This window comes from Arthrobacter woluwensis (assembly GCF_900105345.1).
GTDB lineage: Bacteria > Actinomycetota > Actinomycetes > Actinomycetales > Micrococcaceae > Arthrobacter_E > Arthrobacter_E woluwensis.
The window spans coordinates 3,192,479-3,249,098 of the sequence record NZ_FNSN01000003.1 but is presented as its reverse complement, the minus strand read 5'-3'; the positions used below and the strand labels follow the sequence as shown (position 1 = coordinate 3,249,098).

Here is a 56,620-nt window from a genome sequence, read left to right as displayed (position 1 = left end):
TTCAAGAGCATCGCCATCCCGGCGAACGGCGCGATCCAGGACGAGGACTTCCAGCGCTGGAACACCTGGCTCAAGGACACCGGGATCCTCAACAAGGATGTGCAGGCGTCCAAGTACTACACGAATGAGTTCAACGCGCTCGCGGGCACCGGGACGGAGGGCAAGAAATGAGCACCCCGAAGATCAGCCTCCGGAACGTCAGCAAGTCCTTCCGCCTGCGGCCCGGCAAGGGGTCGAAGTCCGGAGAAGGCGTCCGCCTCACCGCGCTCCAGGACGTGAGCCTGGACGTGGCGGCCGGGGAGTTCCTGACCCTCGTGGGGCCGAGCGGTTCCGGCAAGACCACCCTGCTCGACATCCTCGCGGGCCTCGCCTCGCCGGACAGCGGGGAGGTCCTCCTGGACGGCCGTCCCGTCACGGGTCCCGGTCCGGACCGGGCCGTGGTGTTCCAGCAGTACGCCCTCTTCCCGTGGCGCACCGCCGCGGAGAACGTGGCGTTCGGTCTGGAGGACCGTCAGCTCGACGGCAAGTCCCTGAACCGGAAGGAACGCCGGGCCCGGGCCCTCGAATATCTGTCCCTCGTGGGACTGGACGGGTTCGAGGACCGGTACCCGCACGAGCTCTCGGGTGGCATGCGGCAGCGCGTGGCGATCGCCCGGAGCCTGGCCTATGAACCGGACGTCCTCCTGATGGACGAGCCGTTCGCGGCGCTGGACGCCCAGACCCGCGAACAGCTCCAGGACGAACTGGTCCGGCTCTGGCAGCGGACTGGCAAGACCATCATCTTCATCACCCACGGGATCGACGAGGCGGTGTACCTGGGGCAGCGGGTCGCGGTGCTGAGTTCGCGGCCCGGGCGGGTCAAGACGATCGTGGACATCGACCTGGGGGACCGGGACGCCGAGGGCGATCTGAGGTCCAGCCCGGCGTTCGTCCGCCAGCGGCACCTGCTCTGGGAACTCCTGCACGACGAGGTCCGGCGGGCTCAGGCCTCCGGTCACGCCAAGATCCGCCCGGACGGCTCAGCACCGGACGAGGTCCCGGCGGGGGCGGGCGCAGTCCCGGCCGGGGTCCCCGCCGGGGCGGGCGCCGGACGTGAGAGGAGCGCGGCCTGATGAGCACGAGCACGGTGAACGACGAGATCATCACGACGGCGGCGACGGAGCCGGGTGCCGGTCCGGTTGCCGGTGCGGCGGGAACGACGACGGCTCCGGCCGGGGTCGCGGACCGAGCCGGGGCGGGTGCCGGCTCCGCGGCGTCCACACAGCCCGCCACCGCGGCGGCCGACGGCACTCCTGGTGGGGTGACCACGGCTGACGGTCCCACGACGCGTGGTCCGGGAGAGCGGGCGGGGGCGCCGGCGTCGTCCGCAGGGGCGCGCGTGCGGCGGGTGGCAGGCGCGATCGGCAGGGTCTCCGGCCGCGTGCTCTGGTCCACCGGAGCGATCGTGCTGTTCCTGCTCCTGTGGGAATTCGGCCCGGGGCTGTTCCTCGACGAGGCCACGCGGGTCTTCCTGCCGCCCCTCCACGAGGTGCTCGCCGCACTGGGCAAGCTCATCGAGTCCGGACAGTGGCAGGAGCACGTGCTGGCCAGCCTCGGCAGGTCGGTGAGCGGCTTCGCCATCGCGGTCGGCCTGGGCGTCCCTCTCGGTCTCCTCATCGCCTGGTACCGCGGGCTCGACCGCTTCCTCAATCCGCTGCTCGAGGTGTTCCGCAACACCGCGGCGCTCGCACTGCTGCCGGTGTTCACCCTGCTGCTGGGCATCGGGGAGGTCTCCAAGATCAGCATCGTCGCGTACGCCGCGTTCTTCCCGGTCCTGCTCAACACCATCCTGGGCGCCCGGAGCGTGGATCCGCTCCTCATCAGGGCCGCGAGGACCCTGGGTCTCGGGAGCGGGCGGCTGTTCCTCAAGGTCATCCTGCCCTCCGCCGTCCCCACCATCTTCACCGGCGTGCGGATGGCGGGCACCGCGTCCGTGCTCGTCCTGATCGCCGCCGAAATGGTCGGAGCCAAGGCCGGGCTCGGATACCTGATCACGAATGCCCAGTCGAGTTTCCTGATCCCCGACATGTACGCGGGCATCCTGACCGTCGCGGTGCTGGGCCTCACCGTCAACTACCTTCTGGTGGCCCTGGAACGCCACTTCTCCCGTTGGCGCCTGGCCGAGTCCAGCCGCTGAACACTCGACCTGTCTGAAGAGGAAGGAACACCATGCCACGCCAACTCATCCTGAACGCGTTCCTCATGAGCAATGGGCACCACGAGGCCTCCTGGCGCCTGCCGGAGAGCGACACCCGGGCCGCCACCGACGTGAAGCACTACCAGCGGCTCGCGCAGACCGCGGAGCAGGCACACTTCGACGCCGTGTTCTTCGCGGACTCACCGCTGCTGCACGGGGACGTCACCCAGCGCCCCTACGGCGTGATCGAACCGACCGTTCTCCTGGCCGCCATCGCCGCCGTCACCGAGCGGATCGGACTCGTAGCCACGGCCTCCACGAGTTACAACGAGCCGTACAACCTGGCCCGCCGGTTCGCCGGGCTGGAGCAGATCAGCGGCGGACGGTCGGGCTGGAACGTGGTGACCACGGCCGGCGACGCGGCGGCCCGCAACTTCTCCCTGGACAGCCAGCCGGCCCACGCCGACCGCTATGCTCGGGCCGAGGAATTCCTGCAGGTCACGGAGAAACTCTGGGACAGTTGGGAGGACGAGGTCCACGTGGGGGACAAGGACCGCGGCGTGTGGGGCGACTCCTCCCGGGTCCACCCCGTGCTGCACCGTGGCGAGTTCTTCCAGGTGGAAGGCGCCCTCGACGCGCCGCGCTCGCCGCAGGGCCGCCCGGTCATCATCCAGGCGGGCTCCTCGGAGAGCGGACGCGACTTCGCCGCCCGCTGGGCCGAGGCGATCTTCACGGCGCACCAGACCGTCGAGAGCGCCCGGGAGTTCTACGCCGACCTCAAGCGCCGTGTGGCGCTCGCGGGGCGTGACGCCGACGCGGTGAAGATCCTGCCCGGGATCGTCCCCGTCATCGGCGCCACCGAGGAGGAGGCCCGCGCGCTCGACGAGGAGCTGAACCGTCTCATCCTGCCCGAACACGCGCTGCGCCACCTCGCCGGGGTCATCGGCGTCGACCCGTCGCGCCTGGCCCTGGACGAGCAGCTTCCGGACGACCTCCCCGAGGAGTCCCAGATCGAGGCCAACAAGAGCCGCCGCACCCTCATCGTGGAGCTGGGCCGCAGTGAGCGCCTGACGGTCCGGCAGATCATCGGCCGGCTCGGTGGCGGCCGGGGGCACCAGACCTTCGCGGGGACGGCCGAGCAGGTGGCGGACCGCATCGAGCACTGGTTCACCACCGGCGCCGCCGACGGTTTCAACATCATGCCGCCCGTCCTGCCCTCCGGCCTGGACGTCTTCACGCGCGACGTGGTCCCGATCCTCCAGGAGCGCGGGCTCTTCCGCACCGAGTACACGGGGACCACGCTGCGGGAGCACTACGGCCTGCCGCGCCCGGCGAACCTCTTCGCCGCTCACCACGCTTCGGCGGAGCGCGACGACGCCGCCTCTCCCGGCAGCCCCGGCGGCGCCGTCGCGGGGGAACAGCCCGTCCTGCTCGGGGGAGGTGCCGCTCGTGCCGCTCGTCAGTGATCCGGACAGCACCCAGCTGCGCCACGCGTTCGCCAAAGTGCCGAGTGGCGTGGCGGCGCTCGCTGCCCTCGTGGACGGCGCCCCGCAGGGACTCGTGGTCTCAACGTTCACGGTCGGGGTCTCCCTGGACCCGCCGCTCGTGATGTTCGCGGTCCAGAACTCCAGCCGCACCTGGCCCGTCCTGCGCGGGTCAGCCCGCTTGGGCGTCTCGGTGCTCTCCGCCCATCAGGAACACGCCGCACGGCAGATCGCGTCCAAGGACGGGGACCGTTTCGCCGGGCTCCCGGTGAGTGTCAGCAGCGAAGGTGCGCTGCTCCTGCCGGGCGCCGCACTCTGGCTCGACTGCTCGGTGGAGCAGGAGGTCCCGGCCGGGGACCACGCCGTCGTGCTGCTGCGCGTGCATGGGCACGAAGTGCGGGAGGGGCACGTGGACCCGCTCGTGTTCCACTCCTCGACCTTCACGGGACTTCGGCAGCCGGCGCTGGTCTAGGTCCGGAGGCGCCGAAGCGCAGGGAAGTGAGCTCTCCGCTCGCTTCCCTGCGCTTTTCCGCATGCTTAGTTTCCTGATCGCGTTCACCGCCTGGTCGACAATCGGGCCGGTGCCTGACACGCCGCGGGGCGCCGCCGTCGAGCACTTGAGATCGCCCCCTTGACCTTGACGCTGCGTCAACTTCTACGCTGGTGATCATGGAGGACGACGAGGACTGGAGCATCCAGGAAGTGGCCCGCATGGCCGGGACCACCAGCCGCACGCTGAGGCACTACGAACAGGTGGGGCTGCTGAAGCCGAGCCGGGTGGGACACAACGGGTATCGCCATTACGACCGCGACGCCCTGCTCACCTTGCAGAGGATCCTCCTGCTCCGCGGCCTGGGGCTGGGCCTGCCGGCGATCGGCGACGTGCTGTCCCGGCAGACCGACCCGGCGGAGGCGCTCAGCCGCCACCTGGACCTGCTGCGGCAGGACCAGGAGCGGCTGGCCCGTCAGATCCAGGCGGTTGAGCACACGATCAGGCAAGTGAAAGGAGGTGGTCGTCTCATGGCACAGGACATGTTCGATGGATTCGATCACACGCAGTACAAGGAAGAGGTCGAGCAGCGCTGGGGCGCCAAGGCCTACGCGGATTCGGACGCCTGGTGGCGCGGCCTGGGGGAGGACGGGCGGCGAGCCTGGCAGGAACGCCAGCAGCGCTTGGGAGCCGACTGGACGGCCGCGGCGGCCCGCGGGGCCGACCCGGCGAGCGACGAAGCGCAGGCTCTCGCCGCACGGCACGACGCCTGGCTCTCCGGGATCCCGGGAACGCCGGGACATCCGGACGGTGCTCCGAAGGAGTACCTGCTCGGCCTGGCCGAGATGTACGTGGCGGACCCGCGATTCGCGGCGAACTACGGCGGGCAGGGCGGAGCGGAATTCGTGCGTGATGCCCTGCGCGTCTACGTGGAGCGCCGGGACGCCTGAGCGGCGCCTTCAGCCGCGGGCACTGTCACGAGACGGACGGGCGCCCTCCTGAACCTCAGGAGGGCGCCCGTCCGGCGTTCGGGTCGCGGCGTGCCGACCGCGGGGGCAGTGACGGGCTCAGGCCCGTCGCAGAGAGATGTTGTTGCAGGCCTCGCAGACGCTCTCCGGGATGACACCGGCGTTCTGGAGCTTGCCGAAGATCCAGCAGCCCAGGCAGAACCCGGCGAAGGATTCGAGGGACGCCGCCACGATCAGCAGGCCCAGCAGGACCCACGCCACCGGGGCGAGACCGACGGTCCAGAAGATGGCCGCGGCGGTCGAGAGCACGGCGCCGATGGTCTGGGCGAACCTCTTCGGAGGGCCGGGCACCAGGCGCGGAGCACCGAGCCGCGGGGCGATGACGTGCACTGCGAGGCGTCCGGCGGGGGAGTACCGCGGGCCGCCGGCCACCCGGAGCCAGAAGCCCAGGGCGATGAGCCAGAGCAGCCAGCCCCAGCCGGCCGTCAGGCCGAGGACCAGGGTGACGACGCTCAGCACCACGATGATCCCCGCGGTGGAGCGGGCGGCGTATTCGTTCACCGGATTCGGGAAGGCGAACAGCTGCTTCACTCCGGAGCTGGTTGAGGTGGTCACCTTGCCAGACTACGGACGGCCCGCCCCCGCACGGAAGCATTGTTGCTCCGTGCGACGGACGGGCCGCCACTCGGCACGGGCCAGGGCCCGGGCCGCTCGGAAGAAGAGCTCAGAGGAGCTCAGAAGGACAGCGGGACGTGCAACTCCTTGATCCACTGCCGACGCCGGTAGTCCCGGGCCCGGAGCAGCACGCCGTCGTGGGAGACCTCCACCTGCAGACCGCTGGCCTCCAGGGGATCCAGGGCGCGCTCGCCGCCGTGGCCGTCGTCCTCCCAGAGGGTCTGGATGGCGCCCGTGTTGACCGTCATGAAACCTTCCGGGTTGCCGGTGCCCGGCACCACGCGGCGCACGGCCCAGTCGGAGAGGTTCAGGTCCCAGTGGGTGTGCCCGCTGAAGAAGAACACGTTCTTGTACTGGCCCAGGATCCTGAGGAGCCGGTCGGCTTGCAGGTAATCGCTCTTGTAGAGCGCGTTCCGGGTGCCGGAGACGGTGTTCGGGAGCGGGTGGTGGCAGAACACCATCACGGGCTTGCGACGGCGGGCGTAGGAGGCCAGGCGCGACTCGAGCCAGGCGAACTGCTCATCGCTCAGCCACACCTCGTCCCAGAGCTTGCTGTCGTGGTAGTGCATGTACTTCTCGGTGCCGAGCAGGAGCGCCGGGACGCCGCCCAGGTCCACCTCGGTGTAGACCTTCTTGCGGCCCGTGAAGTCGTAGAAGTTGTTGTACAGCTTCTCTTCGGTGCACCCGTTCGGCCAGGTGTCCTGACGGAGCGTGGTGGGGTTCAGCCACTTGGGGACGTAGAACTCGTGGTTGCCGATCACCCAGTGGGCGTTCCGCGGGTGCGGATTGGAGTCCAGCACCTTGCGGACGTCGGTGTATTCGAAGTCGTAGCCGCGCGGGGTGATGTCACCGTTGATCACCAGGCCGGCGCTGCGGGTGCGGGGGTTGGTGGTCTCGATGTCCTGCAGGGCCATGGCGAAATCGTGCAGATCGCCCTGGATGTCGCTGATGACCGAGAAGACGCTGCGGGCCCGGCCCCAGCCGGACGTGGTGGGTGCGGAGCCGCCGGCCGCCTGGGCTGCCGTTGCAGTGCCCACGGCGGCCAGGCCGGCCAGGGAGGTGGCGATCGCCGTGCGGCGGGAGAGGGGTTTCATGGTGGAGTGGATCCTTCACGGGGGGAGTGGGACGGTCCCACCGTAGGAAGGCGAAGTGAAGGGCATTCGCTTCTTGACTGCACTTGTCTATACAGCCGGGTGAACAGGACGTGAATGGCCCGGCGGACCGGTTCCGGTTCAGGCGCGCGAGGCTCTCCCGGGTCCGAGTGCCGGGAGCCCGTCGAGCGAGTTGAAGGTGTACAGCTGCACGCTGTCGATTCCGGACTGCGCGCCGAGCCGGCCGATCATCTCCTCGGGGGCGTACCGGTTCCCCGGCAGGAGGTTCCGCGCCAGGGACGTCTTGCCGCTGAGGAAACGAAGGGACGACCCCACCCCGATCTTCGCGGCGAGGGACACGAGCCGTGCCGTGGGGACCGCCCCGGCCACCCCTGCCCGCACAGGAAGGTCCACCCCTTCACGGCGGAGACCGGTCACGTACTCGCCGATCCTCTCGGCCGAGAAGCACATCTGTGTGACGATCCGCCTCGCGTGCTCCTGTTTGCGCCGCAAGGACTCCAGGAGCACGTGATCCGGGATCCCCGGGTGCCCTTCGGGGTACCCGGCCACGCCGAGCGTGAAGCGGCCGACGCCCAGCTCCGCGATGTCCCGCAGCAGCGCCTCGCCGTCGGCGTACGGCCCGGCCGGAGTGCCGGCGTCGCCGCCCACCGCGAAGAGCTCGGTGACGCCCGCGTCCGCGCATTCCTCCAGGACCTGGGCAGACGCTCCCGGCTGCCCAGCCCCTTCGCCGCGAGGTGCGGCACCACCCGGTGGCCGTCCCGCGCGAGCTCCGTGGCCACCGCGAGCGTGGCGTCCACCCCGTGCTTGGGCAGGCAGGTGATGCTGATCGAACCGGACGACGACGGCGGCACGGCCTTCCGCACCGCCTCCACGATGCCGGCGGTCGGGATGACCTCGAGATGTAAAGACAGCATGCCGGCTTCCGCGGATTCCATGTCAGCTGATCCCGTCAGGCTTGGGTGGCGATGAGGGTGCGGGCTTCTTGGCGGGTGGTGCCGGAGTCTTGGATGCCGTCGGCGATGTGGGCGAGGTTTGCGGGGATGTCGCGGCCTTTTTTGCGCATGGCGGTGGCCCAGAGGCGTCCGGCGCGGTAGGAGGAGCGGACCAGGGGTCCGGACATGACGCCGAGGAAGCCGATGGCTTCGGCTTCCTCGGCGAGGTCGACGAATTCCTGGGGTTTGACCCAGCGGTCCACGGGCAGGTGGCGTTCGGAGGGGCGCAGGTATTGGGTGATGGTGATCAGGTCGCAGCCGGCCTGGTGCAGATCGTGCAGGGCTTCGCTGATTTCTTCACGGGTTTCGCCCATGCCGAGGATGAGGTTGGATTTGGTGACCATGCCGTGGGCGCGGCCTTGGGTGATGACATCCAGGGAGCGTTCGTAGCGGAAGGCGGGGCGGATGCGTTTGAAGATGCGGGGGACGGTTTCGACGTTGTGGGCGAACACTTCCGGTTGGGAGTCGCAGATCGCTTGGATGTGTTCGGGTTTGCCGGAGAAGTCGGGGATGAGCAGTTCCACGCCGGTGCCGGGGTTGAGCTCGTGGATTTTGCGCACGGTTTCGGCGTAGAGCCAGACGCCTTCGTCGTCGAGGTCATCGCGGGCCACGCCGGTGACGGTGGCGTAGCGCAGGTTCATGGACTGGACGGAGCGGGCGACTTTGGTGGGTTCGAGCCGGTCCAGGGGGGAGGGTTTGCCGGTGTCGATCTGGCAGAAGTCGCAGCGGCGGGTGCATTCGGAGCCGCCGATGAGGAAGGTCGCTTCTTTGTCTTCCCAGCATTCGAAGATGTTGGGGCAGCCGGCTTCTTCGCAGACGGTGTGCAGGCCTTCTTTTTTGACGAGGTTCTTCAGGCCGACGAACTCGGGTCCCATCTGGACTTTGGCTTTGATCCAGTCGGGTTTGCGTTCCACGGGGGTCGCGGCGTTGCGTTGTTCGATCCGCAGGAGTTTACGGCCTTCGGGGACAAGAGTCACAGCACGGGTCCTTCGTCGTCGGGTGAAGCGGGTGAAGCGGTGCGCCGGGTGATGCGGTGAAGCGGGTGAAGCGGTGCGCCGGGTGATGCGGTGCGGCAGGTGAAACTGTGCGAGTGGCGCGTTCGGAACAGCGTAGCCGCCGGTGCTGCGCGGACCCCCGTCCGCGCAGCACCGGAGACGATCAGCTGAGGCCGTTCACGCCCGGGTACAGCGGGTGGGCCGCGGCCAGCGCCTGCACACGGTCCCGCAGGCCGGTGAGGTCGGCGTCGTCGTCGGCGATGAGGGCCTCCGCGATGACGTCCGCGACCTCACGGAAGGCGGCCTCGCCGAATCCGCGCGTGGCCAGGGCCGGGGTGCCGATCCGCAGGCCCGAGGTGACCATCGGCGGACGGGGGTCGAACGGGACGGCGTTGCGGTTGACCGTGATGTCGATGGCGGCCAGGCGGTCCTCGGCCTGCTGGCCGTTCAGATCGCAGTCGCGCAGATCCACGAGCACGAGGTGGACATCGGTGCCGCCGGAGACCACGGAGATGCCCTTGCCGGCCACGTCGGGCCGGGTGAGACGCTCGGCCAGGATCCGGGCACCCGCCAGGACGCGCTCCTGGCGCTCACGGAACTCCTCGGACGCCGCGATCTTGAAGGCCACGGCCTTGCCCGCGATCACGTGCTCCAGGGGGCCGCCCTGCTGACCGGGGAACACTGCTGAGTTGATCTTCTTGGCGATGTCCGCGTCATTGGACAGGATGATGCCGCCACGCGGGCCTGCCAGCGTCTTGTGGGTCGTGGAGGTCGTGACGTGGGCATGCGGCACGGGCGAGGGGTGCAGCCCTGCCGCGACGAGGCCGGCGAAATGCGCCATGTCCACCATGAGGTAGGCCCCCACGGAGTCGGCGATCCGGCGGAACTCGGCGAAGTCCAGCTGGCGCGCGTAAGCGGACCAGCCGGCCACGATCAGGGCGGGCCGGTGCTCCTGAGCCAGACGCTCGACCTCGGCCATGTCCACGGTGTGGGTGTCCTCGCGCACGCCGTACGGGACGACGTTGTAGAGCTTGCCGGAGAAGTTGATGCGCATGCCGTGCGTGAGGTGGCCGCCGTGGGCGAGGTTCAGACCCATGATGGTGTCGCCGGGCTTGATGAGCGCGTGCATGACGGAGGCGTTGGCCTGGGCGCCGGAATGCGGCTGGACGTTGGCGAACTCGGCGCCGAAGAGGTCCTTGATCCGGTCGATGGCGAGCTGCTCGATGACGTCCACGTGCTCGCAGCCGCCGTAGTAGCGCTTGCCCGGGTATCCCTCGGCGTACTTGTTGGTCAGGACGGAGCCCTGGGCCTGCATGACGGCGAACGCGGTGTGGTTCTCCGAGGCGATCATCTCGAGGCCCTCGCGCTGGCGGTGCAGCTCGTCGTCGATCTTCGCCGCGACTTCCGGGTCCAGTTCCGCGAGGGACGCGTTCAGCGACGCCGGGACCACCTGCTCGTACTCGGTGACGGCGGCGCTCACAGTTCGCCTCCGTTGGCCGCGGCGTACTCCTCGGCGGACAGCAGCGGGCCCTCTGCGGTGACGGCCACGGTGAAGAGCCAGCCCTCGCCGTACGGGTCGCTGTTGATGAGGGCCGGGTCGTCCGACGCCGCGGCGTTGACCGCCGTGATCTCGCCCGAGACCGGGGCGTACAGATCGGACACGGACTTGGTGGACTCCACCTCGCCACAGGTCTCCCCGGCGGTGATGACCGCGCCGACTTCGGGCAGGTCCACATAGACGATGTCGCCGAGGGCATCCGCAGCCACCGCGGAGATGCCGACGCGCACCGCGCCGTCCCCGTCCGCTGCGACCCACTCATGCTCGGCCGAATACCTCAGGCCGGCGTCCACTGTGCTCATCTTCACTACCTCTTTCCGCTGTTGCTCATCCGCTGGGCGTCATGGCCCGGTTCGACCGCCGGTCCCCCGAAGCAGGGGACGACGGGTGAGGGCCATGCTGACTGCATCGCTGAGGAGGGGTGTCCCGCTGCCGGTTCCCCGAACGGCGCGGAGCGGTCACGGTGAGGCGTGACCTTCCAGGCCGGGGGAGGGAGGACGGTCGGTCCGGCGGACATGAGGAACCCTTCGGCTCAGGCGCCGCGAGGGCGCCACGATGACAGGTGTTCCTCCCCGCTCTGTATGGGACCTGAGAGATTCCGCGGGCTGGATGGCGCCGCTTGCACCGTCGGTGAGCCCGGCGGACCGGGCTGCTTTCCAGAGTCGCCTCGCCGCGGCGGTACGGGTGCCTGAGAGATTCCCGGGGAGGGTTTGCTCCTACGGCGCCTGCCCGGGGTGCCGGGAGGTCTCTCCCGCCGCGGATCAACAGCGTCCGCATCACCTTCCGGTGATGCGGCTCACACGATATCGGTAATGACCGGTCATGCGCAAAATACGGACGATTCGACGCAGGTTTTCGACACCTTCGGGATCTATGATCAGCTCGACGTCATCGTAGGGGGCACCACCAGTCATGCCGGATTCATCCATCAGCCGCCGCGCGGCCCTGCTGGCACTGGGAGCCGCCACGGCCCCGCTGCTGGGGGCCTGCGCCGACTCACCGCCAGCACCTTCCACCGCGAGGACGAGCGGCGGCCCGGTGCCGTCGACCGGCGGGGGAACGACGTCGTCGGCCAGTCCGTCGCCGAGCCTGACACCGAGCGCCACCCCCACACCCCGTAAGACCTTCGTGGGTGACTTCAGGCTTCCGCCCGTGCAGAACGGCCTGGCGCCGGTCGTCACCCGGGTGACGACGAAACAGCCGGTGGTCTTCCTGACGATCGACGACGGCGTGGTCAAGACGCAGGAGTCACTCGACCTGCTGGACGAATACGGTTACCCGGCCACGCTGTTCCTGACGAAGAGCGCGATCGCCGGCAACCCGGACTTCTTCAAGAAGTTCCAGGCGCGCGGCGACCGCATCCAGAACCACACCATCAGCCACAACACCTCCATGGTCAACGAGAGCTACGAGTATCAGCTCGGCGAGGTGACCGGGATGCAGGCCTACATCAAGCGCCACTACGGCACCACGCCCACGCTCTTCCGTCCGCCCGGAGGGGCGTACTCGAACGCCATGCGCACCGCGGTGGCCGCCGCGGGCCTCAAGGCCGTCATCGACTGGGAGTGCAAGGCCAACGCCGGCCGGATGGACTACCAGGTGGGCAACGGCCTGCGTCCGGGTGACATCTGCCTCATGCACTTCCGGCCGGAATTCAAACGGGACCTCGCGGCGTTCCACCAGGCACAGAAGGCCTCCGGACTGACCGTGGTCCGCCTGGAGGAGTTCCTCGGAATCTGAGTTGTCCCGCCACCGCCGAAGTGGGATAGCGTCATGAGTACGGAACAATTCACCACACAGGAGGAAGCATGAAGGCATCACCCACGCTCGCGGCCAATCTCCAGGCCGTGCTGACCGACCTGATCGAATTGCACCTGCAGGGCAAGCAGGCCCACTGGAACATCGTGGGACCGAACTTCCGCGATCTGCACCTCCAGCTGGACGTCCTGATCGATCTGGCCCGCAACCTCAGTGACGATGTCGCCGAGCGCATGCGCGCCCTGGAGGCCGTCCCGGACGGCCGCAGCGTCACCGTCGAGAAGGACACCAGCCTCGCGGCGTTCCCCGAGGGCCTGATCTCCACGCACGACGCCATCGACCGCATCGTCGCGGCCATCAACGCCACCGTCGGCACCACCCGCAAGGTCCACGACCAGGTGGACGAGGAGGACCCCACCTCGGCGGACCTCCTGCACACGGTGCTCGAGGGACTCGAGCAGCAGGCCTGGCTCATCGGCGCGGAGAACATGAAGCCCTGACAGCCGCCTGACAGGACGACGACGGCGCCGCACCCCGGGAGGGTGCGGCGCCGTCGTCGTCGATACGGTGAGTCCGGAAGGGGACCGCTCAGTCCACCAGTGCCGGGGTGTCCATCTTCAGCGTCTGCCCGCGGAAGAACTCGGGCCGCTTGCGGGACATCACGAGCATCACCACGACGCCGAGCAGCAGGATCCCCACGCCCACGACGAACACCAGGCCCACTCCGAACACGGAGGTGCCGGAGCCGAAGGCCGGGTCCCAGGAGTCGACCGCGGTCTGGATCATCACGACGAACAGCATGATGCCGCCCACCACGGGCGCCAGGCCGCGCAGGAGGAAGTTCCGCGGGCTGGCCAGCAGGGTCTTCCGGAAGTACCAGACGCAGGCGAACGCCGTGAGGCCGTAGTAGAAGCAGATCATCAGGCCGAGGGCCAGGATGGTGTCATTGAGGACGTTCTGGCTCACGATGTGCATCACCGCGTAGAAGCCCCAGGAGATCACACCGGCCGCGACGGTGGCGTTGGCCGGGGTGAAGTGCACCGGGTCGACCTTGGCCATCGACTTGGGCAGGGCGCCGTAGTGGCCCATGGCGAGCAGGCCGCGGGCCGGGGACATGAAGGTCGACTGCAGGGACGCCGCCGAGCTGGAGAGCACGGCCAGGGACATCAGGATGGCGAGCGGGCCCATGATGGGCGAGGCCAGCGCGGTGAAGATGTTGCCCGAATTCTCGGGGTTCCGCAGGCCGAAGCCCTGCTCGCCGATGCCGGCGAACATGATGCAGGCGATGGCGACCAGCAGGTAGATGGCCAGCACGGACAGCGCCGTGATGGTGCCCGCCTTGCCTGCGGTCTTCCGGCCGTCCTTGGCTTCCTCGTTCAGGGTCAGGCAGACGTCCCAGCCCCAGTAGACGAAGATCGAGAGGGAGATGCCGGCGGTGATGGCGCTGAAGCTGTCGACCTTGGTGATGTCGAACCAGTCCCAGGAGAAGGCCATGCCCTGGCCGGAGTTCTCCCAGTTCACGATCGCCATGATGGCGAAGAGGCCGAGCACCAGGAGCTGGAAGCCCACGAGGACGTACTGGACGTTCTTGGCGGTCTCCAGGCCGCGGTAGCTGATCCACACGGCTGCGACCACGAAGACGAGGCATGTGGCCACGTTGATCCACTGATTGCTCGCTAGATCGGCCAGCCCCTCCACGCCCGTGACCTGCGCCAGGAAGAGGTAGAAGAAGTCCACGGCCACGCCCGCCAGATTGGACAGCACGATGATGTTCGCGGCGAGGAGGCCCCAGCCGCCCATGAAGCCGATCCAGGGCCCGAAGGCCTTGGTGCTCCAGGTGAAGGTGGTGCCGGAGTCCGGGGAATCGGTGTTGAGCTCGCGGTACGCCAGGGCCACCAGGATCATCGGGATGAAGCCGATGACGAAGATGATGGGGAGCTGCGCGCCGACCTCCTGGACCGTGGGGCCGAGGGCGCCGGTCAGGGTGTACGCGGGGGCGATGGTGGACAGGCCGATGACGACGATCGCGAGCAGGCCGAGCTGACCGGACTTGAGCCCTTTGCCGTCCACATCCTGGTGGGCGCTGCGGGGGTGATGTTGTTCCATGGGTGGCTTTCTGTGCATGGCCAGGCGGCAGCGTCGCCGCGACGGGCAGACCGGTGAGGGCCTGCCCGTCGACCCGGAGGGGCGGGTCTGGCCGGGCCGGGCGGGGACCCGGCGCGATGGGTCAGCGAGCGGCGCGCGGCTGCTGCTGGGTGATGCAGTGGATGCCGCCGCCGCGGGCGAAGAGCTCGCGGGCGTCGACGGTGACGATCTCGCGGCCCGGGTAGGCGGCGGAGAGTGCTTCGACGGCGCGGGCGTCGTTGGCGTCGTTGAACGAGCAGGCGATGACGGCGCCGTTGAGGACGACGTGGTTGATGTAGCTGAAGTCCACGAAGCCCTCCTCATCGGTGAGGGTGGCGGGCGCGGGCACCGGGATGACGGTGAGCGTGCGGCCCGCGGCGTCCGTGCTGTCCTTGAGGAGCGCGATGATCTCCTGGGAGACCTCGTAGTCGGGGTGGTCCGGGTTCTCCTGGTGGTGGACCAGGACCGTGCCGGGGGAGGAGAGCGTGGCGACGATGTCCACGTGGCCGCGGGTGCCGAACTCCTCGGAGTCGCGGGTGAGGCCGCGGGGCAGCCAGATGGCCTTCGTGGCGCCGATGGTGCGGGCCAGCTCGGCCTCGATCTGCTCCTTGGTGGCGCCGGGGTTGCGGCCCTGATCCAGCTGCACGGTCTCGGTGAGGAGCACGGTGCCCTCGCCGTCCACGTGGATGCCGCCGCCCTCGTTGACGATCGGGGACGAGATCAGCTCCGCGGGGGTCTGGCCGGCCACGAACGCGCCGATCTTGGAGTCCTTGTCCCAGGCGGCCCACTCCTGGGCGCCCCAGCCGTTGAAGACCCAGTCCACGGCGCCGAGGCGGCCCTCGGCGTCCAGGACGAAACTCGGGCCGATGTCGCGCATCCAGGCGTCGTTGAGCTCCGCGGTGACGACCTCGACGCGCGGGTCCAGGTACTGGGCGGCGATCTCGGTGTCCGCGGGATCGACGACCATGGTGACCGGCTCGAAGTTGACGGCCGCATTGGCCACGGCGGCCCAGGTGGTGCGGGCGGCGTGGGCGTCCTCCGCCGTCTCGCCCAGGGTGTAACCCTCGTGCGGGAAGGCCATCCAGAGACGTTCCTGCTCGGCGGTCTCCGAGGGCATGATCCAGCGCTGGGCGTTGTCGGCGGGAGTGGTTTCGTCAGCCACGTCAGACTCCAATGTGTGATGGCTAGCTTGTGAGGAGGGCCACAAAAATGAACAATGTTCATTTAGTATGGGTGGTGCGCTTCACATTTGGCAAGCCGTCCGCGGCGGGCGGCACGCCCCGGGCGTCTGACCAGCGGATTCACTGGCAGACGCCCGGAGCGCTTCTCCCCAGGGGCCGGAGGTGACCTCGGCCCAGGTCAGCCTCCCCAGACTGACCGGTCGTGCGCAGGAGCCGGTCAGTGACCGGCACGCTCCTGCTGGCTTTCCTTGGTGGCGCGCGGGACCTTGCGCAGGCCGATCGCCGCGGCGATGGTCACGCTGACCATCAGCAGGGCGCCGATGGCGGCCGTGATGGTGACGCCCGAGTCGAAGGCGTGCTGCGCCGTCGTCGTCAGCTGATGACCCAGCTCGCCACCCACGCGGTGTGCGACGTCGATCGCTCCGGCGAGCGTCTCCTTCGCCGCGTGGCCGTCCGCCTCGCTCAGCCCGGCCGGCAGCCGCAGGTGCTGCTGATAGCTGGCGGTCAGGATCGACCCGAGGATCGCGGTGCCCAGCAGGGCGCCGAACTCGTAGCCGGTCTCCGAGATCGCGGAGGCCGCGCCGGCCTTCTCCGGCGGCACCGACCCCATGATGAGGTCGTTGGAGATCGTCTCGGCCGCGCCGATGCCGATCGACAGCAGGTAGACCGCCAGGAGGAAGACCGGCATGCCGACGCTGTTGCCGAACAGGGCGACCAGGACGTACGCGGTGGTGCTCAGGGCGAGGCCCGCCGTGACCACGGTGCCCGGACGCAGCGCGCGCACCAGTGGGACTGAGGACAGGCCCGCGATGATCGTCGCCACGGAGGCCGGCAGTAGGGTGATGCCGGCCTGGAACGGGCTCATGCCTTCCACCAGCTGCAAGTGCTGGGAGAAGAAGAAGATGAAGCCCGTCATGGAGACGAAGGACAGGACGTTGGCCGCGATCGACGTGCTGAACACCGGGTTGGTGAACAGCGCGACGTCCAGCATGGGGGCCGGGATCCGGCGCTGACGGCGGACGAACAGCACGCCCATGCCCAGGCCGAAGAACGCCAGGGCCAGCGGGAGCGGCTCGAAGCCGTGCACCGTGAGCTCCTTGATGGCCACCGCGACGGGACCCATCGAGAGGATCGAGAGGAAGACACTGGGGACGTCGATGGGGTGCGGGGAATTGTCCTTGGACTCCGGGATCATCCGGGTGCCCAGCACCAGGAGTGGCGCCAGCAGGAAGGCGGGCATCATGAGCACCGCGCCCCACCAGAAGTGGTCCACGAGCCAGCCGCCCACGATCGGGCCGAGCGCCGCGCCGCCGGAGAAGAAGGCCGCCCAGATGGCGATCGCCAGCCGGCGCTGGTTGTTGTCCGTGAAGATGTTCCGGATCAGGGACAGGGTGCTCGGCATGAGGGTCGCGCCGAAGAGGCCGAGGGCCGCACGTCCGGCGATCAGGGCGCCGGCGGTGGGCGAGAAGGCCGCCGCGATGGAGGCCAGGCCGAAGCCGGCGCTGCCGATCATGAGGAGCTTCCGGCGCCCGATGCGGTCACCCAGATTGCCCATGGCCACGAGGAGCGCGGCCAGGACGAGCGGGTAGGCGTCGATGATCCAGAGGAGTTCCACGCCGCTCGCCTGCAAGGAGCTGGCGATGGCGGGGAGTGCGAAAGTGAGGGCGGTGTTGTCCACTGCCACGAGCAGCACGGGCACCATGAGCAGTGCCAGGGCCGCCCACTTCTGCCATGGCGCCGTCCCGTTGCTCGTGTGCTGAGTCAAGGTCTTGGTCGTCATGATCATAACTGTACCGTCTGGACTGTATAGTTTCAATCCGGGCGTCATCCTCCCGCGCCGTCACCGAACCATGCAGAATGGAAGCCATGTCACGAAAGCCCGTAGCCAGGAACGCCGTCCTCGACGCCTTCGAATCGATGCTGATCGAAGTGGGGGAGCGGGGCGCCACCCTGGATGCGGTGGCGGCGCGTGCCGGGGTCTCCAAGGGCGGTCTGCTGTACCACTACCCGAACAAGGAAGCCCTGGTCGCCGCTCTCCTGGACCGCTTCGACGCGCTGGCCCAGGAGGAGATCGAGGCGATGAAGACGGCTCCGGAAGGCGCCGGCGTGTACTTCATCAAGGAGGCCATCTGGGACGGCGGACCTCTCGACCGTTCCTTCGTCGCCGCGACCCGCCTCGCGGAAGTGGCCCATGCCGAGACCCAGCGCCGCTTCGCGAGGATCCAGAAGCAGTGGCTCGAAGTGCTCACGGAGGAACTCGGCGAGGACCTGGCCCGCGCCGTCCGGTACATGTCCGACGGGCTGTATTTCAACGCGGTCCTGGAGAACGGCGGTGGGCAGGAGATGGACCGCGCCAAGACCGACGCCGAGGTGCAGAGCCTCCTGCGGGTGCTCGAGCTGGTCCGTGGCAAGATCTGAGCCCGCGGGCCGCGGCGGAGCGGCCGTTGATCCGGTGGAGGAAGCCGTTGAGATGATCCTCGAGGGGGATCCGGGCGGCATCTTCAACCTGGCCAACGAGCTGAGCCGCACGCCCCGCGCCGACGTCGTCGACACGCTGTACCGCCTGGCCATCGCCCGAGGGGTCGTGGGGGCGCCGCTGAACTACGGCTGGTTCCTGACGCGGGAGGGCCGCCACCGCGAAGCGCTCGCGCAATTCACCGCCGCCCACGAGGCGGGGGACCCCCTCGCCCCGTTCCACCTGGGCGAGACGTACTGGACGATGGGCCGCCACCGGGACGCCGTGACCTGGCTCGAACAGGCCGGGTTCCGTGAGGGCGTCGCGCTGCGGCTCGCCCGGTCGTATCGCGCGCTGGGCGATGCCGCGAAAGCCGAGCGGGTGCTCCTGGAGGCGAAGGACCGCGACGCCGAGGCTGCCGTCGAACTGGTCACCTCTTCCGGCGTCCTCGCCCGTCCCGCGGCGATCGCCCTGCTGGAAAGGCACCTCGAGCGGGGCGCCGTGGACGTCCTGATCCCGCTGGCCGAGCTGTACTCACGCGGCGGGGACACGGCGACGGAGATCCGTCTGCTCCGTCGTTCCGTCGAGGAGGGTGAGCCGAACGCCGCGCACAATCTGGGTCTGGCGCTCTGGCGGGCCGGACGTCTCCGCGAAGGCCGGATGCTCCTGAAGGAGGCCGCCGCGCGGGGTGACCGGCTGTCCCAGGACCTGCTGCGGCGGATCCACGGTGAGCGCAGGGCCCAGCTGAGGCGGCTCAAACGCGAGGCGAAGAGGGCGCGCGGCGCGATCTGAGCTTCCGGGCCACGCCCCGTTTGCCCTCCCAGGCCCCAGGGGAGACAATTGAGGCTGTGACTGCTATCACCGCGGTCCGCCACAAGTGAATAAGCCATCGATCCGCGGCGGGAGAGTCCTGCGAACGGGTATTACGCAGGCGCCGTAGGAGCAAAACCTCCCCAGGAATCTCTCAGGCCCCCGTACCGCCGCTCCGAGGCAACTCTGGAAAGCAGCCGGTCACCCGGCTCACCGACGGTGCAGGTGCCCGCCCTCAGTGGTGGGTATGAAAACTCTCAGGTCCCACACAGAGCGGGGAGGAGCCCATCCCGTTCCGGCGTACCATTCGCCGGCCAAGCACTGGAGTTCCTTCGTGACGAATCCCTCCGCCGTCCTTGATCTGGCGAAGTCCGGCAGCTTCGTGGACCGCCACATCGGCTCACGCCGTCAGACCGAGATCGACACCATGCTGCAGGCCGTGGGCTACAGCTCGGTCGACGCCCTGGTCAACACCGCGGTCCCGGATGACATCAAGCAGCCCACGCCGCTCACGCTGCGCCCGGCCCTCTCCGAGGTCGAGGTCCTCGCCGAGCTGCGCCGTCTGGCCTCGCTCAACAAGACCGCCGTCCAGCTCATCGGCCAGGGTTACTACGACACCGTCACGCCCGCCGTGATCCGCCGGAACATCCTCGAGGCGCCGGCCTGGTACACCGCGTACACCCCGTACCAGCCGGAGATCTCCCAGGGCCGCCTCGAAGCGCTCCTGAACTTCCAGACCATGGTGCAGGACCTCGTCGGCCTGCCCATCGCGAACGCCTCCCTGCTGGACGAAGGCACCGCCGTCGTCGAGGCCGTCCTGCTCATGCGCCGCGCGAACAAGGCGAAGGAAGCCGCCGACGGCAAGACCGTGCTCGACGCCGACCTCCTCCCGCAGACCATCGCCCTCGTGAAGGGCCGCGCCGAGGCCCTCGGCTTCGAGGTCGAGGTCGCAGACCTGTCCGCCGGCCTCCCGGAAGGCGCCATCAACGGCATCGTCCTGCAGCAGCCCGGCGTCTCCGGCAAGGTCTTCGACCACGCCCCGGTCATCGCGGCCGCCAAGGAACGCGGCGCCATGGTCACCGTCGCCGCCGATCTGCTCTCCCTCACCCTCATCACCCCTCCGGGTGAGCAGGGCGCGGACATCGCCGTCGGCAGCGCCCAGCGCTTCGGCGTCCCGCTGTTCTTCGGCGGCCCGCACGCCGCGTACATGGCCGTCCGCAAGGGCCTCGAGCGCTCCCTGCCGGGCCGCCTGGTCGGTGTCTCCAAAGACGACGCCGGCACCCCGGCCTACCGTCTGGCCCTCCAGACCCGCGAGCAGCACATCCGCCGCGAGAAGGCCACCTCCAACATCTGCACCGCGCAGGCACTGCTGGCGATCGTCGCCTCGATGTACGGCGTCTTCCACGGCCCCGACGGCCTGAAGGCCATCGCCTCCCAGGTGCACGCCCACGCCGCACGCTTCGACGCCGCCCTGCGCGCCGCCGGTGTGCAGACCGCGAACACCGAATTCTTCGACACCGTGACGGTCATCGTCCCGGGCCGCGCCGCCGAAATCCTCGCGGCCGCCGAGGAAGCCGGCTACAACCTCCGCGCCATCGACGCGGACACCCTGGGCGTCTCCTTCGACGAGACCACGACGCCGGAGACGGTCGCCGCCGTCGCGTCCTTCTTCGGCGCGGACGCCTCCGCCGTGGAGACCTCCGGCGCGGAGTACCCGCTGGCCCTGAGCCGCAACACCGACTTCATGACCCACCCGGTCTTCAACACGCACCGTTCCGAGACCCAGATGCTGCGCTACATCCGCCGCCTCTCGGACCGCGACCTCGCGCTGGACCGCACCATGATCCCGCTGGGCTCCTGCACCATGAAGCTGAACGCGACCGCCGAGATGGAAGCCATCTCCTGGCCCGAGTTCGCCTCCATCCACCCGTTCGCCCCGGACTCCCAGACCGCCGGATGGCGTGAGCTGATCGACGGGCTCGAAGCCGATCTCGCCGAGATCACCGGCTACGACCAGGTCTCCATCCAGCCGAACGCCGGTTCGCAGGGCGAGCTGGCCGGCCTCCTGGCCATCCGCGGCTACCACCACTCCCGCGGCGATGTGCAGCGCGACATCTGCCTCATTCCGGCTTCGGCGCACGGCACCAACGCGGCCTCGGCCGTCCTGGCCGGCATGAAGGTCGTCGTCGTGGCGACGGCGCCCGACGGCACGATCGACCACGAGGACCTCAAGGCCAAGATCGAGGCGCACCGCGACGCGATCGCCGCCATCATGATCACCTACCCGTCCACCCACGGTGTCTACGACGCCGATGTGCGCTACATCTGCGACGCCGTGCACGAAGCGGGCGGCCAGGTCTACATCGACGGCGCGAACCTGAACGCCCTCGTCGGCCTCGCCCAGCCCGGCAAGTTCGGCGGCGACGTCTCCCACCTGAACCTTCACAAGACGTTCTGCATCCCGCACGGCGGTGGCGGCCCCGGCGTCGGACCGGTCGCGGCCCGCGCCCACCTGGCGCCGTTCATGCCCGGCAACGCGGCGGATCCGGCCAACGGCGCCGGCGGCGCCCCGATCTCCGCGAGCCGCTTCGGCTCGGCCGGCGTGCTGCCCATCTCCTGGGCCTACATCCGCCTCATGGGCGGCGACGGACTCACCGAGGCCACCAAGTCCGCCCTGCTGGCCGCCAACTACGTGGCCAAGCGCCTCGATGAGCACTTCCCGGTCCTCTACACCGGCGAAGGCGGCCTCGTGGCCCACGAGTGCATCCTGGACCTCCGTCAGCTGACCGCCGACACCGGCGTCACGGCGGAGGATGTGGCCAAGCGCCTCATCGACTTCGGTTTCCACGCGCCGACCCTGGCGTTCCCGGTGGCCGGCACCCTGATGGTGGAGCCCACCGAGTCCGAGGACCTCGGCGAGCTGGACCGTTTCATCGACGCCATGATCGTCATCCGCGGTGAGATCGAGCAGGTCCGCAACGGTGACTTCAGCGTCGAGGACAGCCCGCTGCGCCACGCGCCGCACACGGCGTCCGCCGTCGTGACCTCGGAGTGGGACCGTTCCTACAGCCGCGAGCAGGCCGCCTTCCCGGCCCGCCCGGACCACTCCGGTCACGCTCACGGCCAGGACAAGTACTTCCCGCCGGTGGGACGCATCGATGGCGCCTCGGGCGACCGCAATCTGGTCTGCTCCTGCCCGCCCATCGAAGCGTTCGAGAACTGAACCCGCCGCACAGGACCGAAGGACATCCACTCCATGACTGAGAACCACACAGCCCTGTACGCCGAGCACGAGAAACTGGGCGCCTCGTTCACCGACTTCGGCGGCTGGCAGATGCCGCTCAAGTACGGTTCCGAGCTGGCGGAGCACCACGCCGTCCGCCAGGCGGCCGGCCTCTTCGACCTCTCCCACATGGGTGAGGTCTGGGTTGAGGGCCCCGGCGCGGGCGCCTTCCTGGACTACGCCCTGGTGGGCAAGCTGTCCGCGATCGCGGAGGGCAAGGCCAAGTACTCGCTGATCTGCCAGGAGGACGGCGGGATCATCGACGACCTCATCGTCTACCGTCGCGGCGAGGACAAGTTCCTCGTGGTGCCGAACGCGGGCAACGCGCCCGTCGTGGCCGAGGAGCTCCAGCAGCGTGCCGAGGGCTTCGACGTCACCGTCACGAACGCGTCGGCCGACATCTCCCTCATCGCCGTCCAGGGTCCGAACGCGGAGGCCATCCTCCTCACCCTCGTGCCGGAGGACGAGCACGAGACCGTCACCGGGCTGAAGTACTACGCCGCCGTCGAGGTCACCATCAACGGCGAGTCCCTCCTCCTGGCCCGCACGGGCTACACGGGCGAGGACGGCTTCGAGATCTTCGTGGCCAACGGGTCCGCGCCGGCACTGTGGCAGGCGCTCCTGGCCGCCGGAGAGGGCCACGGCCTGGTGCCGGCCGGTCTGGCGTCGCGTGACTCGCTCCGCCTCGAGGCCGGCATGCCGCTCTACGGCAACGAGCTCTCCCGGGAAGGCACCCCCTTCGCCGCGGGCCTCGGCCCCGTGGTCGCGCTCAAGAGCAAGGACGGCGACTTCGTCGGCCGGTCCGCCCTCGAAGCCGCCAAGGAGAACGGCGTGGGGACCACCTCGGGCCGTCGCCTGGTGGGCCTGAAGGGCCTGGGACGCCGGGCTGGCCGCAGCCACTACAACGTGCTGAAGGACGGCGTCGTGGTGGGCGAGGTCACCTCCGGACAGCCCAGCCCGACCCTCGGATATCCGGTGGCTCTGGCGTACGTGGATGTGGCTTACACTGAACCGGGCACCGCGCTGGACATCGATCTGCGCGGCAAGGCGGAACCGTTCGAAGTGGTCTCCCTGCCCTTCTACAAGCGTGAGCGTTAGGCGGTAAGAACCGTGGCCGTTGGTGTTTTTGAGCTCTTCAAGATCGGCGTGGGCCCGTCCAGCTCCCATACCGTGGGGCCGATGCTGGCGGCCGCGGTCTTCGCCCAGGAGGTGCGCGACGCCGGGCTGCTGCCCCGCGTGGCAGGCCTCGGCGTCGACCTCTACGGCTCCCTCGCAGCCACCGGCCGGGGGCACGGCACCTTCACCGCCGTGCTCCTCGGTCTGGAGGGCTACTACCCGGACAAGATCCTGCCCGAGGAGGTCGAGGAGCGGCTCGCCGCGATCGAGGAGAGCGGCACCGTCACCTTCGCCGGTGAGGTGCGCCTCGAGTACGGCGTCGCGGACATGATCCAGCACCCGCTGACCGTGCTCCCGCGCCACACCAACGGCATGAAGTTCGCCGTGAAGGACGCCGACGGCGAGATCCTCCACGAGGCCACCTTCTTCTCCGTGGGCGGCGGGTTCATCGTCCGCGAGGGCGAGGAGCAGCAGGCCAAGCAGGAGCTGGAAGAGTCCAAGAAGGAGCTTCCGCTGCCGTTCCGCACGGCCGCCGAGCTGCTGGGCCGCTGCCACAGCAAGGGCCTGGGCATCTCCGACATCATGCTCATCAATGAGAAGGCGAGCCGGACGGAGGAGGAGATCCGCGAGGGTCTGCTCAAGATCTGGGCCGTCATGGAGGCGTGCGTCGAGAAGAGCATCCACCGCGAAGGCCTGCTGCCCGGCGGTCTGAACGTCCGCCGTCGCGCTCCGGACTGGCATGACCGCCTCCTCAAGGAGGACAAGGACCGCGACCCCAAGTACTGGCAGGAGTGGGTCAACCTCGTGGCGCTGGCGGTCAACGAGGAGAACGCGAGCGGCGGCCGCGTCGTCACGGCGCCCACCAACGGCGCCGCGGGGATCATCCCGGCCGTGCTGTACTACGCGCTGAACTACGCGCCCGGCATGGAGAACGCCACGCAGCAGGACAAGGACGACGTGGTGGTCAGGTTCCTCCTGGCCGCAGGGGCCGTCGGCGTGCTCTACAAGGAGCAGGCCTCCATCTCCGGCGCCGAGGTCGGCTGCCAGGGCGAGGTCGGGTCGGCCTCCTCCATGGCGGCCGCGGGACTCGCCGAGGTCATGGGCGGCACGCCCGCGCAGGTGGAGAACGCCGCGGAGATCGCGATGGAGCACAACCTGGGCCTGACCTGCGATCCCATCGGCGGCCTGGTCCAGGTGCCCTGCATCGAGCGCAACGCCATCGCCGCGGCGAAGGCCATCAACGCCACCAAGATGGCTCTCTGGGGCGACGGCACGCACCGCGTCTCACTGGACGAGGTCATCATCACGATGCGGGAGACCGGCAAGGACATGTCCACCAAGTACAAGGAGACGGCGCTGGGCGGGCTGGCCGTCAACGTCGTGGAGTGCTGAGAGCGTCATCGCCGGCGTTCCCGGGACACGCCTGGGAGCAAGATCACCTCTGAGCCGACCAAGGCTCCGGGGGCGGCCACAGGGCGGCGGATCCCCGCCGCCCTGTGGCGTTTCAGGCGGCTCTCTGAGACCCGTTCCACAGCATCCGGACAGGGGTCGCCGGATAGACTGACGACAGCCGTTCAGCCACCTCAGGATTGGAAGCCGTGACCTTGCGAACCTTCACCGCCCGCTTTGCCACCGACGATGAGATCGCGCGCTGGGACGAGCTGGTCACGGCCAACCCGAACGGCGGCAACCTGCTGCAGTCTGAGGCCTACGCGTCGGTCAAGAAGCACTACGGCTGGGACATCCGGCACGTGGTCCACGAGTGCGCGGAGTACAGCAGCTACAACCTGGTGCTGGAGAAGCGCATCCCGCTCCTGGGCCGCTACTGGTACATGATCAAGGGCCCGGACGTGTCCGGGGTCCAGGATCTCCCCGGGATCTTCACCGCCAACGCCGAGTTCGTGAAGCGTGAGCGTCTCGGGGTCTTCGCCATCAAGATCGAACCGGACATCGTGGCCACCGACACCTCGCGGGCCGTGCTCAACGGTCTGGGCGCCCTGAAGATGCCGAATCTGCAGCCCAACGACCACACGGTCATCCTGGACATCTCCCCGGAGACCGAGGACATCCTCAAGAGCTTCTCCTCCCGCGGCCGCAACGCGGTGCGCCGTGCCCTCCGCGAGGGCGTCGAGGTCCGCAAGGGCGAGGCCACGGAGGAGGACTTCCGTGCGATGTACTCGCTCATGAACGGCACCCTCGAGACCAAGGCCACCGTCCGGCCCCGCGAGTACGACTACTTCCGCCGCTTCTGGGGCGGCTTCATGGAGCGCGGGCAGGGCCACCTGTACTTCGTCCACGAAAACGGTGTGCCTTCGGTGGGAGCCTTCGTCATCAACTACGGCCACAAGGGCACCTATAAGGACGGTGGGTCGCTGCAGAAGCGCAACCAGTACGGCGACTCGCACCTGGTCCAGTGGCAGGCCATGAACGACATGAAGGCCCTCGGCTGCACCGAATACGACCTCTGCGGCACCCCGCCCGCGGCGAGCATCAAGGATCCGGAGCACCCGCACTACGGGCTCGGCCTGTTCAAGACCAGCTTCTCGAAGACTGTCACCGACTTCGTGGGATGTTATGACCAAGTGCTCAGCCCCGTGAAGTACACAGTGTGGGCAAGGATCGGTGAACGGGTGGTCCGCCAGATCCACACCCGCCGCACCGGTCAGCAGTTCTACTGAGCCGCACCGCGGCTCCGAAGCGCAGGGAGTCCTCATGAACGCCAGAGAGCCGCACCGCAGCGATCCGGACGCCACGACGACGTCCGCCGCGAACAGCCCCCGCCGGGGCGACGACGGCGGCGCGCAGCCGCCCGCCGCCGACCCGCGCCCCGCCCAGGGGGCGGCGCAGTCCGGGGAGGGTGCGCCGTCGTCGTCCGGCCCGCGCACGGACCGCCCCCTGGACGCCGCGGGCCCGATGCCCCGGGTGCCCGTGCCGAACGCGCCCGTGCCGAACGCGCCCGCGCAGAGCGCACCTGTGCAGACCGCCGGCACGGGCCGCATCCCCGTCCCCGTCCCGGCGCGGCCCGCCGCGGGCTCCTCATCGGCACGGAACTCCGGCCGGACTCCCGCCCGCACGCCCGGCCGCGGCGCCGGCCCCGCACGGTCCGGAACGAAGCCCGGCAAGTCCCCGGCCGCGCAGTCCAGGCCCACCACGGACGGCCTGCCCAAGACCGAGCCGCTGACCCCGGCCGAGCTGCGCGCCACCACCTCGGCCAAGCGCATGCTGCGGAATCTGGTGCGCGGCGAGCAGCCCCCGACGGCACCGCTGAGCATCGTGGACCGGCTGGCCGGCAGCCCCTACGCCAACCCGACCATCCGGGTGGGCGGCGTCGACGAGTCCGCGCGCAAGACGATCGACTTTGCGCTCCGCCTGGCCGAAACGATGTTCCGGTACGGCGCCGGCGCCCTCGAGGTCGAGACCAGCATCATCGCGGTCACGGCGGCACTGGGACTGAAGAACGTCGAAGTGGACATCACCAATCAGTCGGTGTCCATCAACTACGCCCCGAAGGATCAGACCCCCATCACGCTCCTGCGCGTGGTGCGGTCCTGGACCAGCAACTACGCGGGGCTGTCCGAGGTGCACCAGCTCGTCTCGGACATCGCCGCGGGCGGTGTGAGCCGCAAGGAGGCCAACAAGCGGCTGGATGAGATCCTCAAGCGGCCCAAGCCCTTCGCCCGCTGGATGGTCACCCTGGCCTTCGGCGTGTTCGCCGCGGCGTTCGTGGGCGTTCTCGGCGGCGGCATCCTCGCCTCGTCGATCGCGTTCGTCTCGTCGCTCGTGGTCGACCTCGTGTCCCGCCAGCTCGCGCGATGGCGTGTCCCGGACTTCTACGCCACGGCGGCGTCGTCGTTCTTCGTGACCTTCCTGGCCCTGCTCCTCTGGCGGTTCGGGGCGAACATCGCACCGTCGATCGTGGTGGCGGGCGGCATCCTGCTCCTGCTGCCCACGGGTCGGCTCGTCTCCGCGGTGCAGGACGCGATCAACGGCTTCCCGGTGACGGCGGCCGGGCGTCTGCTCTCGGCCATGCTGACCTTCGGCGCGATCGTGTCCGGCATCGGTGTCGCGTTCGTGGCGGGGAACCTCACCGGCATGCCGGACATCAACGTGACCGCGACCTTCCCGCCGGCCTACGACTTCTGGTTCCAGGTGGTCCTGGTGGCCGTGTCCCTCGTGGCGATCACCGTGACGGAGCAGTCGCCCGTGCGGCTCGTGCTCCCGACCATGGCGGTGGGGATCGTGGGGTACTTCGTGCTGCTGGGCGTCGCCCAGATCGGGGTGGGGGACCGCATGGGACCCGCGGTCTCGGCCGTCGTGATCGGTTTCCTCGCCCGCGTGGTGGCCTTGCGGATGGGCGCCCCTCAGCTGGTGGTCGCCGTCCCGGCCGCGCTCATCCTCTTGCCGGGTCTGCGGATCTTCCGGTCCATGTACACGCTCACCATCAACGGGGACGACTTCCTCAACGGCGCGGGCGGCATGCTCAATGCGGTGGCCGTGGTGCTGGGGATCGCCGCGGGCATCGTGCTCGGCGACAGTCTCGCCCGGCCGCTGACGTCGGGACTGTCCAGCAACGAGCGCCGGAGGACCCGCCGCCGCTGACCCCTGATCGAGTGTCCCCACCATTGACAGCCGAAAACCCCCGGATTCCGGGGGTTTTCGGCGTCCTATGGAGCAGTCGATCCTGGTGAACCGTCAGATCTTGCCGATCTCCGTCTTCTTCTCCGCCTGGAACTGATCCTCGACCCGGCCGTAAGCCCAGTAACCGGAGATCGACAGGTCCTTGCGGTCCAGGCCGCGCCTCTTGATCAGTTCGTCGCGCAGTGCCTTGACCAGCCCGCGCTCCCCGTGCACGAACGCCTGGACCTTGCCCTCCGGGAAGTCGGCCGCGGAGACGGCGTCGACCAGCACCGTGCTCTCACCGGCGGGCACGCCGCGGCGGAAGAGCCAGGACAGCTCGACGCCGGCGGGCGCCGTGAGCTCCTGGACGTCGGCCTCGGTGTCCACCTCGATGAGGGCCAGTCCGCGGGCGTCGGTCGGCAGGGCTTCCAGGGCTGCCGAGACGGCGGGCAGCGCCGAATCGTCACCCAGCAGGAGGTGCCAGTCGGCGTCGGGGCTGGGGGAGTAACCGCCGCCCGGTCCGCGGAACGTGAACCGGTCGCCGGGGACCGCTCGTGCCGCCCACGGCCCCGCGAGCCCCTCGTCACCGTGCACCACGAAATCGATGGCCAGTTCCTGGGCGTCCAGATCCACGTGACGGATCGTGTAAGTCCGGGTCACCGGCTGTTCCGCGGGGGAGAGGTTCTCCTGAGCCCAGGCCGGGTCGAACGGCTCCGGGTAGCTCACGCCGGGGCGCGGGAAGGCGATCTTGACGTAGCGGTCCGTGAAGTCGTTCAGGACGAATCCGGCGAAACCCGGGCCTCCCGCATGCACCCGCACCATGTGTTCGCTGACCCGTTCAGTACGGAGCACCTCGAGGGTGTACCAGGGCTTCGACGGGCGGCGCGCGGGGGTTTCAGTCATGAGGTGAGCCTACCCTAAGGGCCCGTCTCGGCCCGCCTTGAGCCGGGCTCAGAGGCTCCAGTCGACGGGCTCGGCCCCTTGCTCCACCAGCAGCTCGTTGACCTTGCTGAAGGGGCGCGAACCGAAGAAGCCGCGCGACGCCGACAGCGGGCTGGGATGGGCGCTGCTCACCGTCGGGCAGCCGTCCAGCAAGGGGGTGACGCCCGCGGCGTCGCGGCCCCAGAGGACCGCCACGAGAGGGAGGCGCTTCCCGTCCGGAGCCCTGCGCGCGACGACGGCCCGGATCGCCGCCGTCGTGAACTCCTCCCAGCCGCGCCGGCGGTGCGAGCCGGCGTTCCCCGCCTCGACGCTGAGCACCCGGTTCAGAAGGAGGACGCCCTGGTCCGCCCAGCGGCTCAGATCGCCGTGGACCGGCGTGGGGAGGCCCAGGTCGTCGTGGAGTTCCCGGAAGATGTTGCCCAGGCTGCGGGGCACCGGGCGGCAGTCCGGGGCGACCGAGAAGGAGAGCCCCATGGCGTGGCCGGGCGTGGGGTAGGGGTCCTGGCCCAGGATCAGGACCTTCACGTCGTCGAGCGGTCGTCGGAAGGCGGTGAACAGCGCGGGCGCCGGCGGGAGGATCCGGGCGCCGCTCTCCTCCTCAGTGGCGAGCCGGCGGATCACGGAGCCCAGGGCCGGCCCCTCGGGCGAGAGGGCCTCGGCCCAGCTCGGGTGCAGGGCGCCGCTCTCCACGAGGCCGTCCCAGCCCTCGTCGGCCAGGCGGCGGAACGCCCCGGGGTCGCCCGGGCGCTCTTCGGTGCTCAGTCCCTCCCCGGGGAAGTCGAAGGCCTCCTGGGAACCGGTGGGGCTGGGGGCGGTGCTGCGCTGGTCCATGCCCTCGATTGTGCCAAATGACATCGTTGTGATTTCGGATCTATCATGGAAAGGACGCACGGTGAAGGGAGGAAACATGGCCGAGGCAGCAGTGTCGCCGGATGGTGTTCCGGCCCACCCCGGATCCCCGGAGGGCTCGCAGCCCGCTCCGGGATTGTCGGAGCGTGACCAGCGGATCCTCGAGTTCGAACGGTCCTGGTGGAAGTACTCGGGAGCCAAGGAACAGGCCATCCGTGAACTGTTCGATCTCTCCGCCACGCATTACTACCAGCAGCTCAATCAGGTCATCGACAGCCAGGCCGCCCTGGCGCATGACCCCATGCTCGTCAAGAGATTGCGTAGACTACGTACGTCGCGCCACCGGGCCAGGACTGCTCGTCGCCTGGGCAACGGCGCGTGAACCTGTAGGACCACCTGCCACTCCGTGAGGACGCGCCTCGATGACCAAATACGCCCGGGACGAATTCGATGATGTGCCGGAAGGCACCGAACGCCGCGGGGTCCACCGTGTCGCCAGGGCCTCCGCCGGCGCCGCGCTGCGTCCCTTGCTGGCGACCGGCGTCGTCGCCCTGCTGATCGGCCTCGTCGCGTACTTCGCCTTCCCCTCCATGGGCGTCCGGGCCGAGGCCAAGGCCTCGCCGTCCGCCTCCTCGAGCGCCTCGGCGAAACCATCCGCCAAACCGTCGGCGAAGCCGTCCGCATCGACCCCGGCCCCCTCTCCGAGCGCGACCACGCCGTCCGCTCCGCCCACGACCACGCCCACCGTGGATAAGTCCCGCCCCGTGTCCGTGTACAACGGCACCACGACGGCGGGCCTCGCGGCCGGCTACGGCGCCAAGGTCACGGCCGCCGGCTGGACCCTGGGACCCGTCGGCAACTGGCAGGGCGTGGCGCAGCCGAGTTCGGTGGTCTTCTACAACGCCGAGAGCCTCAAGGCGTCCGCGACCGAGCTGGCCGGCGCCCTGGGGATCGCCCGGGTGGAGCTGGCCACGAACCTCCAGGACCCGCTTGCCGTGGTGCTGGGTCCCGGCGCGGCCTGACCTCCTCCCGGATATTCGGCCTGCCCTGTCCCACCGCCGATCGCTGAACGGTGTCGTCGGACGGCGGCTGTTGTTCCTGATGTCCTGACGGTTCGTCCCCCGACGGCCTCCCGGACGGCGGAGCAGGTCACGCGCCGCTTCCGCCGGACACGCTGCCTCCGCACCCGGTCGTGCCTCACGGAGCACCACGGTCCCGAGGTTTCGCCAGTGGCGTGAACGCCTTGCACTCACCAGTCGAGAGTGCTAATTATGGAGTTAGCACTCCGGAGTGCCGACTGCTAATGAATCCGTTCCGCGGAGGATGGCCGGCCCGCCGGAGAGAAGGCAACCCCGGTCTCAATGAGGCCCGGTGCGCCGGCGTACGGATGCCGGCGGGCCGTGCCGTCCGTCGCGGGCATTGGGCAGCCAGGACCCTTCATCCCTCAACGACAGTCCGGAAACGTACTGACCCGAAAGGACCTTTGCCGTCATGGCCAAGATCATTGCATTTGATGAAGAGGCACGCCGCGGCCTGGAGCGGGGCCTGAACATCCTCGCCGACGCCGTCAAGGTCACCCTGGGCCCGCGTGGTCGCAACGTGGTGCTCGAGAAGAAGTGGGGCGCTCCCACGATCACCAACGATGGTGTGTCCATCGCCAAGGAGATCGAGCTCGAGGATCCCTACGAGAAGATCGGCGCAGAGCTGGTCAAGGAAGTCGCCAAGAAGACTGACGACGTCGCCGGTGACGGCACCACCACCGCCACGGTGCTGGCTCAGGCGCTCGTGAAGGAAGGCCTGCGCAACGTCGCCGCCGGCGCCGACCCGCTGTCCCTCAAGCGCGGCATCGAGAAGGCCGTCGAGGCCGTCACCGAAGAGCTGCTCGGTTCCGCCAAGGAGATCGAGACCAAGGAAGAGATCGCCGCCACCGCGTCGATCTCCGCCGGTGACGCTCAGATCGGTGAACTGATCGCCGAAGCCCTGGACAAGGTGGGCAAGGAAGGCGTCATCACCGTCGAGGAGTCCAACACCTTCGGCCTGGAGCTCGAGCTCACCGAGGGCATGCGCTTCGACAAGGGCTACATCTCCGCGTACTTCGTCACCGACGCAGAGCGCCAGGAGACCGTGCTCGAGGATCCCTACATCCTCATCGTGAACTCCAAGATCAGCTCCGTGAAGGACCTGGTCGCCGTCCTGGAGAAGGTCATGCAGGCCAACAAGCCGCTGCTGATCATCGCCGAGGACGTCGAGGGCGAGGCTCTGGCCACCCTCATCGTCAACAAGCTCAAGGGCACCTTCAAGTCCGTCGCCGTCAAGGCTCCGGGCTTCGGTGACCGCCGCAAGGCTCAGCTGGCCGACATCGCTATCCTCACCGGTGGCAACGTCATCTCCGAGGAGATCGGCCTCAAGCTCGACGCCGCCACCCTGGCCGACCTCGGCCAGGCCCGCAAGGTCGTCGTCACCAAGGACGAGACCACGATCGTCGAGGGTGCCGGCGACGCCGAAGCCATCGCCGGCCGCGTGGCTCAGATCCGTTCCGAGATCGAGAACTCCGACTCGGACTACGACCGCGAGAAGCTCCAGGAGCGCCTGGCGAAGCTGGCCGGCGGCGTGGCCGTCATCAAGGCCGGTGCAGCCACCGAGGTGGAGCTCAAGGAGCGCAAGCACCGCATCGAGGACGCCGTCCGCAACGCGAAGGCCGCCGTCGAGGAAGGCATCGTCGCCGGTGGTGGCGTTGCTCTGATCCAGGCCGGCGCCAAGGCGTTCGCCAACCTGCAGCTCGAGGGTGACGAGGCCACCGGCGCCAACATCGTCAAGGTCGCCATCGACGCCCCGCTGAAGCAGATCGCCTTCAACGCCGGCCTCGAGCCGGGCGTCGTCGCCGACAAGGTCCGCAGCCTGCCTGCCGGTCACGGCCTGAACGCCGCCACCGGCGAGTACGTGGACCTGCTGGCCGCCGGCGTCAACGACCCGGTCAAGGTGACCCGTTCCGCTCTGCAGAACGCGGCCTCCATCGCCGGTCTCTTCCTCACCACCGAGGCAGTCGTGGCCGACAAGCCGGAGAAGAACGCTCCGGCCGCCGGCGCCGACGAGATGGGCGGCATGGGCGGGTTCTGATCCCCGGCTCTGCTTGCCGGTGTCTCACCGGACAGTGCACGGCGGCGGGCCGCACCTTTCGAGGTGCGGCCCGCCGCCGCGTTTAAGGGCTGTGCCGGGTGAGGCGTGTGCCGGTCGGGGCGGAAGGTCCGGGTGGAAGAGAGAACGTCCGCTGCCGGGCGTGCGGCCGGACGGCGGAGGCCTTGTGGCAGGATTGTCGGGTGACGATTACGGCTGCTGCAGATGGTTCCGCGCTGGGCAATCCTGGACCCGCGGGGTGGGCCTGGTACATCGACGATGACACCTGGAGGGCCGGCGGCTGGCCGCACGGCACGAACAACCAGGGTGAGCTCATGGCGGTGCTGGATCTGCTCCGCAGCACCGCGCACCGCGCGGATGAACCCCTGAAGATCCTCTGCGACAGCCAGTATGTCATCAACTGCCTGACCAAGTGGATGCCGGGCTGGAAGCGCAAGGGCTGGCGCAAGGCTGACGGCAAGCCCGTTCTGAACGTGGATCTGCTCAAGGAGCTCGACGATGCCCTCAAGGGGCGGAACGTCGCATTCGAGTGGGTGAAGGGTCATGCCGGACACTCCTTGAACGAGGCCGCGGACGACCGTGCCCGTGCCGTCGCCACCGCTTACCAGCGCGGAGGGAAGTCGATCCCCTCCGGTCCTGGCTTTCCGGGCGCTCAGCTCGCGGAGCCCCACAACGCGGAAACCCGGGGCGCTGAAACACGGAGTGCCGAAAGCCGCAGCCTGAACGTTGAGCGCCCCGACGCTCGCCCCGCATCGGCAGGTACCGCCGTGTCCCGGAACCCCCCGGCAGCGACCGGCCACGCACCGAGCACCACGGCACAGGCTCGCCCGTCTGCGTCTGCATCTGGGCCTGTGTCTGGGTCTGTTTCTGCGTCCGGCACGGATGAGGCGGAGCCCGATCTGTTCTCGATCCTGGAGGAGGACTTCCGGGACTCGTCCGGACAGCAGGACGCGGTGGCCACCGTGACCGCACTGGAGAAGCGCCTTCTGGAACCGGCCGTCCGCGCCGACCTCGGCGAGGTGGCGAGGATCCTGCACCCCGACTTCGAGGAGATCGGAAGTTCGGGCCGCACCTGGTCCCGGGAGGAGATGCTCCTCGCCCTGGCGGATGAGGATCACGAGCCGATCGACATCACCCCTTTGTCCGCTTCCCGTCTGACCGAGAGCACCATCCTGCTCCAGTACCGGACCCGGTCTGCCGGCCGCACCGTCCTCCGCAGCTCGCTGTGGATCCTGACTGAACCGGCGGCTTCCCGGGGCGCCGGGCCGCGGAGCACAGGGTCCCGGGACGCCACCGACCAGGGCGCCGCCTCTCAGAGCACGTGGCGTCTGCGGTTCCATCAGGGGACGCCGGAGTAGACGAGCATCGGCCGGAACCCCAAGTCTGCGGCCGGCCGTCCGGCGCCCGGGGTCCGGGCGCCAGACGGCCCCACTCAGTGGGCGAAGCGCTGCGCATTCGTCAGTTCGACGTCCCGGTACTGAGCCGCCGCCTGAGCAAGTGCCGAGTTGATGGCCGCCATGGACGCCTCCACGCGATTCTGAGTCGCGGCCCACTCCGCCACCAGGGACTGGAAGCTGGCGGAGGCATTCCCGCGCCAGCTGCCCTGCAGCGCGGTGAGCCCCTGGTTCATCGCTCTGATGTCCGCGGAGATGCGTTCCATGGTGCCGCGGACCCGGCCGGACTGAAGGTGCAGGAGTTCGGTGTCGACGGAGATGACGCTCATGGTGTTCCTTTCGCTGTGACGGACCCGGTGGGGTCTCTTTCGTCTCAGCCTAGGAACGCGCCCGGCTGCCGGGCCGCGAGCAGTGGCCTATGTGGACAGCCGCGCAGGCACGCCGTCCACAGGCAGACCGGGAGGCGCGCTCCGTCGTCGCACGTCGCGGTCGGCAGGCGCGGCAGGGTCACTCCGTGATGTCGGAGGCGAGAGCGTCGTCCGCCGAGTGGGGGAGCCGGACCTGGAACGTGGCTCCGCCCCCCGGGGTGTCGATGATCCGGACCGTTCCACCGTGGCTGCCCACGATGGCGGCGACGATCGCGAGACCCAGGCCGCTGCCGCCGGTCTCCCGGGTGCGAGAGGTGTCCGCCCGGTAGAAGCGTTCGAAGATCCGGGCCTGATCCTCCTCGGAGATGCCGGGTCCGTGGTCGCGGACCTCGAGCACGGACCACGAACCGTCCTCGTCCTGCCGCCGGCCCACCGCCAGCTCGAGAGGCGACTCCTCCGGGGTGTACCGGAGGGCGTTGCCGAGCAGATTGCTCACCACTTGGCGGATCTTCGCCTCATCACCCAGCGCGGGGGCCGGGACCGGCTGCGCCGCGTCCAGACCCACCAGGCGGACCGTGCGCTGGGGCGCGCTCGCGCGGGTGTCCACCACGGCGTCGTTGCCCAGCAGCATCAGATCGAAGGGCTTTTCCTGCAGTGGCCTCTGCTCATCGAGACGGGCGAGGGTCAGCAGGTCTTCGACCATGGAGCCCATGCGCTTGGCTTCGCTCTCGATCCGGCTCATGGCCGTGGCCACGTCGGAGTCGGTCCGCAGGGCGCCATGACGGTAGAGCTCCGAGAAGCCCCGGATGGTCACGAGCGGGGTGCGGAGTTCGTGGGAGGCGTCGGCGGCGAAGCGGCGCATGCGCTGTTCGGACGCCGTCCGCGCGGCGAACGCCGATTCGATGTTGGCCAGCATGGTGTTGAGCGAGGTCGCCAGGCGCCCGACCTCGGTGTGAGGCGTGCGGATCTCGACGCGCTGGGACAAGTCACCCGAGGCGATGGCCGCCGCCGTCCTCTCCACCCGCGCCAGGGGACGGAAGGACCGGGTGACCGTCCAGGTGGCGATGAAGAACGCGAGGATCAACGTGAGGAGACCGACGCCCACCACCACCAGGATGGCGTGCTCCATGATCTCGTCCACCGGTGCCAGGGGAAGCCCGACCACCACCACGTAGCCGTGGCCGCTCTGGTCGACGAAGGGGACCGCCACCGCGCGCCAGTCGTGCCCGGTGGTGCCCGCGATGTCGAAGGGCTTCCGCTTCAGGGACGTGGCCTGGGCCAGGCTCATCTGCTCGATGTCCGGATAGCCCGACTGGTTCGCCCCGGTCCGGTACACAGGGGCGCCGGGGCGCAGGACCACCACGGAATAGTCGGTGGGGACGCTGCTCAGACCGCTGGTCAGCTGGGCGTACCCACCGTATTTCTGCATGCTCGTGGTGGCGACGCTCAGACGGTCGTCGATCTGCGATTGCAGATAGCTGTGCAGAAGCGCCATGGTGCCTGCGCCGGTGGTCACGAGGGCCACCAGCAGCAGGCCCATGATGGTTGCGATCAGCTGTGCCCGCAGGGATGCGGACTTCCACCGGCGGAGCAAGTCAGCGCTTCTCGGCAGTCCGCAGGACGTACCCCACGCCTCGCTTGGTCTGGATCAGCGTGGGGGCGTCCGGGACGATGTCGATCTTGCGGCGCAGGTAGGAGATGTAGGACTCCACGATCGAGGCGTCACCGTTGAAGTCGTACTCCCAGACGTGGTCGAGGATCTGAGCCTTCGACAGCACGCGGTTGGGGTTCAGCATGAGGTAGCGGAGCAGCTTGAACTCGGTGGGGGACAGCTCGATGGTGGTCCCGCCCCGGCGCACTTCGTGGGCGTCGTCGTCGAGTTCCAGGTCATCGACGCGGATGATCGCCTCGTCCTCGAGCAGCGGCTGGGTGCGGCGGAGGACGGCGCGGACGCGTGCCACGACTTCGTCCAGGCTGAACGGCTTGGTGACGTAGTCGTCGCCGCCGACCGTCAGGCCGTTGACCTTGTCTTCGGTGTCGTCCTTGGCCGTCAGGAAGAGCACCGGGATGTGGCGGCCTGCGGCACGGAGCTTCCGCGTGACGTTGAAACCGTCCATGTCCGGGAGCATCACGTCCAGAACGATCAGATCAGGGGACTCGCTTTCGGCCTTGGCCAGGGCGTCGCGTCCGTTGGCGGCGGCCACGACGTCGAAGCCGGCGAAGCGCAGAGAGGTTGAGAGGAGTTCCCGGATATTGGGTTCGTCATCAACAACCAGGAGTTTGGCTTCAGGCGTTTCAGTCTTCATGCCCTTCATCTTCCGCCCAGATCCTGAGTGTTGTCTGGAAGATTTCTGTATGCACCGGAGAAGCGGGCCGCGACATATGCCGGGTGAACGTCCGCGCCCGGGTAAAATAGTGTGGATACGCAGACCGCGAGCCGTGCCGCCCAGACCGGTTGAACCAGGTGGGGCATGGCCTGACCGCAAGCTAAGACAGACAGAGGTAAAGAAGTGCCTACCGGCAGCGTCAAGTGGTACGACAAGGACAAGGGTTTCGGCTTCGCAGCGTCCGAGGACGGGCAGGAGTACTACCTGCCGTCTTCCGCGCTGCCCGCCGGGGTGGGGGACCTCCGGAAGGGCACCAGGATCGAATTCGGCGTCGCCGAAGGCCGCCGCGGTGCTCAGGCCATGGGCGTCCGGCTGCTGGACAAGCTCCCCTCCGTCTCCAAGGCGAAGCGCACCTCTCCGAAGGAACTGGCCCCCCTGGTCCAGGACCTCTCCACCGTCCTGGACAACCTGTCCGGGACGCTCTCCTCGGGTAAGTACCCGGATGGCAAAAAGGGCGCCGCCATCGCGGCCGCCCTGCGCCAGGTCGCAGATCAACTGGAAGCCTGAGACATGACTGCCGAGCGTCAGAACACCCTTCGCACCCCCGCCCCCAAGCCGGGCGTCCCGCAGTGGAAGACCGGCAAGCCGGACGCGATGCTCGCTGCGGCAGTGGACCAGGCGCGCCGTGAGCTGGAAACGATCACCCCTGCCGGCACCATCGGCGAGCACCTCGGGGCCAAGCGCGAGGAGGACCGGGTGGTCACCCACCTGTTCGCTTCGCGCCTGGCCGGCTACGTCGGCTGGCAGTGGTTCGCCGTGCTGACCCGCAACTCCCGCTCCAAGGTGGTGACGGTCAGCGAGATCGGACTGCTGCCCAGTGAGGACTCGGTCCTCGCCCCGCCGTGGGTCCCGTGGTCCGAGCGCGTGCGTCCGGAAGACGTCGCTGCGATGCAGGCCGAGGAGGAGACCGCGGCCGGCGAGGCGGGCGGCGCCGAGCATTCCGGCACTGAGGACTCCGGTCAGGGCGACGACGCCGACCAGGTCGCCGTGGCGGCCGCGGACGCCGTGCTCGACGAGGGCGAGGCCGCGGCTTCAGAGGGGTCCGTCGCGGATGCGGGCGAGGCTGCCGGTGACTCGGACGTGGAAGACGCCGAAGAGGACGCTGCCGAATAGCACACCCGTGCTATGAAGATCCTGAGCCGCCGAACGGCTCGTCAAACGCCTGTGGGCCCGGTTTCCCGGGCCCACAGGCGTTTGCGGTGAGGATCTGCGCGGTGGCTTGGCCTACTTGCGCAGCTCGCCGACGATGTAATCGATGGAAGCGGTCAGCGCGCTCACATCCTCGGGGTCGATCGCCACGAAGGTCGCGATGCGCAGCTGGTTGCGGCCGAGCTTGCGGTACGGCTCGGTGTCCACGACGCCGTTCGCCCGCAGGATCTTGGCGACCTGGGCGGCGTCCACCGAGTCGTCGAAGTCGATCGTCGCGATGACGTTGGAGCGGTCCTCTGGACGCTGCACGAACGGCGTCGCGTACTCGCTCGCCTCGGCCCACGAGTACACGCGGTCAGCGGAATCGGCGGTGCGCTTGCTGGCGAAGTCCAGGCCGCCCTGCGCGTTCAGCCACTCGACCTGGGCGTTCAGTGTGACGAGCGTGGAGAGCGACGGCGTGTTGTACGTCTGGTTGAGCACCGAGTTGTCGATCGCCGTCTTCAGGTTCAGGAAGTCCGGGACCCAGCGATCGCTCGCCGCGATCCGCTCCGCGCGTTCCAGGGCCGCGGGGGAGAAGAGGGCGAGCCAGAGGCCGCCGTCGGACGCGAAGTTCTTCTGCGGAGCGAAGTAGTAGACGTCCGCCTCGCGGACGTCGACGTCCAGGCCGCCGGCCGCCGACGTCGCGTCGACGACCACGAGCGAGCCGTCATCGGCGCCGTTCACACGGCGCACGGGCGCGGCGACACCGGTGGAGGTTTCGTTCTGCGGCCAGGCGTAGACGTCGACGCCGGCCTCGGCCACGGCTTCCGGGCGGGTGCCGGGCTCGGCCGTGATGATGGAACTGGTCTCGAGGAACGGCGCCTTCTTGGTGGCGGACGCGAACTTGGAGCCGAACTCGCCGAAGGACAGGTGCTGCGCCTTCTTCTCCACGAGGCCGAACGTCGCGATGTCCCAGAAAGCCGTGGAGCCGCCGACCCCGAGGACCACTTCGTACTCCTCCGGAGCGTTGAAGAAGGACTTCAGGCCGGAACGCACGGAACCCACCAGGTTCTTGACCGGGGCCTGCCGGTGCGAGGTGCCCAGCAGGGTGGCGCCGGCAGCGCTGAGGGCCTCGACCTGCTCGGGGCGGACCTTGGAAGGGCCGGCGCCGAAACGGCCGTCCTTGGGAAGGAGATGGGCGGGGATGGTGAGGTGTGCCTGATCGCTCACAGATTGCTCCAGTTCTGGTGTGTGGCAGAGGGGACGGGTCCTTCCGGGGTGCGCCCGTCCTGAGGCCATTTTGCCGCAGGGCGGGCTTCAGGTCCCAAGCGAGTTCGGATTCCGGAGACCGGGAGCGTCATCTGCCGCATCCGTTATTCAGAGAGACTCCAAATAAGCTAGACTAGGGGGCGGCGTTCTAAGCTTGACGACATGAAGCTTGGGCGCGGACGCCATGGCGCACACGACGCGAGTGAGGGTAGGACGGGATGACTGATCTGATCGACACCACGGAGATGTACCTGCGGACCATCCTGGAGTTGGAAGAGGAGAAGATCGTCCCCCTCCGTGCCCGGATCGCGGAGCGCCTCCACCACTCCGGGCCGACCGTCTCCCAGACGATCGGCCGGATGGAGCGCGACGGCCTCGTGGTGGTGACAGGCGACCGGCACCTGGAGCTGACGGATCACGGACGACGGCGCGCGGTCGAGGTCATGCGCAAGCACCGGCTCGCGGAACGCCTCCTCTCCGATGTGATCGGCCTGGACTGGGCGTTCGTCCACGATGAAGCCTGCCGCTGGGAACACGTGATGAGCGAGCGGGTGGAGCGCCGCATCTACGAGCTGCTCGGACATCCCACGGATTCGCCGTATGGAAACCCGATCCCCGGGCTCGAACAGCTGGGCGGCCTGGAGGGTGAGCCGTTCGCCGCCGGCCTGATGACCCTCGTCCAGGCCATGAACGAGTACTCCCCGGGGTCCGTCGTGACGGTGCGCCGCCTGGCGGAGCCCGCGCAGGTGGAGCCTGAGCTCCTGCAGCAACTGGACGAGGGCGGGATCCGCCCGGGAGCGACCGTCAGCCTCGAACGTGCCGGAGATTACATCGCGGTGCGGGTGGCCGGCATCGAAGGAGCGCTCGAGCTGCCGCCCGAAGTCGCCGCCCACGTCTTCGTCTCGCTCGGCTGAACACCGCGCTGAACTGCATCTTCGTTTCCCAGAACGCGTCCGCGGCCCCGCGGGCGCGTTCTTCGCGTCCGTCGTCGCCGGCGGTGGGTTTATCCACATACTAGATAACGAATTTATTACTCTTGGGCCCGTTCGCGTATAGTGATGTCTCAGCGCTGAAACCTAAGCGTGACCTGTTTCGTACGCCGAGCTCTGCTGGCGAAACCAGGGTGTGAAGCATGACAGCAGAGGCGGGGGAACCATTTCCGGCGGTCTGGGATCAGATCGTCTTGGGGTGAAGCCCGCGGCGGTGCTCGGAACTTTTCAGAGGCGGCGCAAGCCGTTCCCCCTGGGTTCCCGTGTGCCTCCGCAGGCCGGGCAGCTGACTCTCAGGCCCGAATCCGACAGCTAACTTCGAAGGCGCTATGAGAGGGAATGCATACGTGAGCAATGACAAGCTGCGCGGACGTCGTCGCGCGAGTGGTCCGGCCCCCCAGGCCGCAGGTCCCGCGCAGACCGTCCTTCCGTCGACGCCCCGTAAGGCGAAGCGGAAGGGTCCTCTGCAGCAGATCGCCGATCTGGCAGTGAAGAGCGGAGCCATCCACAAGGGTGGGCTCGCACTCGCAGCAGGCGGCCTCGCTCTGACCGTCGCATTCCCCGCCAGCTCCGGCCCTCTGGCCGAAGCGGCCGGCCGGGATGGCACGCAGGCCACGGTCGGCATCACCGCCAGTGGCGCCGTTCAGGCCCCCGTCACCGCCTCCACCGGGGCGAAGATCTCCTTCAGCCGCACGTCGGCCACCAGCAAGCAGGATCCCGACGCCCGCCTCAAGGCCCTCATGAGCGCCCAGTCCGGCAAGGTGACCCCCGCGGCCGCCAAGGGCTCCCTGGGCTCCCCGCTCGCCTCCCTGACCGAGGCCTCGCCCTTCGGCTGGCGCATCAACCCCCTCGGCGGCCCGTCCGACTTCCACAGCGGCGAAGACTTCGTGGCCCAGTGCGGCACCCAGGTCATGGCTGCTGCGGCCGGCAAGGTCGTCTTCACCGGCTGGGTGGACACCGGCGGCGGAAACCGCGTCGTGGTCGATCACGGCAACGGTCTTGAGACCACCTACAACCACCTGAGCTCCTTCACCGTGCAGCCCGGACAGACCGTCCAGCGCGGCGATGTCGTGGCGCTCAGTGGCACCACCGGCGCCTCCACGGGCTGCCACCTCCATTTTGAAGTGATGGTCAACGGCCAGGTCGTCGACCCGTCCGGATGGCTCTGATCGAGAGCCATCTCTCGGTCTCGACGAATGTTCCGTAACCTTAACGTGACATTCTGCCGGGACTCCTGTAATTTATAGATCGCGCCTCCTCGTAAGAGGGGGAGCCCTGGGTTGGATTGCCGAGCTCTGCCACCAACCGAGGTCCGTTCGTAACTACTTCGTCTGGCAGAGGCGGGGGAACCAATTCTGGCCTTGTGTGCAAGGCCTTGGGGTTAAGTCGTCAGATCGCGAAAGCGACGGACGGCCGGATGGCTCCCATCCGAATCCGACAGCTCACCTCGTAGGCATCGGGAGAGGCTTTTCCTTGTCTTTTGGCACTACCTCTGCGCGCCATCGCGCTAAGCAGGCACCCAACACTTCGCTTCTTGAAATCTCCAAGGCCGTTTCTTCGAACGCCGGATCCATGGGCCGTCAGGCCGCAGTGATCGCCGCGGCTTCGGGCCTGGTGCTCACCAGCGGCATCGCCGCCAACGCCGCGGAGACCAGCGTTCAGCGCGATTCCTCCGCAGCAACCACCCTCGAGGTCAAGGCTGCTCCGCAGGCCGTGGCCGCATCCTCCACCGCCAAGCTCAGCTTCGTCCGCACCGCGGTCAAGACCGAGCCGGCTCCGGTCGTCGAGGCCCCCGTCGTCGAGGCTCAGTCCAACACTGAGACCCAGACCGCCCCGGTCGCCGACAACACGGCGAACACCAACACCAACACCCAGGTCACCGGTTCGAACGTCGCCGCTGCCGCTCCGGCACCGAAGACGGTCAACGCCGCCGCCGCTTCCGGCAAGGGTGCTGCGATCGCCGCTGCCGCTCTGGCTCAGCTCGGTGTCAACCAGGACTGCACCGCTCTGGTGTCGAACTCCCTGCGCGCCGTGGGCATCAACTTCCACGACTGGCCCGCCGGTTACCTGTCCCTCGGACGTACGGTGTCCGCCGCTGAAGCTCAGCCCGGCGATGTCATCTACTACGCCGACGGTGGCGTCGGTGTGCCTCACGTGGCCGTCTACATCGGCAACGGCCAGGCCGTGCACGGTGGATTCCTCGGTTACACCACCAAGGTGTACGACGCGTTCGTCGGCTCCGGCCCCGTCTTCATCCGCGTGGGTGGCTAAGACCTCGGTCTGAAGCACCAGCCCCTCCCGCTGGAGATTGTCAGAAGGACCCCGCCTGTGGCGGGGTCCTTCTGTCGTTAAGCCGGGAACTGTCGAAGGCGCCAACGAGGGGTGAATTTTTCGCGCGACACGTCCGCAATGTGGGCCAAGGCATCGCGCACGCGCCCGGGCGTGTTTAGGCTGGTTACGTCGATCCATAGCCCGGACACGCCGGGGGCAGCCGGCCCTCGTGCCCCTGCCGGGTGCGGCCGTGAAGAGGTATGTGCATGCGCACTCTCGTTCTGAATGCTGGATATGAACCGCTCGCGGTGGTCACCTTCCGCCGGGCGCTCGTCCTTGTGCTGGCTGGAAAGGCCAGTGTGGTCTCGGAGGGCGGCGAACCCGTCGTCGGCCCCCGTGAAGTCCTGGGACGGCCCTCGGTGATCCTGCTGAACCGTTACATCAGACCACGGCACAATGTGGTCTCGACGGTCAGCAGGAGAGGAGTCCTGCGCCGCGACGGTCATCGCTGCGGATACTGCGGCAAGGCCGCGCACACCATCGACCACATCCTGCCCCGGTCCCGCGGTGGCCGGGACTCCTGGGAGAACCTCGTGGCGTGCTGTCTCAAATGCAACAACACCAAGGGGGACCACACTCCTTCGGAGATGGGCTGGCGCCTGCGATTCATCCCGCGGCCTCCTGTCGGGACCGTGTGGCAGATCAAGGAGCTGGAGAAGCCCACCCCTGAGTGGAGCGCCTATCTGCCCGCCGAGGACGCCGCCTGATCCCTGCCCGGTGAGCTCCCCGGCCGGCTCGCCGCCGTCCGGGGCCGGTCCGGTGCGCCTCGTCCGCCCGACACGGGTCTTCCCGCGGCGACACGATGGCTCGGGCCCGGCCCGTTCGCGGCTCCCGTTCTAGGCTGGAGTTCTGGCCCGGGGGGCCGGAACGATGAACGGGACGAGGAGCAGGGAGGCGCCGGCCGATGTCAGAGACGCCGAGCTCAGAGACACCGAGGTCGAAGACGCGGGGGAGCGCCGTCGTGATGCCCGTCAGCGGTCTGCGGAGTCTGCCCCGCTTCCGGAGCGGCCGGTCATGACAGCACAGGACGGGGTGCCCACGGCCAAGCTCAGCTGGGATGAGGCCCGGAGCCTGCTGCAGGACCGGGTGGAAGCCCTTCCCGCCGTTCACGTGCCGTTGGCGCAGGCGGCCGGCCTGCTGACGGCCGAGGACGTCGTCGCCGAGGAGGACGTCCCGTTCGGCGCGAGGGCCGCGGTCGACGGCTGGGCCGTCAACGGCAGTCCGCCGTGGGTGATCGCCGAACCGGGGGAGCGTCTGGCGGGTCGTCAGAGCAGCCGTGTCGAGAAGGGGCGGCCGCTGCCTCCCGGCGGCAAGGGCGTGCTGGCCCTGGGAGACGCCCGCGTGACGCTGGACGCCGAGGGGCTCGCCGTCGTCGACCGTGCGCCGGGCGCCCGACCCGGGGCGCCGCGCAACGGTGAGAATATCGTGCCATCGGGGCAAGGGCTGCCTGCGGGCGCGCCCCTCGTGGCCCGTGGCTCGACGCTGGACCCGCTGCGCCTCGCAGTGCTGGCCGGCGCCGGGCTCGACACCGTCGCGGCCATTCCGAAGCCTCGGGTGCAGGTGGTGCAGTCGGGCCACCTGGTGACTCAGGGCCGTCCCGGGTGGGGTGAGGACCGGGACACGCTGGGACCGGTGCTGGGGCTGCTGCTGGACGCCTGGGGCGTCGCGGTCGAGAACACGGTCAGGATCTCCGGCACGGCGGCCGAGTGGCGCGCGGCCCTGGAGGAGGACGCCGACGGCGCGGCGGCGCCCGTCGACGTCGTCGTGACGGTCGGTGGAACGGGAGCGGGCGAGCAGGACCATCTGCGCGAGGCGCTGGAGGCGCTCGGCATCGAGTACGTGGTGGACGGCGTGTCCTGCGAACCGCTCCAGACCGTGGTGGCGGGCGTGCTGCCGGACGGCCGCCATGTCCTCGGCCTGCCCGGCACGCCCGGCGAAGCGCTGACCGCGCTGGCCCTGCTGGGGGAGCCCTTGTTCGCCTCCCTGGGGCGCCGCGAGGCCCAGGCCTTCCGGCCCGTGCCCTCGGGGCGCGCCCTGGACGCCGAACTCCGCCCTGCGCGTCTGGTGCCCGGCCACACGGTGTTCGGCATGGCCTCGCCGTGCGGGCCGGGCCACGGTCTGGCCGAATGGGCCGGGGCCGAGCTGCTCCTGGTGGTGCCGCCCCACGGGGTGCGGATGGGCGAGGAGCTGATGGCTCTTCCGCTGCCCTGGAAGCACGACGAGCGGAGTGCGACGGGCGCCCCGAAGCCGACGAAGCCGGGGGCGTCGCCGTCGTCGCGCGCCGAAGCCGCCGCGCCGGACGGCAAGCGTGCGCCCAAGGCCGCCCGGAACTCGGGGCCGATCGATTGGGCGGCCCAGGACTGGGACTCGCTCAGAACCCCGACGGGGCCGGAGGGCAGCGGCCCTGGCGGATCCTGACCTCGGCGCTCACCCGCCGGACGGGCAGGCCGCTACTTCGCCTCGCCCTCGAACAGGGCCTTGTGGGCGAAACCGGCGATCAGGCCTCCGGCGATCGGGGCCACGATCGAGGCCCAGAGCTGCGCCAGCGCGGCAGGGCCGCCATAGACGGCCGTGGCGATGGAGCGGGCCGGGTTGAAGGAGCCGTTCGTCACCGGGATGGCCAGGAGGGCGATGACCACCAGGGTGAGCCCGATCGCCAGTGGCGCCAGCTGGCCGGCGCCACGCTTGCCCGTGACGGCGAGGATGACGGTGACGAACAGGGCGGTCGCCACGATCTCGGCGATGAAGAACGACGCCGCGTTGTAGCCACCGGGAGACAGCTCGCCCCAGCCGGTGGAGGCGAAGCCGCCCTTCTGGGCCGCGGCGAGGGCGCCGTCCTTGCCGCCGGCGAGGATGGCGACGAGGGCGGTCGCGCCCAGGACGGCGCCGATGACCTGCGCCACCAGGTAGGCCGCGACGTCCCTCCACGCGAAGCGTCCCGCCGCTGCGAGGCCGAGGGTCACGGCCGGGTTGAAGTGGCCGCCGGAGATCGGGCCGAACGCGAACGCCCCGATGATCACGGAGAGGCCCAGCGCGAGGGCGACGCCGAGGAAGCCGACGTTGAGGCCGCCTTCGCCGGCGGCGAATCCTGCGGTGAAGAGCGCGGTGCCGATGACACCGAAGACCAGGAAGAACGTGCCGACGATCTCGGCTCCGAGCTTGGCGGCCACGGAGGGAGCAGCAGTCGTCATTGACTCAGACATGTTTCCTCTTTCGAATGATTCACAATAAAGGGTGGATAACATGCCCATGCTAGGGATCGCCGCGGTCCGGACCAACAATCACCGGAGGGCGACGCCGTCGCCGGCCGTAAGGAGGCGGTTGTGACTGTTCAGGGGGTCCCCGTGCGGCGCGAACGGACACGGCGTGGCCGGGCCGGCAGGTGCGGAGAGAGTGGTTCAAGCCGCAGGTAACTGACGATCTGACGTCAAGCAGGTCACAGGCTAGTTTCCAGCATGACCTGACGAAGGCTTGGGGGAGGTTTTCCGGGGAGCGAGAGAGCCCTTAAAAGGCTGAGCGGTGGCGAACCCCCCGGTTCGCCGCCGCTCATCCCCCCAATGTGTGAGCGCCTCCCCAGACGCCACGATCACACGTCTTCTATTATCCCAGGTTCTGTACAAAACACATCCGTGATCAGATCACCGTTTGGTAAAGGTTCGCGTACTGACTAGTTCGTGCGCCAGGCCCCGACAGAGCCGCTCGCGCCGCAGCGACCTTTGCGCCGTCTCTCGGGCCTCTGTTAGAGTTTTTGCCCGGAGCCCGCCGCGCCGGATACCCCCCAAGTTCGGAGCGGCGGGTTTTTCCCTGTCCCGGAACGGCCTCACCGCGGAACCCGGCCGCCGGATCACGTCCGAGGAGGACAAGCCATGAGTATGGACCGGGCGGCGATGAGCTCCCTTTACAACCTTTCCCGCGCGCAGGAAGGCCGGCGTCCCTTCTCCCGGGAGACCATCCGCCGCGTACTGGCGTTCGCCGTCCCGCACCGCGGACGCCTGATCGGATTCATCCTGCTGTCCATCGTGGCGGCCTTCCTGGCCGTGGCCACGCCGCTGCTCGCGGGGCAGGTGGTCGATGCAATCGTGGCCGGTAAGGACGTCGACCTCGTGGTCCGGCTCGCGGTGCTCATCGCGGTCGTCGCCGTGGCCGAGGCCGGCGTCGGGCTGCTGGTCCGGTGGTTCTCCGCGACGATCGGCGAGGACGTCATCCTGGACCTCCGCACCGCCGTCTTCGACCACGTGCAGCGCATGCCGGTCGCCTTCTTCACGAGGACCCGCACGGGGGCCCTTGTCAGCCGCCTGAACAATGACGTGGTCGGCGCGCAGGCGGCCTTCGCCGGAACACTGTCCTCGGTGGTCAGCAACCTGGTCTCCTTGACGCTGACGCTCGTGGTCATGCTCGACAAGTCCTGGCTCGTCACGCTCCTCGCGTTGGTCCTCCTCCCGCTGTTCCTGGTGCCCGCGCGCCTCATGGGCGGACGACTGGCCGCGCTGCGCCGAGAAGCCGCCGCCCAGAACGCGTCCATGGGCACCCAGATGACGGAGCGGTTCTCCGCGCCCGGCGCGACCCTCATCAAACTGTTCGGCCGCCCCTCGGACGAGTCCCGGGAGTTCGAAGCCCGCGCGCATCGCGTACGGGACATCGGCGTCCGCACCGCCATGCTCCAGTTCACGTTCGTCACGAGCCTGACGCTCGTCTCGGCGCTCGCGCTCGCCCTCGTCTACGGGGTCGGCGGCTGGCTGGCGCTGCACGGGACGCTGGGAGCGGGCGACGTCGTCGTGCTGGCGCTGCTCCTCACGCGCCTCTACGTGCCGCTCACCGGCCTCAGCAACGCGCGCGTCGAGATCATGAGCGCGCTCGTGAGCTTCGAGCGGGTCTTCGAGGTCCTGGACCTCCGGCCCATCATCCGGGAGGTCGAGCAGCCGCGGACCCTGCCCGCGGGAGCGCTCGCCGTCGAGTTCAAGGACGTCCGCTTCTCCTATCCGTCGGCCGAGCAGGTGTCCCTGGTGTCCCTGGAGGATGTGGCGGTGCTGGACTCCCGGGGTGGCGAGGAGGTCCTCCACGGTCTGAGCTTCCGCGCCGAACCCGGGCAGACCGTCGCGCTGGTCGGCTCGTCCGGCGCGGGCAAGTCCACCGTGGCGCAGCTTCTGGCACGGCTGTACGACGTCGACTCCGGAGCCGTGCTGCTGGGCGGCTCGCGGCCCGGCGAGGGCGTCGACGTCCGCGAACTGAGCTTCGACTCCCTGCGTCAGGGCGTCGGCATGGTGACGCAGGACGGCCACCTGTTCCACGAGACCATCGGTTCGAACCTCCGTCTGCCGCGGCCGGACGCGACTGATGACGAGCTCTGGGACGCGCTCCGCCAGGCCCGGCTCGAGGACATGGTCCGGTCCCTGCCCGACGGCCTGGACACCGTGGTGGGGGAGCGGGGCTACCGTCTCTCCGGCGGAGAGCGCCAGCGCCTGACGATCGCGAGGCTCCTCGTGGCCGGCCCGCGCGTCGTGATCCTCGACGAAGCGACCGCCGCCCTGGACTCCGCGAACGAAGCCGCCGTGCAGGAGGCGCTCGCGGCCGCGCTAAGCGGGCGGACCGCCGTCGTCATCGCCCACCGTCTGTCGACCATCCGGGACGCCGACCAGATCCTGGTGGTCGAGGGCGGTCGGATCGTCGAGCGGGGCACGCACACTGAACTGCTCCGTTCCGGGCGACGTTACGCCGAGCTGTACACCACGCAGTTCGCCGAGGCCCATGACGCCCTCCAGGAGGCCGGCCAGGACCTCGAGCCGGATTCCTCAGGAGACGGGGAGAGCGGTCGGCCCGCACAGGGCTGAGCCGTTGAGAGCACCCGGCATCACTTGGCTGCGGGTTTCCCATTCACCGTGGAGCGCTCCGGGGGTGTCAGCGGGTTCTGGCTGAACGCGTCCCGCGGCTGGAGGGAGAAACCCTGCCAGTGCACGTCCATGGGGCTCTGATCCTCATCGCGCGGCACGTGGTGATAGGAGACGGCCACCCAGGAGACGACGTCGTCGAGCTTCTCCCCGGACACGAACTGAGGGATCCCGGAGGAGGGGCAGCCGGCGGACAGGTTCTGGGTGGCGTAGCGCTCGCAGTCCTTGAACTGCGTGAAGGCCACGTCGTAGCCGAAAGCCGCATCACCTGAACCGGGACCGGTCTGGCCGGCGTGGTCGCCGTGGCTGTGCGGGGTGTAGCCATCGCTCTGATCGAGCTGGATGCGGTAGGACACCTGGTGCCCGTCCGGATTCCTGGCGCCGCCCAGGACACGCCACCAGCGGCGGTCGTCCCGCAGCCTCTGGGTCTCGGTGGCCAGCGGGGTGAAGGTGCCGTTCACGATCGCCGCATCCTTGCCACGCTGCCCCGTGAAGTCCGCGTTGTACTCCTGGACGCTCTGGCTTCCCGGCAGCCCCCAGTGGATCCGCCAGACCGCGTTGTGGTTGTGGCTCGTGGCGGCCTCGGCGGTGCCCGGGCCCACGGGGGAGCCGTGCTCGGCGTCGTGGGAGTAATCCGCCGGGGAGAGATCACCCGTGGCGCCCAGGCGCGGGGTGATGCTGCCGTCTTCGCCGAAGCTGTACAGGGAGAGGTATTCATACCAGCCGACCACGGAGAGCGTGCTGATCTCGAAGGAACGGCCACGTTGGGCGACCGGGCTTCCGGTGTACTCGCTGCGGCGGCCCAGGCCGGCGTCGACCTCTTCCGTGCACAACACCTCACGGGTCTCCGAACCGCCCACCGCTCCGGTGCCGAAATCGGGGAGCACCGCGGCGATCCTGGTGCCGGCGCACTCGGCCGAGCCGAGCGTCTTCATGTTGCGTCCCCCGAAACCGTGCTCGGTGATGTCCTTGGTGGTGCGGACACCGGTGTCATAGGGGACCTCCAACTGCGAGAGCGAGATCTCCTGGACGACCGGCAGCGTCTTCTGGCCCGGCGCCGTGTAGCCCACCTTCGTGAGGGTGAGGCCCTGCTGGGGATCGACACTCCAGCACATGGTCCAGGAACTGCCAGCCGGGAACCGGTGGGTGAGGGCCTTCGCCCCGTCGCCACACTCCGGCGCGCCTGGGTCGGCCACAGCGGACGGCGACGACGCCGGTGCGGGCTCCGCGGAAGCGGTCCGGCCGGGTGCCGCGAGGGTCCCTCCGGCCCACCCGCCGAGGAAGACGAGCACTGCGACTGCGAGGGCGAGAAGGAGCTTGGTCTTCCGGGTCACGGTTCCTCCTGGAAGGTTCTGGGGAGCCTGGCGGCGGGCCAGGCGGCGGACACGCCGAGGGTGTGCCGTCCGGTGACGGCACACCCTCGGGTGGGGCGGGCTGCGGTCAGCAGCCGGCCGGGGTCGCCTTCGCGGAGGACTTGCCCAGGTCCAGACGTGCGCCGTCGGCGGACTTCAGGAAGGACAGGCTCAGCGCCGAGAGCGAATGGGAGCTCGGCACCGGGGCGCCGCCCGCAGGGGTGCAGGTCTCGGTGCTCTGGCTGTTGACCTTCACGGAGACCACCTGGGTGGCGGCGGTGAAGACCGGCTGGAGCATGTTCACCACGGTGGAGGTGAATCCGAACTTGATCTGGTTGATGAGCAGATCGAACACCCCGTCGCCGGCGTTGGCGATCACCAGGTTGTAGACCGGGCGGAAGACCGTGCCCACCACGTTGGCGGACTTGGCCAGGGTGGTCACGAGGCTGCCGACCACCCCGCCGAGCAGCCCGCTGCTGTTGTTGACCGGGGCCGGGAGCGTGCCGGTCGCCGCCTGCTTCAGGGTGAAGCTCCAGGTGATGTTGAGACCGTTGGGGCTCAGCAGGAGCGGACCGACCCAGCTGAGCTTGATCTTCACGGCATCGAGCGAGTTCTCCACCGCGCCGACCGCGATGTTGGTCGCGTCATGCATCAGGTCGTGGACCGTCTGCGCGATCAGCGGGTAGTCCTTGGAGTCGATGAGCTCCTTGTTCGGGCTCTGCGAGTTCAGACCGCCGGAGGCGAGCTGGTCCAGGTGGACCTTGACGGTGCCCGTGGACAGATCGATGGTGACGAGCTTGTTCTTGGAGGTCAGCGGCTGGGCCAGCAGCTTCGAGAACACCTTGTCACGGGTGTTGCTCTGCACGGTCATGGTCGGGGTGGGGTGGACGACGCCGAGCAGGCCGTTGAGCTTGTTCAGCGGAACGCCCTGGTTGACGATCTGCTCGATCTTCCGGTCCACAGCGCCCAGACCGTTGTACAACTGGGCCGCCGCATTCTTCACGGCGGAGGACTTCACGGTGACATCGGCCTGACCGACGCGGTAACGGCCCGGGCCGCCGACGCCGTCGGGGTCCTGCAGACGTCCGTTGACGAAGCTGGTCTCCGAGGCGAAGGCGCCGAGGTCCAGCGTGACACTGTCCACGAGGCCCGCCGGGATCGTGGACCCCGCTCCGGCCTTGATCAGGTCGATGTGGGCGGCCTGTGACGGATCACCGGTGGTGGGGAACGTGAAGTTCTGCCCGAGCGCCCCTGATGCGCCACGGGAGTTGAGGGCCGAGCCGGCCTGGCTGATGCTGGTCAGCAGACCGCCGGAGTCCAGCCGGACCAGGCTGGAGAGCGCCACGGACGCGCCGCCGATGGTCGTGCTCGCGGATCCGAGCTGCACATCGTTCGGCACGTAACCGTAGTTGGGGCCCGGGTTGGACGGGTAGGCCGCGGAGCTGCCGCCCCAGGTGACGGCGTTCTTCCCTGTGAAGGACACCGAGACGGGGGCAGCGGAGGCGGAGGACGACGACGGGGTGTCGGCGGCGGCTGGGGAGAGGCCGGCGCTCACGGTGGTGAGTGCCACGACGGCGGTGACGGCGCCGAGGCGTCGCCCCTGCTGCCATCGCAGGGAGGCATGAGAGTGCGGTGAAGAGGTCATGACAGATTCCTTAGGAGTGAATGAACCAAGAGATTTCTCTCAAAGGGTGTTGGAACTGACATCACAAACGTTGACATCTTGGTAAATCGGTGTCAATAAGTGTCCACATGCGGGTGTTTTCGGAATTGCCGGCGCTCCGTAAGGCGAGAGCGCGCACCGCCTCTCGACCTGGGGCTGGACTTCGCCCGGGAGGGAAATATCGCATGCCGGAAATCTGGAGTGCGCGAATTCACGATGATGACAGGCGGGCGGGAGAGCAGGTTTCCCCGGGCCTCAGAACAGGGAAAAGGCCCCGGCCACCATAAGGGTTTCCAGGGCCTTTCCGTAGATCACTGCGCGCAGTCCAGGTGATTTCCGTGACACCACGGCATGGTGAGCCGGCGTCCTGGCGGCGTCGCCCCATCGCCGGACGGCGAACCGAGTCGGCCACCCGAGCCGGCCGCCTCAGTCGGCCGCCCGTCGTGGGTCAGCGGGCCCCGCGGGTTTCGAGGAGCGCCGGGAGGACGTGTTCGGTCAGCAGGGGTGCGAGGTCGGAGGGCCACTCGTGATCCAGGTCGAGCCAGCGGATCGCCTCGATCTCCGCGGCGGGCGTCGCTTCCCAGACGCCGGGCGCGCTGAACACGCTGGCCCTGATGACGGTGTCCGCCTCATTGGCCGCATCCGCGTCCCAGGTGCCCAGGTGCTGGAGATACTCGGGCCGGATGCTGATCCCGACCTCTTCGGCGAGCTCCCGGCTCGCGGCCTGCGCAGCGGTCTCACCGGGCTCGGGCTTTCCGCCGGGGTGCATGAACTTCTCCGTGCCGCGCTTCCGGACCGTCAGGAGCCGCCCCTCCCGGTCGTAGACACAGACGGCGGACACGGTGAGGAACTGCGGTGAACTCATGGTTCAGTACCCTAGCAAGCCGGCGCGGGGAGCGATGTTCCGCGGCGGCGGCACCACTCCCGGAAAGCACGGAACCGCGGCACGCTGCTGCGTGCCGCGGTTCCGGCGTCGAACGCTGTGTGCCCTCGATTGGATTCGAACCAACGACACCGGCTTTAGGAGAGCCGTGCTCTATCCCCTGAGCTACGAGGGCGGGCTGACAACGCCTTTAAGCATACAAGCTCGCGGCCCGCGACTAGGCCTGGGACTTCTTCCGGCCGCGCACGAGCGCGATGACCGCAGCGACGAGGCACAGGACGAAGAGCACCCAGCCGGACACCACCAGGAACGAGGCCCAGGCGACCGCTCCAGCGGACGGGGCGGCCGCGGCGAACAGCGCGTCGACGGCGAAGTTGCCGACGATGCGGACCACCACGAACAGCCCCGTCAGGGACCAGAGCACGGTGCGGAGCCAGGAGCGTCCGGTGTTGATCCCGATCACGAGCGCCCAGGCCAGCCCGAACAGGAGCGGGAACAGCATGCCCGCGGTCTTGTGCACCCAGTTGAGCTGACCGCGCGCGGCGTCGTCCATGGCGCCGCGCAGCTGCTCGATGGCCGCGGTGTCGAAGCCGAACACTCGCGAATCGGGCATCGCGAGACCGCCGCTGAGCTGCGTCATCTGGGACAGTGCCATCAGGTGGAGGTACCAGAACATGAACAGGGCGGCGACGACTGCCGCGATGACGAGCATCTTCGCGCTGGACTGCGGCTGCTGTGCCGGCTGCTGTCCGGGTTGCCGGGAGATGGCGCGCTGCCTCAGCGGGTTGATCACCGGCGGGGGAGCGGTGTCGGGGACGTCGGCCCGGGAGCCGTGCTTCTTGATGCGCTGGGCAGGCGTTTTGGACATGTCCTCCATTATCGCGGATACGCTGGAGTCATGAGCATCGGCCGCCACAGCACCGCCAACCCTGACCCCTCTCTGAGCGACGCCGCCCTGGCCGAAGTGCTGGTCCGGGAGGCCGGCTCACTGGCCCAGCTGATGCGTGCGGCGGGGGTGACCTCGCAGCAGAAGACCAATGTCGCCGACGTGGTGACGGAGGCGGATCGCGCGGCCGAGGCGTACATCGTGGAGCAGCTCCGCCGCTGCCGGCCGGACGACGGCATCCTCGGCGAGGAGGGCTCGGCCCACCCCTCGGCGAGCGGGCGCACCTGGGTGATCGACCCCGTGGACGGCACCTACAACTTCCTGCGGGGTTCCACGTACTGGTGCTCCGCCGTCGCGCTCGTCGCCGAGGAGGACGGCGTCCGCCGCCCGCTGCTCGGCGCCGTCCACCAGCCGGAGGAGGACAAGCTCTGGGTCGGTGGGCGGGACCACCCGGCCACGCTCAACGGCAGGCCGCTGAGCGGCCCGGCCACGAAGGAACTGGCGGAGTCCAGCGCGGCCACCTATATCCACCCCACCTGGCTGCAGGATCCGCTGTGCGCCATGCCCTGGCACGCCGCGGCGGTGGGCGCTGCGTCGCTGCGGATGCTCGGGTCGGGGTCCTGTGACCTCTCCCGCGTGGCGCAGGGCGAGATCGACTGCTGGTTCCAGCACTCCTGCCCCGATTGGGACTGGTTCCCGGGCGCCGCGCTCGTGCTGGCTGCGGGCGGCGCCGTCGACGTCGTGACGGTCAACGGTCTCCGCTGGTTCCTCGCCGGCAGCACGACGGCGGTCGCGCAGCTCCGTGCCGCGATGCTCACCACGCACGTGGGCGGCTGAGCCCCGGACCGCCGGGCGCGTGGCGCCAGGGCGGACAGGAGCACCACGAAGGCCCCGGACGGATGTCCGGGGCCTTCTGCGTGCAAGAGAACGGTTCGTCGAACCGGCCGGCTTACAGGACGGGCGTTGCGGTGCCCGTGTAGTTGAGGGTGCCGGTGCCGCCGAGGAAGGCCGGCGTGATGACGCCCGTGGCGAAGACGTTGAGATCCCAGGTCAGGGTGACGGGGCAGGTGATCTGCAGCAGCGAGGGCAGGCCCACGAGGATCACGTTCACGGTGGCCGTGACACGGGTCGGGCGAACCGGGTTGTTGTTGAGCACATAGGTGCCCGACGGGAAGTTGATCCCACTGAACAGCCAGGTGCCCGGCAGCGCGCCGATCTGGCCGAAGGTGCCGGTGGCGGTGCCGAGGCCCGTGCCGGCGTGGGTGCTGCCATCGCTCATGGTCAGCGTGGCCGACGTGACGATCGACGTGTAGAGCGGCTGGAACAGGTTCAGATTACAGTTGCTGGAATCCATGCCGAACACGCCGGCGAAGGCGAGGGCACCCGTGTTGCCGACTACGACGGACTGGCTGGTGGTGGCGCCGCCGAGCAGGACGCCCGGCTGGATGCAGGTGGGGCAGACCGGTCCGCCGGAGGCGGCCGCTGCGGGGGTGCCGATGGCCGCGGCCAGTACCGGCGTAGCCCATGCTGCGCCGCGGAGAACCCGGCGGCGCTCGATGGACTTAGGCGTCTCGTTACTCATTATTGGCTCCTGGATGATGCGAGTGATGAGCCGGATCCCTAATTCCGGCTTCTAGAGAGTTGTATCACGCTGTCAGAGCCTGTTGTCAATGATTTAAAAGTCTGCGACAGGTAGTCATACGGATTTGATAGGCGTCTCTCGGCAGAGCACATGAAGCCTGCGGCTTTTTCGTCAACGGGAAATTCCCGTGGCGATGTTCAGGGCACCCCGGGAAAAACGACGACGCCGGCGGACCGGTCGCCGTCGTCGCTGAGCGGAATTCCGCGGTTCAGTAAGCAGACTTTCAGCGCTGCTCCGCGGCCTCACGAAGCACGTCCGCGATTTCCTCGACGAAACTCTCCATCTCCTCAAGACCTTCGACGGGACCGCCGGCAAGATATCCGTCCGCCCCGAGCAGCACGGCGGACGGGGAACTGGTGAGGCCCAGGGCCTTCCACGCGAGGCTTTCGTGATCGTAGAGAACACCCTCGGCGGTGGGGATGGAACGGCGGAGTGGTTTGTGCGGCACCGTGCTGAGGATCCTCACGTCGACTTCGGGAATCCGTTCGCCCCATTCGGCGACTTTGCCCGCCGCGACGTGGCTCGGCTTGCACACGCAGTTGAACGCCACCAGGAGCTGGGGCCTGGCCGCTGCGAGTTCCCGCAGGGTCTGCACACCGCCGTCCTCGGACAGCAGCAGAGCCGTGGGAATGGGGTCGCGGGCGTAGTCGGCGTCCTCGGAGTCCGGCTCCTCGGAAGCGGGACGCTGGGGCACGAAGGCGGCCGCGGTCTGTTCCTGGCCCGAGCGGGACACGATCAATGCCGTCAGCGCCAGCAGAAGGGCGGTCAGCGCGATCCACCACGGGGCCTCGGAGCCGTGCGTGATCACGGAGAACACGGTGCCGCCGCTGAATGCCAGCCACAGCGTGAACGCACTGAGAACAAGGAGCAATGAATTCCGGAGGAGGGTCTTTCCTGAAACGCTCTGATCGCCGATACGGCCGAAACACCCGCAGTTCGGACGCGGATCAAAAGTCATGGCGCGGGCGATGACCACCCAGTAGCCGAGAAACAAGGCCGACGACAGCACCGCGGCCACCGCAAAGGCGCCTCGCCAAGGAGACAGCAGGAGAACCGCCAGGAGAATCTCGCCCACGGGCAGGGACCACGCGAAATAGCCGTGTCGCAGAAAACCGGGCAGCCGGAGTTCCGTCACCACGCTGAGCGTTGATTCACGGTCCCGCAGCTTGGCGATCCCGCTCAGAACGAGAACGGCCGCGAGACCGATCGGGGCGAGGACGAGCGCATCCGGTGTCAAAGTTCCTCCACTTATTCCGTTGATCCCCCGGTTTTCGCGGGGTGTTTCCGTCGCGGCGGTCACGGCGAAAAGCGCCGGAAATGCTCAGTTGCCGTTCTTCAGGTTGTTGGCCGCGATGAAATCGGGCATCTTTCCGGCCTTCATCGCATCGGCCAGGCTGTCCGCCTTGGCGGAGTCCAGGTTCACGATCGACTGCCCGTCCGGCGACCAGCCGGTGCCGAGGGTCGGCAGGGTGAACATGACCGTGTTCGAGGGGCGGATGTCCTTGAGTTCCACGGCGAGCTCCCCGGCCTTCTGCCCGGTGAACGCCGAGTCCACCGTGATGAAGGGCGAGATCTCATTGACCACGGAGCTCAGGGTCCCGGGATTGGCGAGCACTTCCGGCTTGGCGATCTTGCTCATCAGGGCGCGCAGGAAGACGCGCTGGTCCCGCACGCGCTGGTAGTCGCCGTCGTTGAAGGCATAGCGCTCACGGACGAACGCCAG

General features: G+C 68.8%; 52 protein-coding genes, 1 tRNA gene and 4 riboswitches (2 of these 57 cut by a window edge). Of the genes, 28 read left to right on the top strand and 25 right to left on the bottom strand.

Translation table 11 applies throughout. The annotated features are described in order from the left end of the window. From BLV63_RS15310 to BLV63_RS15285, 6 genes are all read left to right on the top strand, one after another. A protein-coding gene (locus tag BLV63_RS15310; protein WP_254780575.1) for an ABC transporter substrate-binding protein crosses the window boundary here: on the top strand, positions 1-171 show its end. 879 nt of this gene lie to the left of the window's left edge; 171 of the gene's 1,050 nt are visible here — the last part of the coding sequence; the start codon falls outside the window, past its left edge; it ends in the stop codon at positions 169-171. Continuing rightward, on the top strand, positions 168-1,112 hold the full coding sequence (locus BLV63_RS15305; RefSeq protein WP_082724330.1) for an ABC transporter ATP-binding protein: 945 nt from the start codon (positions 168-170) through the stop codon (positions 1,110-1,112). The genes BLV63_RS15310 and BLV63_RS15305 overlap by 4 nt, the downstream gene beginning before the upstream one ends. Next, positions 1,112-2,176: an ABC transporter permease gene (locus BLV63_RS15300; protein ID WP_082724331.1), complete on the top strand. Its 1,065-nt coding sequence runs from the start codon at positions 1,112-1,114 to the stop codon at positions 2,174-2,176. The genes BLV63_RS15305 and BLV63_RS15300 overlap by 1 nt, the downstream gene beginning before the upstream one ends. A gap of 32 nt (positions 2,177-2,208) precedes the next feature. Then, positions 2,209-3,642 (top strand): LLM class flavin-dependent oxidoreductase, encoded by a 1,434-nt coding sequence (locus BLV63_RS15295; protein WP_082724332.1) that lies wholly within the window; start codon positions 2,209-2,211, stop codon positions 3,640-3,642. Then, complete coding sequence (locus BLV63_RS15290) at positions 3,626-4,132, top strand: flavin reductase family protein (protein ID WP_066217420.1); 507 nt, start codon at positions 3,626-3,628, stop codon at positions 4,130-4,132. The genes BLV63_RS15295 and BLV63_RS15290 overlap by 17 nt, the downstream gene beginning before the upstream one ends. 197 nt (positions 4,133-4,329) lie before the next feature. Beyond that, the gene (locus tag BLV63_RS15285; protein ID WP_066217421.1) at positions 4,330-5,100 is read left to right on the top strand and encodes a MerR family transcriptional regulator; all 771 of its coding nucleotides are present in this window, start codon (positions 4,330-4,332) and stop codon (positions 5,098-5,100) included. Positions 5,101-5,217: 117 nt separating this feature from the next. On the opposite strand, the gene BLV63_RS15280 is transcribed toward BLV63_RS15285, so the two are convergent. The 7 genes from BLV63_RS15280 to BLV63_RS18970 all read right to left on the bottom strand — a co-directional run bounded on the left by BLV63_RS15280 (position 5,218) and on the right by BLV63_RS18970 (position 11,556). After that, positions 5,218-5,733: a DUF4395 domain-containing protein gene (locus BLV63_RS15280; RefSeq protein ID WP_066217408.1), complete on the bottom strand. Its 516-nt coding sequence runs from the start codon at positions 5,731-5,733 to the stop codon at positions 5,218-5,220. A 119-nt stretch (positions 5,734-5,852) separates the two neighbouring features. After that, positions 5,853-6,887, bottom strand: coding sequence for a DUF4073 domain-containing protein (locus BLV63_RS15275; RefSeq protein ID WP_066217410.1), 1,035 nt, complete (start codon positions 6,885-6,887; stop codon positions 5,853-5,855). A gap of 138 nt (positions 6,888-7,025) precedes the next feature. Continuing rightward, positions 7,026-7,553 carry a methylenetetrahydrofolate reductase gene (locus tag BLV63_RS15270; protein ID WP_066217412.1) on the bottom strand — a complete coding sequence of 176 codons (528 nt, stop codon included), beginning with the start codon at positions 7,551-7,553 and terminating at the stop codon, positions 7,026-7,028. 301 nt (positions 7,554-7,854) lie between these two features. Then, positions 7,855-8,874 carry a lipoyl synthase gene (lipA, locus tag BLV63_RS15265; RefSeq protein WP_066217608.1) on the bottom strand — a complete coding sequence of 340 codons (1,020 nt, stop codon included), beginning with the start codon at positions 8,872-8,874 and terminating at the stop codon, positions 7,855-7,857. 181 nt (positions 8,875-9,055) lie between these two features. Continuing rightward, a complete protein-coding gene (gene glyA, locus BLV63_RS15260) occupies positions 9,056-10,372 on the bottom strand; it encodes a serine hydroxymethyltransferase (protein WP_066214214.1) in 1,317 nt (438 codons plus the stop codon). Further along, on the bottom strand, positions 10,369-10,752 hold the full coding sequence (gene gcvH / locus BLV63_RS15255; RefSeq protein ID WP_066214621.1) for a glycine cleavage system protein GcvH: 384 nt from the start codon (positions 10,750-10,752) through the stop codon (positions 10,369-10,371). The genes glyA and gcvH overlap by 4 nt, the downstream gene beginning before the upstream one ends. Positions 10,753-11,116: 364 nt before the next feature. Then, a riboswitch (glycine riboswitch) is annotated at positions 11,117-11,214 on the bottom strand. 12 nt (positions 11,215-11,226) lie between these two features. Next, positions 11,227-11,556 (bottom strand): hypothetical protein, encoded by a 330-nt coding sequence (locus tag BLV63_RS18970; protein WP_254780574.1) that lies wholly within the window; start codon positions 11,554-11,556, stop codon positions 11,227-11,229. A gap of 46 nt (positions 11,557-11,602) precedes the next feature. Here BLV63_RS18970 and BLV63_RS15250 point away from each other — a divergent pair, with 46 nt between their 5' ends. Then, complete coding sequence (locus tag BLV63_RS15250; protein ID WP_254780573.1) at positions 11,603-12,190, top strand: polysaccharide deacetylase family protein; 588 nt, start codon at positions 11,603-11,605, stop codon at positions 12,188-12,190. A 68-nt stretch (positions 12,191-12,258) separates the two neighbouring features. Beyond that, on the top strand, positions 12,259-12,708 hold the full coding sequence (locus BLV63_RS15245) for a Dps family protein (protein WP_066214220.1): 450 nt from the start codon (positions 12,259-12,261) through the stop codon (positions 12,706-12,708). Between the two features lie 88 nt (positions 12,709-12,796). Here BLV63_RS15245 and BLV63_RS15240 read toward each other — a convergent pair whose 3' ends face one another. From BLV63_RS15240 to BLV63_RS15230, 3 genes are all read right to left on the bottom strand, one after another. After that, entirely contained in the window at positions 12,797-14,314 is a 1,518-nt protein-coding gene (locus BLV63_RS15240) for an APC family permease (RefSeq protein ID WP_066214223.1), read from the bottom strand. Between the two features lie 121 nt (positions 14,315-14,435). Next, complete coding sequence (locus BLV63_RS15235) at positions 14,436-15,449, bottom strand: agmatine deiminase family protein (RefSeq protein WP_066214626.1); 1,014 nt, start codon at positions 15,447-15,449, stop codon at positions 14,436-14,438. 281 nt (positions 15,450-15,730) lie between these two features. Next, a complete protein-coding gene (locus BLV63_RS15230; RefSeq protein ID WP_254780572.1) occupies positions 15,731-17,293 on the bottom strand; it encodes an MFS transporter in 1,563 nt (520 codons plus the stop codon). A gap of 86 nt (positions 17,294-17,379) precedes the next feature. On the opposite strand from BLV63_RS15230, the gene BLV63_RS15225 reads away from it, so the two are divergent. The 7 genes from BLV63_RS15225 (at position 17,380) to BLV63_RS15195 (ending at position 27,776) form a co-directional block, all read left to right on the top strand. After that, entirely contained in the window at positions 17,380-17,931 is a 552-nt protein-coding gene (locus BLV63_RS15225; RefSeq protein ID WP_066214228.1) for a TetR/AcrR family transcriptional regulator, read from the top strand. Beyond that, positions 17,918-18,760 (top strand): tetratricopeptide repeat protein, encoded by an 843-nt coding sequence (locus BLV63_RS15220; RefSeq protein ID WP_139244713.1) that lies wholly within the window; start codon positions 17,918-17,920, stop codon positions 18,758-18,760. Before BLV63_RS15225 ends, BLV63_RS15220 begins: the two co-directional genes overlap by 14 nt. A gap of 98 nt (positions 18,761-18,858) precedes the next feature. After that, positions 18,859-18,958, top strand: a riboswitch (glycine riboswitch). Positions 18,959-19,025: 67 nt separating this feature from the next. Further along, positions 19,026-22,001 (top strand): aminomethyl-transferring glycine dehydrogenase, encoded by a 2,976-nt coding sequence (gcvP, locus tag BLV63_RS15215; RefSeq protein WP_082724144.1) that lies wholly within the window; start codon positions 19,026-19,028, stop codon positions 21,999-22,001. A 33-nt stretch (positions 22,002-22,034) separates the two neighbouring features. After that, positions 22,035-23,159 (top strand): glycine cleavage system aminomethyltransferase GcvT, encoded by a 1,125-nt coding sequence (gene gcvT / locus BLV63_RS15210; RefSeq protein ID WP_066214233.1) that lies wholly within the window; start codon positions 22,035-22,037, stop codon positions 23,157-23,159. A 12-nt stretch (positions 23,160-23,171) separates the two neighbouring features. Next, the gene (locus BLV63_RS15205) at positions 23,172-24,569 is read left to right on the top strand and encodes an L-serine ammonia-lyase (protein ID WP_066214236.1); all 1,398 of its coding nucleotides are present in this window, start codon (positions 23,172-23,174) and stop codon (positions 24,567-24,569) included. Positions 24,570-24,781: 212 nt separating this feature from the next. Further along, a complete protein-coding gene (locus tag BLV63_RS15200; protein ID WP_066214630.1) occupies positions 24,782-25,855 on the top strand; it encodes a lipid II:glycine glycyltransferase FemX in 1,074 nt (357 codons plus the stop codon). 541 nt (positions 25,856-26,396) lie between these two features. Next, the gene (locus tag BLV63_RS15195; RefSeq protein WP_373277849.1) at positions 26,397-27,776 is read left to right on the top strand and encodes a threonine/serine exporter family protein; all 1,380 of its coding nucleotides are present in this window, start codon (positions 26,397-26,399) and stop codon (positions 27,774-27,776) included. A 93-nt stretch (positions 27,777-27,869) separates the two neighbouring features. On the opposite strand, the gene BLV63_RS15190 is transcribed toward BLV63_RS15195, so the two are convergent. Together BLV63_RS15190 and BLV63_RS15185 are read right to left on the bottom strand one after the other, a co-directional pair. Then, the gene (locus BLV63_RS15190) at positions 27,870-28,697 is read right to left on the bottom strand and encodes a siderophore-interacting protein (RefSeq protein ID WP_066214239.1); all 828 of its coding nucleotides are present in this window, start codon (positions 28,695-28,697) and stop codon (positions 27,870-27,872) included. Positions 28,698-28,745: 48 nt separating this feature from the next. Then, positions 28,746-29,567, bottom strand: a complete 822-nt coding sequence (locus tag BLV63_RS15185; RefSeq protein WP_082724145.1) for a uracil-DNA glycosylase — start codon at positions 29,565-29,567, stop codon at positions 28,746-28,748. Positions 29,568-29,643: 76 nt separating this feature from the next. Between BLV63_RS15185 and BLV63_RS15180 the strand changes: the two genes are divergently transcribed. The 4 genes from BLV63_RS15180 (at position 29,644) to BLV63_RS15165 (ending at position 34,078) form a co-directional block, all read left to right on the top strand. Then, complete coding sequence (locus BLV63_RS15180; RefSeq protein WP_066214243.1) at positions 29,644-29,967, top strand: DUF3263 domain-containing protein; 324 nt, start codon at positions 29,644-29,646, stop codon at positions 29,965-29,967. 40 nt (positions 29,968-30,007) lie between these two features. Continuing rightward, on the top strand, positions 30,008-30,607 hold the full coding sequence (locus BLV63_RS15175) for a LytR C-terminal domain-containing protein (RefSeq protein ID WP_066214244.1): 600 nt from the start codon (positions 30,008-30,010) through the stop codon (positions 30,605-30,607). Between the two features lie 469 nt (positions 30,608-31,076). Next, entirely contained in the window at positions 31,077-32,702 is a 1,626-nt protein-coding gene (gene groL, locus BLV63_RS15170; RefSeq protein WP_066214245.1) for a chaperonin GroEL, read from the top strand. 200 nt (positions 32,703-32,902) lie between these two features. After that, complete coding sequence (locus BLV63_RS15165; RefSeq protein ID WP_074784364.1) at positions 32,903-34,078, top strand: ribonuclease HI family protein; 1,176 nt, start codon at positions 32,903-32,905, stop codon at positions 34,076-34,078. Between the two features lie 74 nt (positions 34,079-34,152). On the opposite strand, the gene BLV63_RS15160 is transcribed toward BLV63_RS15165, so the two are convergent. From BLV63_RS15160 to BLV63_RS15150, 3 genes are all read right to left on the bottom strand, one after another. After that, on the bottom strand, positions 34,153-34,443 hold the full coding sequence (locus tag BLV63_RS15160) for a WXG100 family type VII secretion target (RefSeq protein WP_066214246.1): 291 nt from the start codon (positions 34,441-34,443) through the stop codon (positions 34,153-34,155). 178 nt (positions 34,444-34,621) lie between these two features. After that, entirely contained in the window at positions 34,622-36,076 is a 1,455-nt protein-coding gene (locus BLV63_RS15155; RefSeq protein WP_066214249.1) for a sensor histidine kinase, read from the bottom strand. 1 nt (position 36,077) lies between these two features. Continuing rightward, positions 36,078-36,788 (bottom strand): response regulator transcription factor, encoded by a 711-nt coding sequence (locus BLV63_RS15150; protein ID WP_066214637.1) that lies wholly within the window; start codon positions 36,786-36,788, stop codon positions 36,078-36,080. Positions 36,789-36,992: 204 nt separating this feature from the next. Here BLV63_RS15150 and BLV63_RS15145 point away from each other — a divergent pair, with 204 nt between their 5' ends. Next, a complete protein-coding gene (locus tag BLV63_RS15145) occupies positions 36,993-37,376 on the top strand; it encodes a cold-shock protein (protein WP_066214254.1) in 384 nt (127 codons plus the stop codon). 3 nt (positions 37,377-37,379) lie between these two features. Continuing rightward, the gene (locus tag BLV63_RS15140) at positions 37,380-37,982 is read left to right on the top strand and encodes a DUF3027 domain-containing protein (protein ID WP_066214256.1); all 603 of its coding nucleotides are present in this window, start codon (positions 37,380-37,382) and stop codon (positions 37,980-37,982) included. A 111-nt stretch (positions 37,983-38,093) separates the two neighbouring features. On the opposite strand, the gene serC is transcribed toward BLV63_RS15140, so the two are convergent. After that, positions 38,094-39,227 carry a phosphoserine transaminase gene (serC, locus tag BLV63_RS15135; RefSeq protein ID WP_066214259.1) on the bottom strand — a complete coding sequence of 378 codons (1,134 nt, stop codon included), beginning with the start codon at positions 39,225-39,227 and terminating at the stop codon, positions 38,094-38,096. A 257-nt stretch (positions 39,228-39,484) separates the two neighbouring features. Here serC and BLV63_RS15130 point away from each other — a divergent pair, with 257 nt between their 5' ends. From BLV63_RS15130 to BLV63_RS15110, 5 genes are all read left to right on the top strand, one after another. Further along, entirely contained in the window at positions 39,485-40,180 is a 696-nt protein-coding gene (locus BLV63_RS15130) for an iron-dependent transcriptional repressor DtxR (RefSeq protein ID WP_066214262.1), read from the top strand. 173 nt (positions 40,181-40,353) lie between these two features. Next, positions 40,354-40,596: riboswitch (cyclic di-AMP (ydaO/yuaA leader) on the top strand. Positions 40,597-40,602: 6 nt separating this feature from the next. Continuing rightward, positions 40,603-41,424, top strand: a complete 822-nt coding sequence (locus BLV63_RS15125; protein ID WP_254780571.1) for a M23 family metallopeptidase — start codon at positions 40,603-40,605, stop codon at positions 41,422-41,424. 144 nt (positions 41,425-41,568) lie between these two features. Continuing rightward, a riboswitch (cyclic di-AMP (ydaO/yuaA leader) is annotated at positions 41,569-41,725 on the top strand. A gap of 3 nt (positions 41,726-41,728) precedes the next feature. Beyond that, positions 41,729-42,526 (top strand): NlpC/P60 family protein, encoded by a 798-nt coding sequence (locus BLV63_RS15120; RefSeq protein WP_066214269.1) that lies wholly within the window; start codon positions 41,729-41,731, stop codon positions 42,524-42,526. A 266-nt stretch (positions 42,527-42,792) separates the two neighbouring features. Continuing rightward, positions 42,793-43,293 (top strand): HNH endonuclease, encoded by a 501-nt coding sequence (locus BLV63_RS15115; protein WP_066214639.1) that lies wholly within the window; start codon positions 42,793-42,795, stop codon positions 43,291-43,293. A 307-nt stretch (positions 43,294-43,600) separates the two neighbouring features. Beyond that, positions 43,601-45,004 carry a molybdopterin-binding protein gene (locus tag BLV63_RS15110; RefSeq protein WP_169795518.1) on the top strand — a complete coding sequence of 468 codons (1,404 nt, stop codon included), beginning with the start codon at positions 43,601-43,603 and terminating at the stop codon, positions 45,002-45,004. 32 nt (positions 45,005-45,036) lie between these two features. Here the strand turns inward: BLV63_RS15110 and BLV63_RS15105 are convergent, their stop codons facing one another. Then, positions 45,037-45,789, bottom strand: a complete 753-nt coding sequence (locus BLV63_RS15105) for an aquaporin (protein ID WP_082724148.1) — start codon at positions 45,787-45,789, stop codon at positions 45,037-45,039. A gap of 663 nt (positions 45,790-46,452) precedes the next feature. Between BLV63_RS15105 and BLV63_RS15100 the strand changes: the two genes are divergently transcribed. Next, the gene (locus BLV63_RS15100) at positions 46,453-48,414 is read left to right on the top strand and encodes an ABC transporter ATP-binding protein (RefSeq protein WP_066214278.1); all 1,962 of its coding nucleotides are present in this window, start codon (positions 46,453-46,455) and stop codon (positions 48,412-48,414) included. Between the two features lie 20 nt (positions 48,415-48,434). Here BLV63_RS15100 and BLV63_RS15095 read toward each other — a convergent pair whose 3' ends face one another. From BLV63_RS15095 to BLV63_RS15075, 5 genes are all read right to left on the bottom strand, one after another. Next, a complete protein-coding gene (locus tag BLV63_RS15095) occupies positions 48,435-49,805 on the bottom strand; it encodes a copper amine oxidase (protein ID WP_066214280.1) in 1,371 nt (456 codons plus the stop codon). Positions 49,806-49,911: 106 nt separating this feature from the next. After that, entirely contained in the window at positions 49,912-51,468 is a 1,557-nt protein-coding gene (locus BLV63_RS15090; RefSeq protein WP_066214282.1) for a choice-of-anchor G family protein, read from the bottom strand. Positions 51,469-51,934: 466 nt separating this feature from the next. Further along, positions 51,935-52,351 carry an NUDIX hydrolase gene (locus BLV63_RS15085; RefSeq protein ID WP_066214285.1) on the bottom strand — a complete coding sequence of 139 codons (417 nt, stop codon included), beginning with the start codon at positions 52,349-52,351 and terminating at the stop codon, positions 51,935-51,937. Positions 52,352-52,471: 120 nt separating this feature from the next. Then, positions 52,472-52,544, bottom strand: a tRNA-Arg gene (locus BLV63_RS15080). A 42-nt stretch (positions 52,545-52,586) separates the two neighbouring features. Then, positions 52,587-53,237 carry a hypothetical protein gene (locus BLV63_RS15075; protein ID WP_066214641.1) on the bottom strand — a complete coding sequence of 217 codons (651 nt, stop codon included), beginning with the start codon at positions 53,235-53,237 and terminating at the stop codon, positions 52,587-52,589. Positions 53,238-53,267: 30 nt separating this feature from the next. Between BLV63_RS15075 and BLV63_RS15070 the strand changes: the two genes are divergently transcribed. Continuing rightward, complete coding sequence (locus BLV63_RS15070) at positions 53,268-54,092, top strand: inositol monophosphatase family protein (RefSeq protein ID WP_066214288.1); 825 nt, start codon at positions 53,268-53,270, stop codon at positions 54,090-54,092. A gap of 112 nt (positions 54,093-54,204) precedes the next feature. On the opposite strand, the gene BLV63_RS15065 is transcribed toward BLV63_RS15070, so the two are convergent. The 3 genes from BLV63_RS15065 to BLV63_RS15055 form a co-directional block, all read right to left on the bottom strand. Further along, a complete protein-coding gene (locus BLV63_RS15065) occupies positions 54,205-54,837 on the bottom strand; it encodes a hypothetical protein (protein WP_066214293.1) in 633 nt (210 codons plus the stop codon). Positions 54,838-55,120: 283 nt separating this feature from the next. Then, positions 55,121-56,134 carry a MauE/DoxX family redox-associated membrane protein gene (locus tag BLV63_RS15060; protein WP_066214296.1) on the bottom strand — a complete coding sequence of 338 codons (1,014 nt, stop codon included), beginning with the start codon at positions 56,132-56,134 and terminating at the stop codon, positions 55,121-55,123. 84 nt (positions 56,135-56,218) lie between these two features. Beyond that, positions 56,219-56,620, bottom strand: partial view of an LCP family protein gene (locus BLV63_RS15055; protein WP_066214300.1) — the 3' portion only. Its footprint extends 681 nt past the window's final position; 402 of the gene's 1,083 nt are visible here — the last part of the coding sequence; the start codon falls outside the window, past its right edge; its stop codon occupies positions 56,219-56,221.

Coding starts and splice junctions, on each gene's coding strand:
- BLV63_RS15105 (WP_082724148.1), bottom strand. CDS start 45,789: ATGTCTGAGTCAATGACGACTGCTGCTCCCTCCGTGGCCGCCAAGCTC.
- BLV63_RS15245 (WP_066214220.1), top strand. CDS start 12,259: ATGAAGGCATCACCCACGCTCGCGGCCAATCTCCAGGCCGTGCTGACC.
- BLV63_RS15085 (WP_066214285.1), bottom strand. CDS start 52,351: ATGAGTTCACCGCAGTTCCTCACCGTGTCCGCCGTCTGTGTCTACGAC.
- BLV63_RS15190 (WP_066214239.1), bottom strand. CDS start 28,697: ATGACTGAAACCCCCGCGCGCCGCCCGTCGAAGCCCTGGTACACCCTC.
- BLV63_RS15185 (WP_082724145.1), bottom strand. CDS start 29,567: ATGGACCAGCGCAGCACCGCCCCCAGCCCCACCGGTTCCCAGGAGGCC.
- BLV63_RS15175 (WP_066214244.1), top strand. CDS start 30,008: ATGACCAAATACGCCCGGGACGAATTCGATGATGTGCCGGAAGGCACC.
- BLV63_RS15285 (WP_066217421.1), top strand. CDS start 4,330: ATGGAGGACGACGAGGACTGGAGCATCCAGGAAGTGGCCCGCATGGCC.
- gcvH (WP_066214621.1), bottom strand. CDS start 10,752: ATGAGCACAGTGGACGCCGGCCTGAGGTATTCGGCCGAGCATGAGTGG.
- BLV63_RS15275 (WP_066217410.1), bottom strand. CDS start 6,887: ATGAAACCCCTCTCCCGCCGCACGGCGATCGCCACCTCCCTGGCCGGC.
- BLV63_RS15130 (WP_066214262.1), top strand. CDS start 39,485: ATGACTGATCTGATCGACACCACGGAGATGTACCTGCGGACCATCCTG.
- BLV63_RS15090 (WP_066214282.1), bottom strand. CDS start 51,468: ATGACCTCTTCACCGCACTCTCATGCCTCCCTGCGATGGCAGCAGGGG.
- BLV63_RS15225 (WP_066214228.1), top strand. CDS start 17,380: ATGTCACGAAAGCCCGTAGCCAGGAACGCCGTCCTCGACGCCTTCGAA.
- BLV63_RS15305 (WP_082724330.1), top strand. CDS start 168: ATGAGCACCCCGAAGATCAGCCTCCGGAACGTCAGCAAGTCCTTCCGC.
- BLV63_RS15150 (WP_066214637.1), bottom strand. CDS start 36,788: ATGAAGACTGAAACGCCTGAAGCCAAACTCCTGGTTGTTGATGACGAA.
- BLV63_RS15065 (WP_066214293.1), bottom strand. CDS start 54,837: ATGAGTAACGAGACGCCTAAGTCCATCGAGCGCCGCCGGGTTCTCCGC.
- BLV63_RS15075 (WP_066214641.1), bottom strand. CDS start 53,237: ATGTCCAAAACGCCTGCCCAGCGCATCAAGAAGCACGGCTCCCGGGCC.
- BLV63_RS15235 (WP_066214626.1), bottom strand. CDS start 15,449: ATGCCCTCGGAGACCGCCGAGCAGGAACGTCTCTGGATGGCCTTCCCG.
- BLV63_RS15295 (WP_082724332.1), top strand. CDS start 2,209: ATGCCACGCCAACTCATCCTGAACGCGTTCCTCATGAGCAATGGGCAC.
- BLV63_RS15100 (WP_066214278.1), top strand. CDS start 46,453: ATGAGTATGGACCGGGCGGCGATGAGCTCCCTTTACAACCTTTCCCGC.
- gcvT (WP_066214233.1), top strand. CDS start 22,035: ATGACTGAGAACCACACAGCCCTGTACGCCGAGCACGAGAAACTGGGC.
- BLV63_RS15110 (WP_169795518.1), top strand. CDS start 43,601: ATGACAGCACAGGACGGGGTGCCCACGGCCAAGCTCAGCTGGGATGAG.
- BLV63_RS15115 (WP_066214639.1), top strand. CDS start 42,793: ATGCGCACTCTCGTTCTGAATGCTGGATATGAACCGCTCGCGGTGGTC.
- BLV63_RS15160 (WP_066214246.1), bottom strand. CDS start 34,443: ATGAGCGTCATCTCCGTCGACACCGAACTCCTGCACCTTCAGTCCGGC.
- BLV63_RS15070 (WP_066214288.1), top strand. CDS start 53,268: ATGAGCATCGGCCGCCACAGCACCGCCAACCCTGACCCCTCTCTGAGC.
- BLV63_RS15140 (WP_066214256.1), top strand. CDS start 37,380: ATGACTGCCGAGCGTCAGAACACCCTTCGCACCCCCGCCCCCAAGCCG.
- BLV63_RS15195 (WP_373277849.1), top strand. CDS start 26,397: ATGCTGCGGAATCTGGTGCGCGGCGAGCAGCCCCCGACGGCACCGCTG.
- BLV63_RS15230 (WP_254780572.1), bottom strand. CDS start 17,293: ATGACGACCAAGACCTTGACTCAGCACACGAGCAACGGGACGGCGCCA.
- groL (WP_066214245.1), top strand. CDS start 31,077: ATGGCCAAGATCATTGCATTTGATGAAGAGGCACGCCGCGGCCTGGAG.
- gcvP (WP_082724144.1), top strand. CDS start 19,026: ATGAAAACTCTCAGGTCCCACACAGAGCGGGGAGGAGCCCATCCCGTT.
- BLV63_RS15240 (WP_066214223.1), bottom strand. CDS start 14,314: ATGGAACAACATCACCCCCGCAGCGCCCACCAGGATGTGGACGGCAAA.
- BLV63_RS15300 (WP_082724331.1), top strand. CDS start 1,112: ATGAGCACGAGCACGGTGAACGACGAGATCATCACGACGGCGGCGACG.
- BLV63_RS15180 (WP_066214243.1), top strand. CDS start 29,644: ATGGCCGAGGCAGCAGTGTCGCCGGATGGTGTTCCGGCCCACCCCGGA.